The organism is Amphritea sp., from assembly GCF_050300915.1.
In the GTDB taxonomy this organism is placed as follows: Bacteria; Pseudomonadota; Gammaproteobacteria; order Pseudomonadales; family Balneatricaceae; genus Amphritea.
This window is the reverse complement of sequence record NZ_JBNKYN010000034.1, coordinates 1-41,349: the sequence shown is the minus strand read 5'-3', so window position 1 is coordinate 41,349 and position 41,349 is coordinate 1. Positions and strand designations below refer to the sequence as shown.

At 52.1% G+C, this 41,349-nt stretch carries 37 protein-coding genes; 8 read left to right on the top strand and 29 right to left on the bottom strand.

Annotated features, from left to right (window positions below):
• Window positions 1–484 precede the first annotated feature (484 nt).
• From ACQY8X_RS10860 to ACQY8X_RS10830, 7 genes are all read right to left on the bottom strand, one after another.
• Window positions 485–2,056, bottom strand: a complete 1,572-nt coding sequence (locus ACQY8X_RS10860) for a class II fumarate hydratase (RefSeq protein WP_428035161.1) — start codon at window positions 2,054–2,056, stop codon at window positions 485–487.
• 74 nt (window positions 2,057–2,130) lie between these two features.
• On the bottom strand, window positions 2,131–3,270 hold the full coding sequence (locus tag ACQY8X_RS10855; protein ID WP_428035160.1) for a flavohemoglobin expression-modulating QEGLA motif protein: 1,140 nt from the start codon (window positions 3,268–3,270) through the stop codon (window positions 2,131–2,133).
• Window positions 3,267–3,782 (bottom strand): MgtC/SapB family protein, encoded by a 516-nt coding sequence (locus ACQY8X_RS10850; RefSeq protein ID WP_428035159.1) that lies wholly within the window; start codon window positions 3,780–3,782, stop codon window positions 3,267–3,269. Before ACQY8X_RS10850 ends, ACQY8X_RS10855 begins: the two co-directional genes overlap by 4 nt.
• Before the next feature lie 12 nt (window positions 3,783–3,794).
• Entirely contained in the window at window positions 3,795–6,053 is a 2,259-nt protein-coding gene (gene ptsP / locus ACQY8X_RS10845) for a phosphoenolpyruvate--protein phosphotransferase (protein WP_428035158.1), read from the bottom strand.
• Window positions 6,054–6,256: 203 nt separating this feature from the next.
• Window positions 6,257–7,786 (bottom strand): glycosyltransferase family 39 protein, encoded by a 1,530-nt coding sequence (locus tag ACQY8X_RS10840; RefSeq protein WP_428035157.1) that lies wholly within the window; start codon window positions 7,784–7,786, stop codon window positions 6,257–6,259.
• A 147-nt stretch (window positions 7,787–7,933) separates the two neighbouring features.
• On the bottom strand, window positions 7,934–8,581 hold the full coding sequence (locus ACQY8X_RS10835; protein ID WP_428035156.1) for a 2OG-Fe(II) oxygenase: 648 nt from the start codon (window positions 8,579–8,581) through the stop codon (window positions 7,934–7,936).
• A 154-nt stretch (window positions 8,582–8,735) separates the two neighbouring features.
• Entirely contained in the window at window positions 8,736–9,203 is a 468-nt protein-coding gene (locus ACQY8X_RS10830) for a hypothetical protein (protein ID WP_428035155.1), read from the bottom strand.
• 298 nt (window positions 9,204–9,501) lie between these two features.
• On the opposite strand from ACQY8X_RS10830, the gene ACQY8X_RS10825 reads away from it, so the two are divergent.
• Both ACQY8X_RS10825 and ACQY8X_RS10820 read left to right on the top strand, forming a co-directional pair.
• Window positions 9,502–9,705: a hypothetical protein gene (locus ACQY8X_RS10825; RefSeq protein WP_428035154.1), complete on the top strand. Its 204-nt coding sequence runs from the start codon at window positions 9,502–9,504 to the stop codon at window positions 9,703–9,705.
• 158 nt (window positions 9,706–9,863) lie between these two features.
• The gene (locus ACQY8X_RS10820) at window positions 9,864–10,169 is read left to right on the top strand and encodes a c-type cytochrome (protein ID WP_428035153.1); all 306 of its coding nucleotides are present in this window, start codon (window positions 9,864–9,866) and stop codon (window positions 10,167–10,169) included.
• 80 nt (window positions 10,170–10,249) lie between these two features.
• Here ACQY8X_RS10820 and ACQY8X_RS10815 read toward each other — a convergent pair whose 3' ends face one another.
• Window positions 10,250–11,203 carry a flagellar motor protein MotB gene (locus ACQY8X_RS10815; RefSeq protein ID WP_428035152.1) on the bottom strand — a complete coding sequence of 318 codons (954 nt, stop codon included), beginning with the start codon at window positions 11,201–11,203 and terminating at the stop codon, window positions 10,250–10,252.
• Between the two features lie 11 nt (window positions 11,204–11,214).
• Window positions 11,215–11,973 carry a flagellar motor protein PomA gene (gene pomA / locus ACQY8X_RS10810; RefSeq protein ID WP_428035151.1) on the bottom strand — a complete coding sequence of 253 codons (759 nt, stop codon included), beginning with the start codon at window positions 11,971–11,973 and terminating at the stop codon, window positions 11,215–11,217.
• Between the two features lie 234 nt (window positions 11,974–12,207).
• Here pomA and ACQY8X_RS10805 point away from each other — a divergent pair, with 234 nt between their 5' ends.
• The 3 genes from ACQY8X_RS10805 to dxs are packed head-to-tail and all read left to right on the top strand — an operon-like array spanning window position 12,208 to window position 15,114.
• On the top strand, window positions 12,208–12,447 hold the full coding sequence (locus ACQY8X_RS10805; RefSeq protein ID WP_428035150.1) for an exodeoxyribonuclease VII small subunit: 240 nt from the start codon (window positions 12,208–12,210) through the stop codon (window positions 12,445–12,447).
• 4 nt (window positions 12,448–12,451) lie between these two features.
• Window positions 12,452–13,333 (top strand): polyprenyl synthetase family protein, encoded by an 882-nt coding sequence (locus tag ACQY8X_RS10800; RefSeq protein ID WP_428035149.1) that lies wholly within the window; start codon window positions 12,452–12,454, stop codon window positions 13,331–13,333.
• A 5-nt stretch (window positions 13,334–13,338) separates the two neighbouring features.
• Window positions 13,339–15,114: a 1-deoxy-D-xylulose-5-phosphate synthase gene (gene dxs / locus ACQY8X_RS10795; RefSeq protein WP_428035148.1), complete on the top strand. Its 1,776-nt coding sequence runs from the start codon at window positions 13,339–13,341 to the stop codon at window positions 15,112–15,114.
• A 58-nt stretch (window positions 15,115–15,172) separates the two neighbouring features.
• Here dxs and ribA read toward each other — a convergent pair whose 3' ends face one another.
• The 14 genes from ribA to ACQY8X_RS10725 form a co-directional block, all read right to left on the bottom strand.
• Complete coding sequence (ribA, locus tag ACQY8X_RS10790) at window positions 15,173–15,805, bottom strand: GTP cyclohydrolase II (RefSeq protein ID WP_428035147.1); 633 nt, start codon at window positions 15,803–15,805, stop codon at window positions 15,173–15,175.
• Window positions 15,806–15,915: 110 nt separating this feature from the next.
• A complete protein-coding gene (locus tag ACQY8X_RS10785) occupies window positions 15,916–17,262 on the bottom strand; it encodes a sensor histidine kinase (RefSeq protein WP_428035146.1) in 1,347 nt (448 codons plus the stop codon).
• Window positions 17,259–17,921, bottom strand: coding sequence for a response regulator transcription factor (locus ACQY8X_RS10780; protein ID WP_428035145.1), 663 nt, complete (start codon window positions 17,919–17,921; stop codon window positions 17,259–17,261). The genes ACQY8X_RS10785 and ACQY8X_RS10780 overlap by 4 nt, the downstream gene beginning before the upstream one ends.
• Before the next feature lie 14 nt (window positions 17,922–17,935).
• The gene (locus ACQY8X_RS10775) at window positions 17,936–18,184 is read right to left on the bottom strand and encodes a PepSY domain-containing protein (RefSeq protein WP_428035144.1); all 249 of its coding nucleotides are present in this window, start codon (window positions 18,182–18,184) and stop codon (window positions 17,936–17,938) included.
• A gap of 332 nt (window positions 18,185–18,516) precedes the next feature.
• Window positions 18,517–18,990: a phosphatidylglycerophosphatase A family protein gene (locus ACQY8X_RS10770; RefSeq protein WP_428035143.1), complete on the bottom strand. Its 474-nt coding sequence runs from the start codon at window positions 18,988–18,990 to the stop codon at window positions 18,517–18,519.
• Window positions 18,987–19,967, bottom strand: a complete 981-nt coding sequence (gene thiL / locus ACQY8X_RS10765; protein ID WP_428035142.1) for a thiamine-phosphate kinase — start codon at window positions 19,965–19,967, stop codon at window positions 18,987–18,989. Before thiL ends, ACQY8X_RS10770 begins: the two co-directional genes overlap by 4 nt.
• 6 nt (window positions 19,968–19,973) lie before the next feature.
• Complete coding sequence (gene nusB, locus ACQY8X_RS10760) at window positions 19,974–20,450, bottom strand: transcription antitermination factor NusB (RefSeq protein WP_428035141.1); 477 nt, start codon at window positions 20,448–20,450, stop codon at window positions 19,974–19,976.
• Window position 20,451: 1 nt separating this feature from the next.
• Entirely contained in the window at window positions 20,452–20,925 is a 474-nt protein-coding gene (gene ribH / locus ACQY8X_RS10755; protein ID WP_299202187.1) for a 6,7-dimethyl-8-ribityllumazine synthase, read from the bottom strand.
• Between the two features lie 5 nt (window positions 20,926–20,930).
• A complete protein-coding gene (ribBA, locus tag ACQY8X_RS10750) occupies window positions 20,931–22,049 on the bottom strand; it encodes a bifunctional 3,4-dihydroxy-2-butanone-4-phosphate synthase/GTP cyclohydrolase II (protein ID WP_428035140.1) in 1,119 nt (372 codons plus the stop codon).
• 24 nt (window positions 22,050–22,073) lie between these two features.
• A complete protein-coding gene (locus tag ACQY8X_RS10745; protein WP_428035139.1) occupies window positions 22,074–22,751 on the bottom strand; it encodes a riboflavin synthase in 678 nt (225 codons plus the stop codon).
• Window positions 22,752–22,753: 2 nt separating this feature from the next.
• Window positions 22,754–23,875 (bottom strand): bifunctional diaminohydroxyphosphoribosylaminopyrimidine deaminase/5-amino-6-(5-phosphoribosylamino)uracil reductase RibD, encoded by a 1,122-nt coding sequence (gene ribD, locus ACQY8X_RS10740; RefSeq protein ID WP_428035138.1) that lies wholly within the window; start codon window positions 23,873–23,875, stop codon window positions 22,754–22,756.
• Between the two features lie 5 nt (window positions 23,876–23,880).
• Window positions 23,881–24,357 (bottom strand): transcriptional regulator NrdR, encoded by a 477-nt coding sequence (nrdR, locus tag ACQY8X_RS10735; RefSeq protein ID WP_428035137.1) that lies wholly within the window; start codon window positions 24,355–24,357, stop codon window positions 23,881–23,883.
• A 168-nt stretch (window positions 24,358–24,525) separates the two neighbouring features.
• On the bottom strand, window positions 24,526–25,782 hold the full coding sequence (gene glyA, locus ACQY8X_RS10730; protein WP_428035136.1) for a serine hydroxymethyltransferase: 1,257 nt from the start codon (window positions 25,780–25,782) through the stop codon (window positions 24,526–24,528).
• Between the two features lie 209 nt (window positions 25,783–25,991).
• Complete coding sequence (locus ACQY8X_RS10725; RefSeq protein WP_428035135.1) at window positions 25,992–26,411, bottom strand: Hsp20/alpha crystallin family protein; 420 nt, start codon at window positions 26,409–26,411, stop codon at window positions 25,992–25,994.
• A gap of 218 nt (window positions 26,412–26,629) precedes the next feature.
• Between ACQY8X_RS10725 and ettA the strand changes: the two genes are divergently transcribed.
• The gene (ettA, locus tag ACQY8X_RS10720) at window positions 26,630–28,291 is read left to right on the top strand and encodes an energy-dependent translational throttle protein EttA (RefSeq protein ID WP_428035134.1); all 1,662 of its coding nucleotides are present in this window, start codon (window positions 26,630–26,632) and stop codon (window positions 28,289–28,291) included.
• A gap of 149 nt (window positions 28,292–28,440) precedes the next feature.
• Entirely contained in the window at window positions 28,441–28,800 is a 360-nt protein-coding gene (locus ACQY8X_RS10715; RefSeq protein ID WP_428035133.1) for a PilZ domain-containing protein, read from the top strand.
• A gap of 48 nt (window positions 28,801–28,848) precedes the next feature.
• On the opposite strand, the gene radA is transcribed toward ACQY8X_RS10715, so the two are convergent.
• A complete protein-coding gene (gene radA, locus ACQY8X_RS10710) occupies window positions 28,849–30,222 on the bottom strand; it encodes a DNA repair protein RadA (RefSeq protein ID WP_428035132.1) in 1,374 nt (457 codons plus the stop codon).
• Between the two features lie 160 nt (window positions 30,223–30,382).
• Between radA and ACQY8X_RS10705 the strand changes: the two genes are divergently transcribed.
• Window positions 30,383–31,657: an O-acetylhomoserine aminocarboxypropyltransferase/cysteine synthase family protein gene (locus ACQY8X_RS10705; RefSeq protein WP_428035131.1), complete on the top strand. Its 1,275-nt coding sequence runs from the start codon at window positions 30,383–30,385 to the stop codon at window positions 31,655–31,657.
• 81 nt (window positions 31,658–31,738) lie between these two features.
• On the opposite strand, the gene can is transcribed toward ACQY8X_RS10705, so the two are convergent.
• From can to ACQY8X_RS10680, 5 genes are all read right to left on the bottom strand, one after another.
• Window positions 31,739–32,464, bottom strand: a complete 726-nt coding sequence (can, locus tag ACQY8X_RS10700) for a carbonate dehydratase (protein WP_428035130.1) — start codon at window positions 32,462–32,464, stop codon at window positions 31,739–31,741.
• Window positions 32,465–32,521: 57 nt separating this feature from the next.
• A complete protein-coding gene (hemE, locus tag ACQY8X_RS10695) occupies window positions 32,522–33,586 on the bottom strand; it encodes a uroporphyrinogen decarboxylase (RefSeq protein WP_428035129.1) in 1,065 nt (354 codons plus the stop codon).
• Window positions 33,587–33,731: 145 nt separating this feature from the next.
• A complete protein-coding gene (locus ACQY8X_RS10690; protein ID WP_428035128.1) occupies window positions 33,732–35,153 on the bottom strand; it encodes an FAD-dependent oxidoreductase in 1,422 nt (473 codons plus the stop codon).
• A gap of 72 nt (window positions 35,154–35,225) precedes the next feature.
• Window positions 35,226–39,680 carry a glutamate synthase large subunit gene (gene gltB / locus ACQY8X_RS10685; RefSeq protein ID WP_428035127.1) on the bottom strand — a complete coding sequence of 1,485 codons (4,455 nt, stop codon included), beginning with the start codon at window positions 39,678–39,680 and terminating at the stop codon, window positions 35,226–35,228.
• A gap of 174 nt (window positions 39,681–39,854) precedes the next feature.
• Window positions 39,855–41,349: AAA family ATPase (locus ACQY8X_RS10680; protein ID WP_428035126.1), on the bottom strand; the 1,495-nt coding region annotated here is incomplete at its 5' end.

The following is a 41,349-nucleotide window of genomic DNA, read 5'->3' as shown; positions in this document are numbered from 1 at the left end:
AGGCCCGAAATATTGCAAACCTCCTTGAACATCAAACGCCACGCGGCCTCCGGGCAATGTCTCCCACCTCATAATCCGTCCAATAATTAACATCCCCCTACACTTATTCCTTAAAATCTTCTGGTTCAGGTATGCCGCTCTTACTGCCGGCGGCATAGGTAAATTCTGTGCAAAAAAAAAGCCGCAGGGGGTACCTGCGGCTCTTTGAGTATTTTCTTAGCTCTGACGATTATCGTCGTCGGCCCACCACACCCAAACAGACACAGGCATACGATACATGGCGTCGCAATGTATTCAGGTATTCAGTCACTGATATTGGTGTGTTTTGAGCTGGTTTCATAATGGCGCGAGTATCAGGCTAATTGGGGTAGCGGTCAATAGTTCATAATATTTTTTTTCGATATTTATCATACTGGATAAAAAGCTGATTTATGCTCGATTTAACAACCTAGCTATCCAGCTTTCACTATCAAATTCAAGGTTCTCAGGATCTACTTGCATGCTGCTTATCCAGTACATCACTCAGCAGGGTTTCAAACTCTGCCTGAGTGAAATAACCCAACGCTTCGGCAGCACCCGCCAGGGAAGATTTACGCTGATAGGCCTGATGGACAATCGCCGAAGCGACATCATAGCCAATCTGCGGGGCCAGCAGGGTGATGATTGATAGGTTTTGCGCCATATTCGACGTGATCTGCTGTTGATTCAGCGCCAGTCCCGCGACACAGTGAGTCGCGAAAGAATTCATCGCGTCGGCTAACAATCCGCTACTTTCCATCAGATTATGGATAATCACCGGGCGATAGGTATTCAGTTGCAGCTGGCCCTGCGAGGACGCCAGCGACACCGTCAGATCGTTACCAAACACCTGCAGGCACACCATGCTGAGGGCTTCGCACTGGGTTGGATTCACTTTACCCGGCATGATCGAGCTGCCAGGCTCATTGGCGGGCAGTTGCCACTCATTCAGGCCGCAGCGGGGGCCACTGCCCAGCAGACGAAAATCATTGGCCAGTTTCAGCAGCACCGCGGCCAGCTGCTTCAGGGCAGCACTGAAACGCAGTGAGGCATCCTCACCGGAGACCGCCGCATAAAGATTTTCATGGCGGCTGAAGGGCTGGTTGTATCGTTGCGCCAGCCCCGCCGCAACCTCATCGCCAAAGCCCTCCGGGGCATTACTGCCCGACCCTACTGCCGTGCCGCCTATTGCCAGTTTACAGACCGCCTTCAGACTTTCCTGTATCGCCTCTGCGGCCTCCTTTAGCTGTGTGATGTGTGCCGACAACGCTGCACCCACTGTCACCGGCAGCGCGTCCATCAGATGGGTACGGCCCACGGTATAGACAGTGGCAAACTCTGTCTGCTTATCATTCAGAGCGATCATCAGCTGATCAAGGGCAGGCAGCAGTGTATCACTGCTTTGCTGCGCCACGGCCAGACGCATCGCCGTTGGAAATACATCATTGGAGGACTGGGACATATTGACATGATCGTTGGGGTGAACCTTCGCACCGTCCCCAGATGGGTCTCCGCCAGATTTCAGTAGCCGGTTAGCCAGAGTGGTGATCACCTCATTGACGTTCATGTTGGTCTGGGTACCCGAACCAGTTTGCCACACCCGCAGGGGAAACTGGTCCCGGTGATTACCGCCCAGCAGATCGTCGCAGGCCTGTGTTATGGCTCCATACAGATCGTCGGGGAGTCGTCCCTGACGATGATTGACCTCAGCGCACACCCGTTTTATATGCACCAGGGCATCGATAAAACCCGCTTCAAAGCGTTGTTGACCGATATTGAAGTTGATCAGTGACCGCTGTGTTTGCTCGCCCCAAAGTGCCCCTTCATCAATTGATATTGGGGCAAAATATTCCTGAGCCGGTGAGGCTTCATTATGCTGGATTGAGGCTTTGTCGACAGGCTCGCTGGCAGAATCGCTGTTGCATCTTACAGTGTCGCTTTTTTTCATATCCGCTGTGCCTCCGTTTGACGGCAGAGGCGGAGTCACAACCCATGCCAGGGCTGCCATCATTGCAGCCGGATCTGACAAGATACCCATGAAAAAGGTTTAACTCCGGGGGCTGAAACAGCCGTCTCCACTGGTTAAACCATAGACTAAACCCGGTCAGTTCTCTATTTAATCGCATGCGTGATAAATTGCTGAATCGCATCATTATCGTGTGGATGGGCGATAGCAGGGCTGATCAGCTCAGGTTTGAGCAGATAGCCTTTATCGATCAGCCCGGTAATGACTGACAGATGTTCAATTGAAACCTTACCCGACAAAAGATTGTTAAAATCAGGGCGGGTTTCGTAAGCATTCAGCATCTGGTGCAAGCCCTGCAGATAGAGATAGTCCTTGGTAAAGCCGCCTCCCCGATAAACCCGGGCAGTAATGGTGAACGCCTGTTCATCGGCAACGTTATGTTGCTCTTTAAGCAGTAAAAAGGTCTTTTTAAAATCGTTTTCTTCAATCATCGACTCCACGGCCAGCACCCGCAACGCGAGCACCTTCAAGCGAGGCAGAGTCATACAGCCGGCCAGATATTCACTGAGTATTGCCAGCCCTTCCTGAGTCATAGTATTAACCGGGCAACCCATTGTCAGAATTTTGAGTGGCTGGCTGCGAGCATTCAGCGTCGTCACCAGATGCACGCCCAGTTCATGATGTGCCAGCGCGTTGACTTCCGTCTCTGACGCATGAGCCGCGCTATTCACCTTTACCGTGAGACCGGACACCAGCGCATTCGCAATCATGCTGTCATCCAGTTTAATCTGATACTGATAGCCCTCAGTCTGAGCAAATGCCTCCAGCCGGGTAACGATCTCGTCTGATGTGAGGATCGCATCATTGCTGGGATCAAGATCTGGCAGGTGCAGTATAAAGTTGGCGTTGCGAATGTCTTTTTCGCTGGGTTCACCGTAATAGCGGAGCGACTCATAGAGGAAATCTGGCGTGCCGATCGACTTATACTGATCGATCTTGTCCGCATAGGACTCAATCACCTCACTGTATAACTGCATCAACTGATCATCAGCTAACTCATCAACCGGCAAATTATACAGACTGCGCTTCAGACAAAAGGAATCCACCTTTTGCGTAGAGTAGAGAAATTCAGGACTCTTGGAAAAATTGGATTCAAAAAATGCAATTTTCTCCGGCCGGTAATTCACCGGACTGACGCTATCAAGAATGTTGATGCCCTTAATCAGCTCATACAGTTCATTATCCAACCTTCGCAGAGGCGCTGTGATCAATGCTTCTGAACTCATAACTTAGTCCTTTCAGAACGACCGAACGTCCGATCTATTTTTTGATGTACACCGCGGGTGAGCACTCTCAGGCGGTTTTCAAGAAACTCCACACCGCACAATATTAGTACCACCAAGAGTGACAGTTTGATCGCGGGCATCAAGTGATCCATGCTGATAAGCACTCCCAGAGCGGCCAGTATCCAGATGGCGGCGGCAGAGGTCACACCAATCACCGCGCCATTTTTTGACAGCATAACGCCCGCGCCGAGAAAACCGATACCGGTAACGACCTGCCCCAAAACGCGCGTCGGATCAGAGGTTTCCCCCTGCAGTAACAGGGCACAGGCAAGAAACAGATAGGTGCCCACGGTGATCAGCGCCGAAGTACGAATGCCCACGGGTTTACCCCGGACCTGGCGTTCACAGCCAATAACAGCGCCACAAAAGAGTGCCGTTCCGATAGCCCGCCAGCTGAAGGGGGTAATATCAAGCAGTGCGAAAATATCCGCTTCAAAACCGATCCAGCTCAAGCTTATTTGCCCCTATTTTTGCAGACTGTCGATGAACAACAGTTTTTTTGACCCCAGAAACTGCTGACCTAATTTGCGAATAGCGGTGGCATTATCCTGATCCAGCGCCTGTTCCAGCAACAGCTCGGTTTCCCCTCGGGAGATTTCACGCAGAATCCATTTGATCAGGGGAATCTTCGCCGCACTCATGCTCAGTTGCTGAATGCCCATACCCAGCAAGAGCGTCACAGCCACCGGGTCTGACGCCATCTCCCCACAGACACTAACAGGCAAATTTATCTGCTTCGCCATACGGGTAATGCGCACTAACTCATGCAGCACCGCGGGATGCAGAGAGTCGTACCATTTACCCACCAGTGGGCTGTTGCGATCCAGTGCCAGCAGATACTGACTCAGATCGTTAGTACCGATAGAGATAAAATCGAGCTTATCGCGCCAGAACGGCAACAAAGCGATACAGCTGGGCACCTCCACCATGATGCCAACCTTTGGCCGACAGACAGAGAAACCTTCATCCAGCAACTGCTGATGCACCTCCTGGAGTATCGCCAGACACTGATCCAGTTGCTCGGTTGAAGCGATCATCGGCAGCAGCAGGTGTACATGTTCACTGCCTGCTGCAGCGCGCATCACCGCCCGCAACTGCGTTATTAACAATGGCTGATTATCAAGGATATAGCGAATACCACGCCACCCCAGCGCCGGATTATCCTCTTTCACCACCGGCAGGTATGACAGGGGTTTATCGGCACCAATATCCAGGGTACGTAAATAGACTGGTTTATCCTTATAGTGGCTGATCAGGCTGGCGTATATTTTCTCCTGATCATCTTCTGAAGGCAGGCTGGACCGGACCATGAAGGGCACTTCGGTACGGAATAAGCCGATCCCTTCTGCGCCAAATTTCAACCCTGGTAAGACATCCGCCTGTAAGCCGGAGTTAGCCAGCAAGGTCACTCTGACATTATCTTTAGTCACCGCCGGTAGCTGACTATCAGCCTGTAAGCGGTTCGCCATTAACAATCGCTCAGAGATAATCCGTTTGTACTCTCTGAGAGCTGACCGCCCTGGAGAACAGATCACCTGACCGGTATCACCATCAACGACCATCTGCTCACCACTCTGAACAGAGACATCACCTAAACCCATTACGGCAGGAATACCCAGCGCGTTGGCAAACACCGCTATATGGGAGAGTGAGCCACCGGCAAAACAGACAATACCCGCCAACCGCTCGGTCGTCAGGTGAACGATATCAGACACACTGATGTGGTCGCCTACCAGTATTAACGGATCATTACCGGATGGAGCCTCTGGCTCAGCGTTACGTTGCCAGATGTGGTACAGTTTTGCCCCCAGCTGCTCAATATCCTCATGACGGGCTCGCAGGTAGGGGTCATCCATCGCTTTAAATTTATCGGAAAAGAAACTGACCGACTGTTTTAACGCCCAGGGCAGCTGAAACCCGGCGACGATCTCATCGAGAATTCGCTGTTCAAAGGTGACATCCTTCAAGAACATCTGATACGCATCCAGAACTGACGCCAGGCCTTCGCCAAGGGTGTCCTTAACCGTATCGCGTTCCTCCCGAAGCTCATTTAGCGCTTCAACTTTCAGGTTGGCCCAGCGAATCTGCTCAGCTTCAACATCGTCGGTTTTCAGCTTCTGAATCTCTGTCAGCTTTGACTGCTTGCGAATGAAAGCTTTACCCAGAGCAACACCCTGCGCACCACTAATACCCTGATATGACTTAACCTGCGAGTGGCTGAACAGCACATCCTTTGAATAGGTGGCCAATAACATGGCCAGGTGGGTTGCCAGAGTTGAAAGTAACGCCACATAGTCGGATTGTAAGACTTCAGAACGACGGCTCTGAACCACCAGAACACCATTCACCTGAGCCCGGTAAACTAACGGAACACCACAGAAACTATGAAACCGTTCCTCTTTCGAGGAGGCAACATAGTAATACCCGGGGCGCTGGTCCGGCTCTTTAATATTAATGGTGTTCTGCAGCTGTAATACCTGGCCCACCAGCCCCTGTTTAGGCGGAATAATAACCGGGTGTTTGCGAATCAGACCATGGCTGGCCACCAGCCGCAGGCTATCATCCAGCTGTCGCAGGTAAAGACTACATACATCGACAAACAGCGTCTCACTGATCGCATCAACAATATGCTGAACCTGTGCTTCAATGGTATTCGCTTTAGCAGCTGACTGGATGATCTGTGTGAGTTTTGCGAACGCACTCTCACTGGAATTCTGATTCATAACACACGCCTTGTCTCGACAATCCTGACCAACTTAAACCTCAGGCTTAATTACCAGCCTGCACATCCGCAGAGTGACTGCGGCGGAAACAATTTACACCCCGTAAATTAAACTTATATCGCTCCCGCGGCCTTGTGACAATCAATTACTATGGCCCCGGCCAACTAAACGCTTAAAACACCGGATGCACCACTGCAGCGAGCTCAGTCTGCCCTCGTAGTATGGCAACGTGCTTCTGGGCTAAGCAGCACAAAACCGATGCGATAGTTTCCGCTATTTGTATACTGATAGGGAGCCGAGACATACCCCGGCACCGCCCCGGTTACAACAATCCCATGGGCACGCAGGTAGCGGTCGAGCCCTGCCGGCATGGTATCGGTATCCTCCCGGGTTGCCTTCCACGCAATAAGACACTGCCCTTCAGTCCCGTTATTGCGGTTATCCGCGAGAAATAACTCAGTTTTCGGACTCAGGAGTCGCGCATTATCGAAGTAGAGACCGATATTGGCAGCAGTCAGATTACTATCACCAATCACCGTTCCTCCGGTAAATCCCTGTTGCTTAAGCTGTTCGGCCAGATCGGCCGATGGAAACTGCATCCGACTGGGATTTTTCTGCACATAGGGCGCCAGCCAGAACTGACTGAAACGCAATACCATCACCGTGACCGCAAAAAAGATAATCACGGAACGCAACAGAGCCTCACGACGAAGAGAGATTCCGTTAGTCTCAGCCCGGCTGAGAAGGTACAACGGAAAAATAATCAGCAATGGCTGAAACCAGCGACTCTGAAACTGGGTGGTACCAAAGATGACGATCAACAGCACACAGACCAACACCGCAGCGATCAGAAAACGCGCTGCTAACAGCCGGTGAGGGTTGACACTCCCGGCTACCAGGGGTCGGTACGCTGATGGCACAAGCAGCGTTAACACCAGCCAGACCAGAATCAGAAACTCCGCTGAATTTTTCACCAGACTGGAAAAACCGCTGATCACGCCAGCCAGATAGCCTGGCTGTGAACCTTCGCCCACCTGATCACTAATAAACGCCCTGATCTCATCCAGATGACCGATAGACCAGAGCATATGCGGCAAGAACAGCAGTAACGCGATGACAGCTGAAACAACAATACGCCGATCAAGAACCAGACTGCGGTATTCACGTATTGAAAGCGCGGCCAGTAACAGGCTGAGCGCGAACAGAGCAAAGCTGTACTTTGCCAGCATACCGCAGGCCAACAGTCCCCCCAGTACCGCATAGGCGGCCAACGAGCGCTTATGACAGATGCGGATTGCCATATAGAAAGTTGCAGAGGCAATCGCCGTGGCCAGTACGGTGTGGGTCAGATCTCTGACTGACTCCCAGGCGATACTGGGAATCAGCAACAGTGAAAATGCCGCCAGCAGGGCGATCCGCTGATTCTGAATCAGCTGACCAGCTATCAGCCAGGTAAACAGATAGATCGTGAACAGTAACAGTGACTTTAACACTGCAAGGGCCAGCACCCCCTCCCCCAACAGCTGGAAAAAAAACCATTGCAGCCAGCTATACAGTGGAGGCTGGGTGTTGTAACCCAGTGCCAGCTGCTGTCCAAAAATCAGCTGTTCCGCTTCATCCAACTCCAGCGTTCCCCCCATCGCCAGACGGATAAACAGGTGAACCAGCACATACCCAGCCAGCAAGCAGATGAACAGGCGGGTTGATGAGGCTGTTTTAGCAGAGAGAGGCACCGGCAGTCCTTAGTCCGAGGAAGTCGAGTGCATTATGTTATCACTGAGGCAGGGGAAACCGGAAGTTGTTCCCCCTGAGGTTTAGCAGATAACTGGCTGCAAAACCGGCCCCGGAGCAGCATACGTTGACTGCGGCGGAACTCTTAATCAGGACTCAGGGTCAACCCGGTTGCTGTCAGAGCTGTTGATACGATACCAGCCAGCGATGCTATAGCGGTCAGTCATCGTTGGCAGCACCTCATGAGGAAACTCTTCACTCAGAAAGATCACCACGGTGCCGAACTCAGGTTGCACTTTAAGTAACGGCTTACTGCCCTTTTCCGGGTAGATAAGTAACTCTCCGCCATCTTTATCATTCCAGTCAGGATTAAGGTAGGTAACCACCGTCAGCACCCGATTCTGCTGTCCTCTGAAAGCATCAAGATGCACTTTATAATAATCTCCGGCACGATAGTGCGCGTAGTGACTTTCAAATGAGAACAGTCCCAGAAACAGCCTTCTGTTGAGTGCCTGCTTCAGACCATCGGCCCACTCCAGCCAGGAGTGACCTGCAGCGGTGCTTTTATCTATCCAACAAATCTCATCGCGGCGAATGGCTTCAACTGTCTGATGATCAGCCTGACGGCCGATACCGGCTCGACTGAAGCGCTCTTCCGGCAAACTGCGCACCTCTGCCGCCAGTGCAGTACCCAGTGCTTCAGGCAACCCGTGACGGAGAAGGCAAACCCCCTTTTGATAGACCTCTTCGGCTATCTGATCGAACAACTCGGTCGCTGAAATCCCGCTGTTTTCCATTTGCCATGCTACTCTGATTTTAAAAAGCGCATTTGATAGAAAAACAGCTTTCACAGCAATCTATTTCTGCAAACCAGATGACCCAACTTAAAAAAACAACCAACAACAAAAAGGGCCGCAATTGCGACCCTGTGCAGATGAAACACAATCTGACTTAGCTGCGACGGTCTGCTGGAGTACCCCGGCGCTCACTGCGGCCAAAGGTCGGCGCCACATCGGTGCTGCGAACATAACCGACAACACAACGTTCGGGATCAATAACCTCACTCAGGACTTCCCGCCATTTAACAGAGTTTAGTACCACATGAGAAGAGTCGCTGAACTCTAGCCAGCCATTCTCAACCATCGATTTCACTTTACGACGTACCGTTTCGTAAGGGATTCCGGTGGCGATGCTGATCGAATGATTGTTACAGGAAAAACCAGCCACTTCCTGACGATCTTCGGCGGCTTCGCGCTGACGCAGCGCCCACAGAGAGATGACATTGAAAATAATGGCCGATTTGATATCACCATCAAATACGCGGTAACAACGAATCAGAAAGTCGGTTGAAAATGAAACAAAGCCCAGCTTCTGAGCCAGCTCATCGGCATCATAACTGGCACGCAGACTCGTTGGCATACCCCCTCCAAAAATAGATGTTTTTACGTCTTCTGAACCAACTCTGTGAGTAGTATTCTTTTCCATTTGATCCCCCTTATTCTAATTCTGTGTGAAAGTCCGTTTACTCTTACATCTCACTCATACAGAGGCTAAATCAAACAGATCTGTCATTTTGAGTATTAAACAGAACATATACTATTCGCCCCCTGTCCGACAACAAAAACCCTGTAATAAATAGGAATTTATGCCTGCGAAACATTTTTGTCACAATTTTCTAAGAGAATATGTCGGCAGAATAGAAGAAAGGTTTAAAACAATGAAGACGAATTCAATTGAACATCAAATCGCGCAACTTCTGCGCGACGGCCATAGCGCCGAACAGGTTATCAGCATCATTGACCTGCCAACTGATCAGGCTATGTCACTTTATAGAGACTATATAGAACAACGCAAACTGCAGCAGCTAAGAGCATCAAACCAGCACAGCCAGGCAGCGTATGCCATGAGTCTGGGCGTTTGAGAGCATATTTGACCTGCATTAGTTTTTTCTGATTCAGCTTCGATTAAGACCTTTTGAGGTATTTACAGTAAGTAGCCATATGCATACACTGCGATGACTAAAAATTCCGGGGCCGGTTAACGGCAGCGATACACGGATACTAAAAAAGGTGAGATGAGATGAAAAAAACGATGATTCTGGCAGTCACTGCCATGCTGATGACCCCTGTTGCTGCGATGGCTGAACGCGATGGCGCTACACTGTACAACACTAAGTGCATGGCCTGTCACATGACTGGTGCAGCTGGTGCACCTCTGTTTGGCAATGCAGAACAGTGGGGCCCTCGCGCGGCCAAAGGTATTGATGCGTTGCTGGTAAGCGCAACTAATGGCCTGAATGCGATGCCACCAAAAGGCACCTGCATGGACTGTACTGAAAGCGAACTGAAAGGCGCTATTCAATACATGCTGGATAACTCCAAGTAATATTATCTGGACTAATCAGTGTAAAAAACCCGGCACTCTGGCCGGGTTTTTATTGTCTGTAGATTATCAGCCTGGACTAATCAGAACACATCCTGCGGCTCTAACGGTGCAAACTCTTTATCTCCTTCCGCCTGTGCTTTGAGTTTTTCCAACGCTTCCGGATCACTGCCTTTCTGGATAACAATCTCCACCCGACGGTTCATACTGCGATTTTCTGAGGTATTGTTTGGAGCCAGAGGTTTGGTATCCGCATAACCGATGATGGTAAAGCGCGACTGATCAATACGTGGATCGGCAAACAACTCATGCCCTACGGCCAGCGCCCGCGCCGTAGATAATCCCCAGTTGGACTCATACTGACCGCCAGACACGGGAATATTATCGGTATGCCCCTCAATGGCAACCTTGCCCCCAACATTTAACAGCACATCACGGATCTTCGCGATCACAGGAATATAGGCATACTTCAACTCAGCCGAACCCGAATCAAATGAGCCTTTCTCCTTTACCCGGATAACAATCTTACGGCCATCCGTATCAATCTCGACGCTTCCCTGACCTATCTCCTGACGCAGTGCCGCAGCAAACTCAACAGCTTCTTTTTTCGCCTCAGCTTCAGCCTGAGCTTCCATCTTCTGCAACATCTGTTGCAGTTGTTGCGCGGTTTCGCCCTCCAGCTTATCACTGATCTCAGATTCCCCCTCTTTGGTTCTGACATCCAGTGTTTGCAGGTCATTACTGAGGGTCATCTGCCTGACTTCATTCAGCGGTGTCGGCTCCGGACGCCCAGGACTAAACTCCTGCGCGATGATACTGGTCCCTTTTGGTATATCCTCAACCTTAACCTGAGTCTGCACCCCAAACGCTTCACGCATGGAACCGGCCAGCTGCTTAAACTTCAGTACATCCATCTCCGAAAATGAAAGCAACAGCACGAAAAAGCACATCAGCAACGACATCAGATCGCCAAAGGTCGCCAGCCAGCCTGGCAAACCTGCAGGACAGGGGGGACACTTATGTTCTTCTTCAGTCATCCCACTATCCCTTATTCTTCTGCGACGGCACGTTTATTCTCAGGAAGATAGTTGCGCAACATCTGCTCAATAACACGGGGGTTCTGACCGGCCTGAATTGCCAGTAAGCCGTCAATAATCAATGACTGATTCAGTTCCTCTTCCGCTTTACGTGCATCCAGTTTATCGGATACCGGCAGGGCGAACATGGTCGCCATCATCGCGCCATACAGTGTGGTCAACAGTGCCACCGCCATTGCCGGACCAATCGACTTTGGGTCAGACATATTGGAAAGCATCTGCACCAGACCGATCAGCGTACCGATCATGCCCATACCCGGACCTACATCACCGATCGCTTTAAAAATATCTGAGCCGTATTCATGCCGTTCTGAGGTCAGGGTTTTCTCTTTGTTCAGCAAGGTTCTGACAATATCCGGATCATGTCCGTCTACCAGCAGCTGAATACCTCTCTGCATAAAGTCGCTGCTAACCTCTTTATCCTCCAGGGATAACAGCCCCCCTTTACGGGCAGCATCAGCAAGTTCAACGGTTTCCGCAATAATATCTTCCGGCTTTACCGATTTGAACTTGAAAGCTTTTCCAGCAACTTTGGCCAGCCCGAGAAAGTGCGTCAATGGGAACTTCATCAACACAACAAACAGGCTCCCCCCCACCACGATCAACAGTGACGGTACGTTGACAAACACACCGACATCGCCACCGGTTACCATGGCGGCGATAACGATACCAAAACCACCTAAAATACCTATGAGCGTGGCTATATCCACTCTTTAATTCCCCAGTTGAACAATTTTTTTGGATAATCAAACGACCCATGTCGCCAATAATAGTCTGTTATCGCCTGATACCCTTTTTGCTGTAGCTAGATAGTATCAAAAAAATACCCGGCTTCCCCTATATCCCTCTGTTTAGAGTACAATTTATTGGTCTGATTGACCCGGACGCCACTGTCCGGTAATTTGTTGCCTTTTAAACGCTTTCCACCCCCGACGGTATGGTCTATGTGCGCAAAGAAAAAAACACCTGATTTTGAAACATCTCTGGCTCAGCTGGAGTCGATGGTAACTCAACTGGAGCAAGGGGAGTTATCACTGGAACAATCTTTGCAAACTTTTGAACAAGGCGTCCGTCTTACCCGTGATTGTCAGACCATTCTCGCCGATGCTGAACAAAAAGTGCAGATGCTGATTCAGCAGAATGGGGAGTTAAAAGAGGTCCCCTTTGACCTTCCTGAGGAGTGATCTGATGGATGCCAAGCCGTTGTTGCAACAATACCAGCAAAGAGTCGAGCAGCAGCTGAAAACGGTCCTGTGCCTGTCTGGCGACGCCGAAAAAGTACGTCAGGCGATGCAGTACTCGCTGTTTAATGGCGGAAAAAGAGTACGGCCGGTACTGGTGTATATGGCAAATCAGTTACTTGGCGGCCGCTTGGAACAAGCTGATGCCGCCGCCTGTGCGATCGAATGTATCCACAGCTATTCGCTGGTACATGATGACCTTCCGGCAATGGATGATGATGAGCTGCGCCGGGGGAAACCCACCTGCCATATTGCGTTCGATGAGGCCACTGCAATTCTTGCCGGTGACGGACTCCAGGCACTGGCCTTTGAACTACTGGCGGCAGATACAACGCTGCCCGCTGAGATCTGTCTGCAGATGGTCAGAATACTGGCTCGCAACAGCGGTTATCTCGGTATGGTGGGAGGCCAGTCTATCGACCTCTGCAATGAGGGACAGCAGATCAGCAGTGAGCAACTGGAACTGATGCACCGGCACAAGACCGGTGCCCTGATCAGCGCCAGTATTGAGATGGGCGCACTATCCAGCAACCATGCGACCGAGGCCGACCTGCAAGCACTGAATGCCTATGCCAGCGCTATCGGGCTCGCGTTTCAGGTGAAAGACGATATCCTGGATATTGAAAGCAACACCGAAACCCTCGGCAAACCGCAGGGTTCTGATCTGTTGCTGGAGAAATCCACCTACCCGGCACTATTAGGCATGGCCGGTGCAAAACAGAAGCTGGCACTGCTAAATCAACAGGCCCATGCCAGTATCGAGTATTTTAATGACGCAGCTGCGCCGCTTCACTGGCTGGCTGACTATATTGTTGAGCGCCAGTATTGATCCCCATGTTCTATGCTATTCCCGAGTCTCGTCCGGCAACCCCGCTGCTGGACAGCATTGCGGACCCCGCAGACCTGAGACAACTTACGGTTAAGCAACTGCCTCTGCTGGCCGAACAGCTACGGGCATTTTTACTCTACTCCGTTGGTCAGACCGGCGGGCACTTTGGCGCCGGACTGGGAGTGATCGAACTGACCATCGCCCTGCACTATCTGCTAAAAACACCTGAAGATCACCTGATCTGGGATGTGGGCCACCAGAGTTACCCCCATAAAATTCTGACCGGACGAAGGGAGTCGATGCTGAGCATCCGTCAGAAAGGCGGACTGGCGCCGTTTCCCCGCATCAGTGAAAGCCCATATGATGATTTCGGTACTGGTCACTCCAGCACCTCCATCAGCGCAGCACTGGGTATGGCACTGGCAGACCGGCTTCAGGGACTGAAACATAAAACGGTAGCGGTGATCGGTGATGGTGCCATGACCGCAGGGATGGCATTTGAAGCGCTTAATCATGCCGCCCATACCAATGCCAACCTGCTGGTCATTCTCAATGATAACGATATGTCGATCTCCCGCAATGAGGGTGGACTGGCGACCTATCTGGCAAAAAATCTTAAAGATAAAATGGGAGCCACCACGGCTGCCCTGTTTGAGGCACTGGATTTTCACTATAACGGCCCGGTAGATGGCCACGACTTCAAGCAACTGTTGCCCGCCCTGCAGCGATCACTCAACAGCCCTGGCCCACAGTTTCTCCATATCACCACCCTGAAAGGCAAAGGCTTCGCCCCGGCAGAAAAAGACCCGGTGGGCTATCACGCCATCACCAAGATTGAGCCGATCATCCAACCGCCAGCCGCACCAAAATCGAAGCAACCCAATTTCGCTAATATTTTTGGCCGCTGGATCTGCGATCTTGCCGAACAGGATACCCGCACCGTTGCGATCACCCCGGCCATGAGTGAAGGCTCTGATCTGATTGAGTTTTCCCGCCGCTTCGGTGAGCGTTTCTTTGATGTTGCCATCGCCGAACAACATGCCGTGACACTGGCGGCAGGCATGGCCTACCGGAAGATGAAACCGGTGGTCGCAATTTACTCCACCTTTTTGCAACGCGGTTATGACCAGTTGATCCACGATGTCGCTATTCAGAATCTCGACATTCTGTTTGCCCTCGACAGAGCCGGATTAGTGGGGGAAGACGGCGCAACCCACTCAGGCTGTTTTGATATCAGCTTTCTGCGTTGTCTGCCCGGCATGATGATCATGACCCCGTCCGATGAGCAGGAGCTGTGTAACCTGTTACAGACCGGTTATGAATATTCTGGCCCCGCCGCCGTTCGCTACCCCAGAGGCAAAGGCCCGGGCGCTGAGCTTAATAAACCGATAACCATTCAACCGGGGACAGCCCGGCCGATACGGGAGGGGGAAAACGCAGCGCTGCTTAACTTTGGCCCACTTCTGAATGAGGCCAGAGTGGCTGCTGAAAAGCTCGACCTGACACTGATCGATATGCGTTTTGTTAAGCCGCTGGATGCTCAGCTGATCGATCAGTTGGTGAAATCTCATCCGTTGCTGGTAACACTTGAAGACCATGCCGTTAAAGGTGGTGCAGGTGCAGAGGTAAGTGAGTACCTGCATGCTAAAGGATATACCAATCAGTTACTGACGCTGGGTATCCCCGATCGCTGGATAGAACATGCAACACGGGCAGAGCAATTGTCGGCGTGCGGGCTGGATAGTCAGGGAATAATTGCGACGATCAGTGCGCGTTTATAAAAAACGTCCATAGGGCAGGATCAGAGCTAAAAAAACCGGCGCTTGCCGGTTTTTTTAATTACTCTTCTTCATCATCCTGAAAATGATGTTCGCTCATCAGGTGACCCAGCTTACCCATTTTGGTCGCCAGATACTGTTCGTTATGATGATTTTTACCCACCTGCAAAGGTACACGGGCAGCAACGTTGAGACCATATTCCTTCAACGCCTTCACCTTGCGCGGATTATTAGTCATCAGGTTAACGCTGGTAACACCCAGGTGTTCAAGCATCACCTGACACATGCTGTAATCACGCATATCGGCAGCAAAGCCGAGTTTTTCATTCGCTTCAACCGTATCAGCACCACCATCCTGCAGATGATAGGCTCTGATCTTATTCAGCAGGCCGATACCACGTCCTTCCTGACGCAGATAAAGCAGCACCCCACGGCCCTCTTCACTGATCCGTTTCAGCGCTTCCTGCAGTTGAAAACCACAGTCACAGCGCAGTGAAAACAAAGCATCGCCGGTCAGGCATTCAGAGTGGATTCGCGCCAGTACAGGCTTAGGGGAACCCGAATCTGCAGAACTCAGATCACCAAAAGTCAGCGCCACATGCTCTTTCCCGGATGCCAGGTCTTCAAACCCAACCATTGTAAAGACCCCCCAGGGGGTCGGCAGCTTGGATGATGCGACGTACTTTACAGACACTAAGGGAATTCCTTCGAAAAATGAGGCGATTATTCTAGCAGCGATAACGCCTTTCACATACCCTGAAATGGGGGCATTATCAGAATATTAAAGGTGTCCGTGAATTAATTTCACTCGGGAAGCTCAAGATCGGCCCGCCTTGGCAGCATCACCTGAACTTCAAGCCCGCCCAATCTGGCTGATGAGCCGAGCATAAAACGCCCCTGGTACTGGCGGACAATCTCAACAATGATACTCATACCCAGCCCATGTCCACTGGTTGACTCATCCAATCGCTCACCCCGGCTCATCAGCCGTTCACGGGCCTCAGGCACAATTCCCGGGCCATCATCCTCAACCACCAACTCAAGACAGTGGTCATCCATATGCGCCTTGATACGGATCTGACTCTGCGCCCACTTGCTGGCGTTATCCAGCAGATTTCCCATCAGTTCAACCAGGTCATCGCGCTCGCCGGGGAAATAGCTTGTTGCACTGATATCCAGATCAAACACAAGCGCTTTCTCACGATAGATCGCCTTCAGGGTGCGTATCAGTTTTTCCAGCTCCTCGCCCACATAGATACGCTGACCGGGCAAGGCTGCGCCGGCGATCCGCGCCCTTGTCAGTTCCCGCTCAATCATCTCCCGCAGCCGGGATGACTGCTCCCTGATCGACTGCCCCTGAGGAATCTCCTGTTCCAGCAAAGTATCGATATGCCGATCGATGACTGTCAGTGGAGTTTTTGCCGCATGGGCCAGGTTGCCAACGGCATTTCGTGAACGCTGCAAACGCAGCTCCATATTCTGTACCAGATAGTTAATCTCGGTTACCAACGGCTCTATCTCAGCGGTATTAGTCGGTGAGAGCTGACGGATATCACCGGCTTTCAACCGCGAGATATCCTGTCTTACCTCGGTCAGAGAACTCAGACCACGGCGAATAATAAAGATCTGCAATGCCAGCAGGATGATCAGACCGATAATGCCCAACCCCACCATCAGCCAGCCCAGCTGACTCAGAGACTCCTCTATACGGCTGATATCTTCAGCCAGAACAACCTGAATCTCACGTCCCTGTTTCATAAACGTTTTGGAATATACCAGGGTTGGCTTATGGTCCTGCTGAATCAGGCGGATATTCTCCTGGCCAATATCCTGCCCCTGCTCCACGGGGATCTGTCCATCCCAGAGCGAGCGGGAGTAAAACCATTTACCATCCACAGAGACCTGATAATAGTGCCCGGACATCGGCTGCTGATACACCGAAGAGGTGTTATCCACATTAATACGCCAACCGGCTCCGATATCCATCTCCACCGCCCGCAGTACGGTGTAGGCGTCACTGGTGAGGCGGGCCGCAACAAAATCATAGGCCATCTGCCGCAGAAACCAACTCTGTCCCACCCAGAAAAGCGTAAAGAGAAGCAGCGTAACCGCAATAAAATTGACATTAAGCCGTGACTGTATCGACCTCAACGACTGGCTCCGAATACATACCCCTGACCCCGCTTAGTCAAAATCATCTCGTGACCGATTTTTTTACGCAGCATCTTAATATAAGCCTCAACCACATTACTGTCGTTCTCAGCACAATCATCATACATATGTTCAACCAACTGAAGCTTTGACAATACTCTGCCCGGATTATGCATCATATAACGCAGCAAGCGGTATTCCGTTCCGGTTAACGCTATCTCCATTCCCTCCCGGATAACAGACTGAGTATTCTCATCCAGTGTCAGACCGGAGGCTTCCAACTGAGAGGAGATCTGTTGATTCGCCCGGCGTAACAGCGCTGTCATCCTCGCCAGCAGCTCTTCAGTATGAAAGGGCTTGGGAAGATAATCATCAGCCCCCGCATCAAAGCCATCAACCCGTTCCTGCCAGGCACTGCGAGCCGTCAGCACCAACACTGGAATATTGTTTTTCCCTGCCCGCCAGTTACGCAGTACTTCCAGACCGGAGCGGTCAGGCAGTCCCAGATCCAGCACCACCAGATCATAGATATCCTCTTTACCCATGATCTCACCATCGATGCCATTGACGGCCAGATCAACCGCGTAACCATGTTTCGCCAGCGAGCTCTTCAGTTCCGGCCCCAGCGCCGCATCATCTTCCACTAAAAGAATACGCATCTATCCGTACTTCCTTATTCAATAGCCCGGACAACCGGATCAACGACATTACCGTTACGGGCATCAACATAGAGCATCGACACCATGCCATCAACACCCGCTATCTCCATCTCATAGATATAGGACTGCCCTTTTTGCAGCAGGTGGGTATCAATAATTTTGCCTTCTGACAGGGTACTCACCAGCTGCATCAGCTCGGTCATTGAAAGAATCTCACCAGCCTGCACCAGCATCCGGCACTCCTCAGCATCGAGTGTTTTCATCCCGATCCCTTCACTGTGCAAAGCAGGAGATGCCAAAAGGCATAAAAATACAATTTTAATCATCAATGCTTTCATAGTTACTCCTCTGCTATTCGCGACAGCCACAGGGGTTTCGATATTAGTATACTGCGATTCTGTCTCAGGATTTTCAGACCGGATCACGAATGAACCGATCTCCTAGGGTTTATCAACAACTGTAATGTTACAAATATAGCGATATCAGTCACGAATAGTTATCAGACTACCCGGAAAGATTAGCAGCGATGTCTGAATTCAAACTGAAAACGGAGGGGGTAAAGCCACTGGAAGTCAAACTGCCAGCAGCCTGAAACCTAAAAGAACAGCGTCAATAACTGTAGACACGCCAGAGCCATCAGGCCCGCCAGCACATCATCAAGCATAATACCCAGGCCACCGGCCACTTGCTTGTCCGCCCAACTGATGGGCCAGGGTTTGATAATATCGAACAGGCGAAACAGCACAAAGCCGATCACAATCCAGAGCCATCCAGGCGGTGCGGCAAACATGGTTATCCAGTAACCGACAAACTCATCCCAGACGATGCCACCATGATCATGCACCCCCATATCTTCAGAGGTTTTACCGCACAGATAGATACCGACAACAAAGGTAATCACTAATACTGCGGCATACCAGGCAAGTGAGAGCGGCTGAAGCAGCAGAAACAGTGGGATTGCTGCCACAGTGCCCGCGGTACCAGGCGCCCAGGGAGAGGCCCCACTGCCAAGACCAAAAGCGAGAAAATGGACTGGGTTTCGCCATACCGACGCAGGCGCCTGATTCATTCGTCTATCCCTTTAGCTGGAAAATGATTATAGCCCTGCGGCATCACCGGCCAGACCTGACCGTCTTCTGCCAAGAGGATACCCGGAGCCGCAGAGATCTGTCCAATACAGGTGACCGCAACGCTGTGGTCACGCAGCGCCCAGGCTAGTTTAGGTTCAAGCAGTGCTGGTACGGTAAAACAGAGTTCGAAATCTTCCCCCCCGCTCAATGCCCATTGCCGCGCTTGTTGCTCACCAACCCAGTGGTGTAACTCATGGGAGATCGGCAGTTCCGCCGGATTGAGCATCACGCCGACCCGACTGGCGACGAGGATATGGTTAAGATCCGCCAGCAAACCATCAGAAATATCGATCGCAGCTGTGGCAAACTCAGCGATCAGCAATGCAGTGCTAATACGCGGCTCAGGGCAGTAAAAGCGATGCTGCAGATAGGGCACCTGCTCGCCGTGAATATTCTGCAGCAGGGTTTCAAGCCCCCCTTTTGAATCCCCCAGCGTGCCGGTAACAAACACCCGGTCGCCCGGGCGGGCACCACTGCGCAGCAGAGCCTTATTCGCAGGGGTCCAGCCATGCACCTGAATGCTCAGGGTTAGCGGGCCTCGGGTGGTATCTCCCCCCACCAGCTGAACACCATAAAGACGGGCCAGTTCCCCCAGCCGGGTACTGAAGGCCCGCAACCAGACCGGATCGGTATCCGGCAGGGTCAGAGCCAGGGTAAAGAAAGCGGGTGTTGCCGCCATCGCGGCAAGATCGCTGAGTGCCGCGCCTAATAAGCGGCTGGCGACTTTATCTCCGGAGGTTCCTGGCAGAAAGTGAACCCCCTCAACCATGGTATCAATCGAAACCACCAGATCCCGCTTAGCAGGTGGAGCGATCACTGCACAGTCATCCCCCACCGCGAGACGAACCGACCCCGTGCGGTCACTTCCCAGATCAGAGAAGTAACTTCGGATCAGTTCAAACTCGTCTGTCGCCACTGTCGGTTATTTACCGCGTTTCGCATTGATCTCGGTCATACGCACCCGGGCAGCCAGCTTGTCCAGAATACCGTTGACATACTTATGGCTCTCGGTCGCACCGAAGATTTTTGCCAGATCAACGCTTTCATTAATCACGACTTTATAGGGTACGACAATACGATAGATCAGCTCAAAACTGCCGATCCGCAATACCGCACGCTCAATCGGGTCGAGGTCGGCCAAAGCGCGATCCAGAAACGGCTCATAGGCTCTGTCGAGCTCAGCCACGTTGGCCGGTACACCATGCAACAGCTCATTGAACAGGCTCAGATCGGTGCCGGACATATCGTTATCCATGCGGAACTGCAACTCGATATCCGCAACAGCATTACCGGACATCTCCCACTGATACAACGCCTGCAGGGCGAAGCTTCGGGCGGCCCGGCGCATCTCGGTATGTGACGGTTTTTTCGTTTTTTTAGGCGCAGGAGTGTCGCTCATCTTAAACCTCAAGCTGACGCAGCAGACTGACCATTTCCAGTGCAGACAGCGCAGCTTCTGCACCTTTATTACCTGCTTTAGTGCCGGAACGTTCAATCGCCTGCTCAATAGAGTTAACTGTCAGGATACCGTTAGCCACCGGAATACCATATTCCAGAGATACCTGAGCCACACCTTTGGAGCTCTCTCCGGAAACGTATTCAAAATGGGGTGTGCCGCCACGGATAACCGCACCCAGCGCGATGATGGCATCATCTTTTTTCTGCGCAGCAATCTTCTGTACCGCTAATGGAATTTCAAATGCACCGGGCACCCGTACCACACGGATCTTTTCTTCAGCGATACCATGACGTTTTAGGGTATCAATTGCCCCGTCCAGCAGACTCTCAACCACAAAGCTGTTAAAACGGCCCACAACAATCGCGTACTGACCATTACCGGTCAGGAAATCACCTTCAATATACTGTACTGACATATTCTTTACTCTTCGCATGCAATGTAATCAACAATCTCAAGATCGAAACCGGAGATTGCATTAAATTTCATAGGTGAACTCAGCACCCGCATCTTTCCTACCCCCAGATCCCGCAGGATCTGGGAACCGGTACCTACCGTCAGATAGGAACCTGAAGCACTGATATTATGCTGACGGATCTTTTTCTCAGTGTTGAGCATCTGATTCAAGGCATCGCCCAGATCAACACGCACACCGGTATCCAGCAGCAACACCACGCCCTTACCTTCATCCGCCACTTTTTGCAGAGCACGACGCATCGTCCACTTCAGCTCTTCGCCCTGCGCCGCACCCACCACGTCACGCAGCACCTCAGTACGCAGGTGAACCCGCACCGCGGTTGGCTCTTCCGGAGTGATCTCACCCAGCGTCAGCGCCATATGGGTACAACCCTGAATCTCATCCAGATAGGTGACAAAATTAAAATCACCAAACTCGGTCGGCAACACCCCTTCACTCTCGCGCATCACCGTATGTTCATTGGTGGTGCGGTAATGGATCAGATCAGCAATCGTTCCGATCTTGAGGTTGTGCTTCTGGGCAAACTCTTCCAGATCAGGACGGCGCGCCATGGTGCCATCATCATTCATAATTTCGACAATCGCCGCTGCCGGCGTCATCCCCGCCAGGCGGGCCAGATCACAACCCGCTTCCGTATGACCAGCCCGACTCAGCACGCCACCCGGCTGCGCCATCAGCGGGAAGATATGGCCCGGCTGGACAATATCCTCGGGCTTGGCGTCTGCGCGGACTGCCGTACGTACGGTATGGGCACGGTCCGCTGCAGAGATCCCGGTGGTCACACCCTGAGCCGCTTCGATTGACATGGTGAAGTTGGTGGAAAACTGTGCGCCATTACTCTGCACCATCAATGGCAATTTCAGCTGCTGACAACGTTCACGGGTGAGCGTCAGGCAGATCAGTCCGCGAGCATGCTTCGCCATAAAGTTGATATCATCGGCACGCACCATCTCCGCAGCGATTACCAGGTCACCTTCATTTTCCCGGTCTTCGTCATCCATCAGGATAACCATTTTGCCCTGACGGATATCTTCTATCAGTTCCTGTGGGGTATTCAGTTCCATTAACCTAAAGCCTCTGTGGCCGCACTAGCGGCGGTTCAGGAAACCCGCTTGAGCGAGGGTAGCCATACTCACCCCGCCAGCCGTTTCCGTTAAATTAGTATCGCTATCATCTGTGTAGTTGATCAGCCGTTCCATATAACGGGCAATAATATCAACTTCCAGATGCACCTTCCGACCAGACTGATAGCTGGCTATTATAGTTTCCTGCGCCGTATGCGGCACAATATTCAGATCAAAAACATGGCCGTCGACCGCATTCGCCGTCAGACTGACGCCATCCACCGTGATGGAGCCTTTCGCAGCGATATAACGGGCAATCGCCTTCGGCGCACTAATCTTATAGCGGATGGAACGGGCGTCCGCTTCAATTGATACTACTTCCCCCAGCCCATCCACATGACCGGTGACAATATGGCCACCAAAGCGGGTGGTCGGCTGCATCGCTTTTTCCAGGTTCACCCGCTCCCCCGGAGCAAGATCCGGAAACCGGGTATGCACCAGGGTCTCCCGCGATACGTCGGCCCAGAAACCATCACCAGGTAGCGCCACCGCAGTCAGGCAGACTCCGTTCACCGCAATACTGTCACCCAGCTTAACATCGGTAAGGTCCAGATCTCCGGTGCGGATATACAGACGCAGATCGCCCTGCACCTCTTCGGCCGCGGCAATCACGCCCACTGCTTCAATTATTCCGGTAAACATCTTTATTTCTCCAGCTCAGGTTTCAGCGTCAGACGCAGATCATCCCCAAGCATCCGGCTGTCGATGAGAGTGAGTTTTTTCTGTTCACTCATTTTATCCAGCGGCAGCTGAAACATCGGCCGGGCACTGCTGCCGAGCAGTTTCATCGCCTGATAGAGTACCAGTTCATCCACCAGCCCCGCCTCAATAAAGGCCCCTGCCAGAGTAGCACCGGTCTCCACCAGCACCTCATTACACTCTCTGCGCGCCAGCTCCTGCAGCAACTGATGCAGATCGATACGGCCTTGTTCTCCTGACAGTTTGAGCCACTCTGCCGACTCAATATCAGCCATAAAAGCAGGCGCATCAACACAGCTGACAATCAGCGTGTGACCCGGCAGACCTAACATCTTAGCCTGTTCAGGCATCCGCCCGGAGCTGTCCAGCACCACCCGTAGCGGTTGGCGGGCAGCGATTGCCGCAGCATTTTCCAGCCCCAGCTCGGTCTGCCGAACATTCAGCGACGCATCATCACTGATAATTGAGCCGACACCGCTGATCACCGCGGAACTGCGCGCCCGCAACCGCTGTACATCCTGACGGGCCAGTGGCCCGGTAATCCATTGGCTCTCACCGGATGCCATCGCCGTACGCCCATCCAGACTGGCAGCCATTTTAAGCCGGACAAATGGCATTTTCGTTGCCATCCGTTTAATAAATCCCGGATTCAGCGCCCGGCACTGACTCTCCATCAAGCCAACACGAACGTTTATTCCAGCCTGTTGCAGTTTACCGATACCATTACCGGAAACCTGTGGATTGGGATCAACCATACCCACAACAACGTCCGTTACACCCGCCGCGATTAACGCGTCAGCACAGGGCGGGGTCTTACCAAAATGACTGCAGGGCTCCAGAGTGACATAAGCAGTACACCCCTTCGCCTGTTCAGCTGCACTGCGCAGGGCATTAACCTCGGCATGGCCCTCACCCGCTTTACGATGATAACCTTCAGCGATCAGCTGGCCATCTTTGACCAGCACACAGCCTACCCGTGGATTAGGCTCCGTAGTGTAGAGTCCCTGCCAGGCGATCTGCACCGCACGGGACATAAAGGTATGATCTGCAACGCTCCACTTTGCCATGCCGCTTACTCTGCCTGAACGGCATCCTCTTTCTGTTCTGACAGCCGGTCGATCTCTTCTTTGAACTCGTTGATATCCTGGAAGCTACGATACACCGATGCAAACCGCACATAGGCGACCTGATCCAGCTTGCGCAGCTGACTCATCACCGCTTCGCCCACCGTACGGGAGGGCAGCTCACGCTCACCGGTGGCCCGCAGATGTTGTTTGATCCGGCTGATACAGGCTTCGATATCTTCAACGCTGACGGGACGTTTTTCCACCGCACGCTGAATACCGGCACGCAGTTTATCTTCATCGAAGGGCTGGCGGGTGCCATCGGCTTTAATCAAACGAGGCATCAGAAGCTCTGCGGCTTCGTAAGTGGTAAACCGCTCATGGCAGGTGATACATTCACGCCGACGACGAATCTGCTGGCCTTCTGCCACCAGGCGTGAATCGACCACCTTGGTTTCATGGGCATTACAGAACGGACAGTACATATATCATCCTCAAAGAGCGTGGCTGCAGCTGCAGCCTGAAAAGAGCATTCAAACGTTTATAAAAGCACACTGATAACTACCGATTTCAAAGTGCTTATATAAACAACCGGGGCGCACAAGGCGCCCCGATAGGGAAACTGAGATTAAAACAGTTTCTATTGTAACGGTTTACTTATAAACCGGGAAGCGTGCACAGATATCCAGAACCTTCTGTTTAACGCTGTTGATAACATCTTCATTATCGATGTTATCCAGTACGTCGCAGATCCAGTTGGTCAGTTGTTCCGCTTCGGCTTCCGCAAAACCACGACGGGTAATCGCCGGAGTACCGATACGCAGACCCGAGGTGACGAACGGAGAGCGCGGATCGTTAGGCACAGAGTTTTTGTTAACGGTGATGTTTGCACGACCCAGCGCCGCATCCGCATCCTTACCGGTATACTCTTTACCAATCAGATCAACCAGGAACAGGTGGTCATCAGTCCCATCAGAAACGATCTTGATGCCGCGTTCCTTGAAGGTTTTTGCCATCGCCTGAGCGTTTTTAACAACCTGAGCCTGATAAGCTTTCCAGTCATCCTGCATCGCCTCTTTGAAGCAGACCGCTTTCGCAGCGATCACATGCATCAGCGGGCCACCCTGAGACTCTGGGAATACAGCGAAGTTCAGTTTCTTCTGCAGCTCTTCATCAGCATTAGCCGATAGAATCAGACCACCACGTGGACCACCCAGCGTCTTGTGTGTCGTAGTCGTTACCACATCAGCGACCGACAACGGGCTAGGATAAACGCCGGCAGCAACCAGACCCGCAACGTGTGCCATATCAACAAACAGGAAGGCACCCACTTTATCAGCGATATCACGGAAACGCTGCCAGTCAACAATACGGGAGTAGGCAGAGAAGCCCGCAACGATCATTTTTGGCTTATGCTCAAGCGCCAGACGTTCAACTTCGTCATAGTCGATCTCGCCGGTTTCAGCATTCAGACCATACTGAACCGCGTTGTAGATACGGCCGGAGAAGCTGACCGCAGAACCGTGAGTCAGGTGGCCACCGTGAGCCAGACTCATCCCCAGAACAGTATCACCTGGCTGACACAGGGCCATATAAACCGCTGCGTTTGCCTGAGAACCGGAGTGCGGCTGAACGTTCGCATAAGTCGCGCCAAACAGCTCTTTCGCACGATCTATCGCCAGCTGTTCAACCACGTCAACATGTTCACAGCCGCCGTAGTAACGCTTGCCAGGGTAACCTTCCGCGTACTTATTGGTCAGCTCAGACCCCTGAGCCTCCATTACCCGTGGGCTGGTATAGTTTTCAGAAGCGATCAGTTCGATATGCTCTTCCTGACGTTTGGCCTCAGCCTGCATCGCAGCATACAGATCAGGATCAAAACCAGCGATAGTCATCTCTTTGCTAAACATTAGCGGTCCCCAAGGTTGAGATTTACTCCGGCCCGGTCAACCCGCCATTACAGCAGCGATATTCCGGGCCTTGGAAAAGCCGCACATTATAGTCGAATTTATATACAAAGCGCACTTGAAAGTAAGTCAGTTAACAGAGAATTTTGTTCATGAAGAAAATAATCCCGGCAGCACTTTGCTGCCGGGAACCGAGGCGCATCAGATCCAGCCTATTCGATAGCGATAGAGACACTGGAAGGTTGCTGCTCCTGAACCTTAGGCAGCGTCAGATTCAATACGCCATTGTCAAAACTGGCTTTGACCCCTGCCGGATCGACATCAGAACCCACGCTGAGGGAGCGGACAAACTTACCATAGTGACGCTCCTGGCGGATCAGTTTGCCATCTTTTTCCTCTTTATCCTCTTTCGTGGTTTCAGCGCTGACCGACAGCACCCCGTTTTCCAGACTGACCTTAATGTCCTCTTTATTGATGCCCGGCAGATCCACCCTGACCAGATACTGACCTTCGCCATCATGGACATCAATCGCCGGCACCTTGTCACCACTATCCTCACGCCGAACCGGGCGAAAGAAATCATTAAAGAATGTATCGTCAAACAGACTATTAAAACGTGTCAGATTACTCATTGCTCTCACCTCCCAGGTTGTTGTTTTCAGTGATCGCACGCTCTTGCCTTGCAGCCAGCCGCATATATATCCGTTCTGCTACCACCTGCATTCTGAGTTTAGAAAGACAATGCAGCATTCTCCAGTGGCTCTTTTGACGTATATCAAATGGCAATAAACTCCCGGGGCGGCTAATATATGCGCAGTTTTGAGATAACAGTTAACAAACAGGTTGTGTAATGGCTCAGTACGTTTACAGCATGAATCGGGTCGGCAAAGTTGTGCCTCCCAAACGCGAAATACTAAAAGATATCTCCCTCTCGTTCTTCCCTGGCGCCAAGATCGGTGTGCTGGGACTGAACGGCTCGGGTAAATCATCCCTGCTGCGCATCATGGCAGGGGTGGACCAGGAGTATATCGGTGAAGCCCGGCCAATGCCCGGCATCAATGTCGGCTATCTGCCTCAGGAGCCGCAACTGGATGACAGCAAAACCGTTCGTGAAGTGGTAGAAGAGGCAGTTGCCGATGTCAAAGAAGCGCTGGATGGACTGGAAGGGGTTTACGCCGCTTACGCCGAACCGGATGCCGATTTTGACGAATTAGCTAAACAGCAGGCGCGTTATGAAGACCTGATCGCCGCCAAAGATGGCCACAACCTGGACATCATGCTGGAGCGCGCCGCTGATGCGATGCGTTTGCCCCCCTGGGATGCCGAGGTTAAGAACCTCTCCGGTGGTGAACGCCGCCGGGTTGCCCTCTGCCGCCTGTTGCTGGACAAGCCGGACATGCTGCTGCTGGACGAACCCACCAACCATCTGGATGCTGAATCGATCGCCTGGATCGAGCGTTTTCTCCAGGAATATCCAGGAACAGTAGTGGCAATCACTCACGACCGCTATTTCCTCGATAATGCCGCCGGCTGGATTCTGGAACTGGACCGGGGCCGGGGTATTCCGTATGAAGGCAACTACTCCAGCTGGCTGGAACAGAAAGATAAGCGCCTGGAGATGGAGTCCAAGCAGGAAGCCGCTCACCATAAAGCGGTGAATGCCGAGCTGGAGTGGGTCCGCCAGGGCCAGAAAGGCCGACAGGCCAAGTCAAAAGCCCGTCTGCGCCAGTTCGAGGAGATGAACTCCCGCGAATTCCAGACCCGCAACGAAACCTCTGAGATCTACATTCCACCGGGGCCTCGTCTGGGCGAAAAAGTGATCGTACTGAACAACGTGACGAAGTCGTTTGGCGACAAGATGCTGTTTGAAGATCTGTCGCTGACTATTCCTCAGGGCGCCATTGTCGGTATCATCGGTGGTAACGGTGCCGGTAAATCGACCCTATTCAAAATGATCACCGGCACAGAACAGCCTGATTCGGGTACGATTGAGATCGGCGAAACCGTCAAGCTGGCGTATGTTGATCAGAGCCGCGATCTGGCAGGCGAAAAAACCGTCTGGGAAGAGATCTCCGACGGCCAGGACAACATCGTGGTTGGTAACTATACCACGTCATCCCGGGCCTATTGTGGTCGTTTCAACTTCAAAGGCGCGGACCAGCAGAAGTTTGTTAAAGACCTCTCCGGCGGTGAACGCAACCGGCTGCACATGGCCAAGCTGCTGAAAGAGGGCGGCAACGTGCTGCTACTCGATGAGCCAACCAACGACCTTGACGTAGAAACCCTGCGGGCTCTGGAAGAAGCGCTGCTGGCCTTCCCGGGCTGCGCTGTGGTGATCTCCCACGACCGCTGGTTCCTTGATCGGGTCTGTACCCATATGCTGGCCTACGAAGGTGATTCAAAAGTTGAGTTCTTTGAAGGCAATTACACCGAATACGCCGAAGACTACAAACGCCGCTATGGCAAAGACCATCAGCCAGAGCGGATCAAGTACAAGCGGATTGCCAAATAACTAAGTCTGACTGCATTCCAGATGTATACCAAACCGGCCTGGCGCCGGTTTTTTTTTAATATTCTCACTCTGAGTATCGGTAAAAGATACTCCTGAGATAATATGCTCTAAAATGATGATGAATAAGACAGATAAAATGGAGCACAGGTATGACTGAAGAGCGGCGCCGCTTCCAACGGATCACTTTTGATGCAGATTGTGAGATCCGTACCGATGATTGCAGCTGGCCGGTGCAGCTGATCGACATCTCCTTTCAAGGGGCTCTCACTTCAGTGATTCTGACACCGCTACTGCATACCGGTGATGCCGCTGAACTGGTTATCCGGCTGTCGAATGACACCGTTATCCGGATGCCGGTGATTCTGCGCCATCAACTCGGCGAATATCTGGGTTTTGAAGCGCAGACAATGGATATCGACAGTATCACCCACCTGCGTCGTCTGGTTGAACTCAACCTGGGCAGTGAGGAGCTCCTCGAACGAGAGCTGGTGCACCTCAGCGCGAACTAAACAGTACGCTGAGAGCACTCTCAGCGTAAAGCCCTCAGCGCGAAAAGATCAGAGCGCATCCAGCGCCTCAGATAGCTGACTCACACCGATAACGGTCATCCCTTCGGGTGATTGTTTTGGCACATTGGCCTTAGGCACAATCGCCCGCCGGAAGCCATGTTTAGCCGCTTCTCTGATCCGTTCCTGGCCATTCGGTACCGGGCGAATCTCGCCGGAGAGACCCACCTCGCCAAAGACAATCAGATCCTGCGGCAATGCGCGGTCACGAAAGCTGGACACGACCGACAGCAGCAACGCCAGGTCGGCACTGGTTTCCAATACCTTTACCCCGCCCACCACGTTAACGAAGACATCCTGATCCCCGGTCTGCAGTCCACCATGACGGTGCAGTACCGCCAGCAACATCGCCAGTCGATTATGATCCAGCCCCACCGCCACCCGCCGAGGATTGTTCATATGGCTCTGGTCCACCAGTGCCTGCACCTCCACCAGCAACGGCCGGGTGCCCTCCCAGATCACCATCACCAGACTGCCGGGGCTGGCTTTCTCTCCACGATTAAGAAAGATGGAGCTGGGATTCTTCACCTCTTTCAATCCCTGCTCCAGCATCGCAAACACCCCCAGCTCATTCACCGCACCAAAGCGATTTTTATGGCTGCGCAGGGTGCGGAAACGGCCATCACTGTCACCCTCCAGCTGCAGTGAACAGTCGATCATATGCTCCAGCACTTTAGGGCCCGCCAGAGAGCCATCTTTGGTCACATGGCCCACCAGAAACAGAACCGTACCGGTCTGCTTGGCAAAGCGGGTGAGATAGGCTGCCGCTTCACGCACCTGGGATATACTGCCGGGTGCCGACTGCACATCGTCAACATGCATCACCTGAATCGAATCCACCACCAGCACTTTTGGCTTCAGTTGTTCCGCAATCGCACAGATCTGTTCCACACTGGTTTCGGATAGCATCTTCAGATTGTTGGTCGTCAGCCCCAACCGCTGAGCCCGCAACGCAACCTGTTGCAGTGATTCCTCACCGGTCACATAGAGCGCTGGCATCTGCTGCGCCAGATGGCACATGGTCTGCAACAGCAGGGTACTTTTACCCGCCCCCGGATGCCCACCGATCAGAATCGCCGACCCGGGCACCAGCCCGCCCCCCAGCACCCGGTCCATCTCTCCTGACCCGGACGCAAAACGGGGCATATCAGCCAGATTAACCTCTGACAGATCCTGCACCTTAGCCATCCCGCCGGCACCAGCATAGCCTTCAAAGCGGGCGCCGCGGCTACTGCTGGGTTTAGCACTGCTGAGTCGCACCTCGGTGAGTGTGTTCCAGGCATGACAAGCACTACACTGGCCCTGCCATTTAGTATAATCTGCACCGCAATCATTACAGACGTACGCACTCTTTGCCTTGGCCATCAGACACTCCTTGGGATCAATCAGAGCATTCTAACGGAAGCCTCGGTTCGCTTGAACCAAAGAGAACTTTATTTATTCCGCTGAAGGGCTACAATCATGCGCTACCTAATCTATAAAAAAATCAAATCAGACGTATCACATTGCCCATGAGGAGCTTCAGATGAAATTGGAAACGATTGCCATACACGGTGGTTACAGCCCGGAAGAGACGACTAAAGCGGTCGCGGTGCCTATCTATCAAACCACCTCTTACGCGTTTGATAACGCCCAACACGGCGCTGACCTGTTTGATCTGAAAGTCGCGGGAAATATCTATACCCGTATTATGAACCCTACCACCGACGTACTGGAGCAGCGCGTAGCCGCTATGGAGGGCGGAGTAGCTGCACTGGCTGTCGCTTCCGGCATGGCGGCGATCACCTATGCGATTCAGACCATCGCTGAAGTGGGTGACAATATCATCGCTACCAGCGAGCTGTATGGCGGCACCTACAACCTGTTTGCCCACACCTTCCCGCGTCAGGGCATTGAGGTACGTTTTGCCAACAAAGATGATTTTGCGGCGATGGAAGCGCAAATTGATGACCGCACCCGCGCTATCTACTGTGAATCAATCGGCAACCCTTCCGGCGGTATCGCTGATATTGAAACGATGGCTGAGCTGGCTCATAAACACGGCCTGCCGCTGATCGTTGACAGCACGGTTGCCAGCCCTGCCCTGTGGCGCCCGATTGAGCACGGTGCCGACATCGTGGTACAGGCAGCGACCAAGTATATTGGTGGTCATGGCAATTCTATCGGCGGCGTTATTATCGATTCAGGTAAGTTCCCGTGGGCTGATCATGCCGACCGTTTCCCGTTGCTGAACACACCTGATATCTCTTATCACGGTGTGGTGTACACCGAAGCCTTCGGGCCGGCAGCCTTTATCGGCCGCTGTCGGGTTGTACCACTGAGAAACACCGGTGCAGCACTGTCTCCAATGAATGCCTTCCTCTTGCTCCAGGGTATCGAAACCCTCTCCCTGCGTATGGAACGGGTTTGCGAAAACACTCTGAAAGTCGCTAAATATCTGGAAAACCATGATCAGGTTAGCTGGGTTAACTATGCGGGCCTGGAAAGTCATAAAGATTATCCCCTGGCACAGAAATATATGGATGGTCAGGCATCCGGCATCCTCAGTTTCGGTATCAAAGGTGGACGTGAAGGCACCCGCCAGTTCTATGACGCACTGAATATCTTTACCCGTCTGGTGAACATCGGTGACTGCAAGTCTCTGGCGTCGATCCCGGCGGAAACCACTCACCGCCAGCTCAACGATGAAGAGCTGAAATCAGCCGGTGTTTCAGCAGACATGGTGCGCCTGTCGGTCGGCATTGAGCATATCGACGATCTGCTGGCAGATCTGGAGCAGGCATTGCAAGCGGCCAAATAAGCACAACCCGATCCAAACAAAAAAGCCTCGCAATCGCGAGGCTTTTTACTATCGGCTGATACGCAACTGAGTAGCTCAGCCTTATTTAAACACTTTCCGCACCCGTTCCCACAACGTCCGGGCGTTATGTCCCCTTTCTGAGGCTTTTGCCAGCTGGCGCAAAGTTTCGATCTTACTGATCGCCAGCGCATACTGCCCTTCTACTTCATCATCGGCAGAGGCATTAAACTCAAGATCGTTTACCAGACCATCATTCAGGCCATAGATCCAGCCATGCACGGTCAGATCCTGTCCACGGGCCCAGGCATCCTGAACAATCGTGGTTTCACAGACATTGAAAGCCTGCTCAATGACATTCAGTTCACACAGCCGGTCGAGTTGCTGATGGGAGTGATCCCAGGCAGACAGCAGCTCACGATGCTTCTGATTCACCTTCCGAATCTGTCTCAGCCAGTTATCGATCAAACCATGCGGGGTGCTCTCCAGCGCCGCCTTAACACCGCCACAACCGTAGTGCCCCACCACCATAATATGTTTAACTTCCAGCACCTGCACCGCATACTGAATCACCGAAAGGCAGTTCATATCGGTATGAATCACCAGATTCGATACATTGCGGTGCACAAACAACTCGCCCGGCAGCATGCCGACAATCTCATTGGCAGGAACACGACTATCGGAACAGCCAATCCAAAGATATTCCGGCGCCTGTTGATGCGCCAATGTTTCAAAAAAATGCGGATCGTCCTGGCTGATCTGCTCGGCCCACTTGCGATTGCTTTCTAAAAGTTGTGTCAGTCGTTTCATGGTTATCTGTTACATAGCAAAAGAGGGCTTCATAAAGCCCTCTTTTTAACGGTAGGATTAAACGTGATACTGAGCGCTGAGCTCATGCACCGCATCAACGAAGATCTTCGGCTGTGCCGGATCAACAAACTGATGGATACCGTGCCCCAGATTAAACACATGCCCCGGACCGTTGCCATAGCGGGCCAGAATATCAGCCACTTCTGCACGGATACGCTCCGGTGTACCGTATAACACAGACGGGTCCATATTACCCTGCAGCGCCACTTTGTCGCCAACACGGGCGCGGGCATCATCAATATTGGTGGTCCAGTCCAGCCCCAGGGCATCGGCACCGGATTCCGCCATCGCTTCCAGCCACTGACCACCGTTTTTAGTAAACATAATCAGAGGCACTTTACGCCCCTCATGTTCGCGGATCAGACCGTTGGCGATCTGCTGCATATATTTCAGCGAGAACTCCTGATACATCGGGCCACTCAGTGCGCCACCCCAGGTATCGAAGATCTGTACCGCCTGTGCACCACTAAGAATCTGTTGATTCAGATAATCAGTAACGGACTGCGCCAGCTTATCCAGCAACTGATGCAACACTTCAGGCGTGGCATACAGCATCTCTTTAATATGACGAAAATCTTTACTCGAACCACCTTCGACCATATAGGTTGCCAGTGTCCAGGGACTGCCGGAGAAACCGATCAGTGGCACCCGGCCATTCAACTCAGACCGGATGGTTTTAACGGCATCCATCACGTAATCAAGATCTTTGGCTGAGTCAGGCACCGGCAGCGCATCAACATCCGCTTCGGTACGAATAATTTTCTTAAACTTAGGGCCCTCTCCCACCTCGAAGTACAGTCCCAGTCCCATCGCATCCGGAATCGTCAGAATATCGGAAAACAGAATGGCTGCATCCAGATCGTAGCGTTCCAATGGCTGAATGGTCACTTCACAAGCCAGCTCTTTATTTTTACACAGGCTCATGAAATCGCCAGCCTGGGCGCGGGTGGCGCGATATTCAGGCAGATAGCGGCCAGCCTGACGCATCATCCATACCGGTGTCACATCAACAGGCTCGCGCATCAGCGCGCGCAGAAAACGATCATTCTTCAGTTCAGCCATTGCTTCTTCTCGATTCAGATTTAAAACTGCGGGCATTTTACAGGTTTTTGCAGGCGGGAGCGAACAACTGGGTCATGTTATCTGCCAGAAATCCCACCGATAAAAAAGGCCGCCCACGGCGACCTTTTTCCTGACAGGCTAAGGTTTACACTTTAAGGTAATCCAGAATGCCTTCAGCAGCCTTACGGCCCTCATCAATAGCCGTCACCACCAGATCAGATCCGCGCACCATGTCACCACCGGCAAAGATTTTCTCATTGCTGGTCTGGAAGGCAAACGCGGCTTCTGCTGAGGTTTTGATGCGGCCATCCTGTTCCAGGTCGATACCGAAATCGGCAAACCACGGAGACGGGCTTGGACGGAAACCAAACGCCACCAGCACCGCATCAGCAGGCAATACCTCTTCACTGCCAGCAACGACTTCCGGACGACGGCGACCATTCTCATCGGGCTCACCCATCTGTGTGGTCACCACTTTAACGCCAGTAACCCTGCCAGCATCACCAACAACCTCAACAGGCTGACGGTTAAACATGAACTGCACACCCTCTTCACGGGCGTTTTCAACTTCACGCTTAGAGCCGGGCATATTCGCTTCATCACGACGATAGGCGCAGGTTACGCTGTTAGCGCCCTGACGGATAGAGGTGCGGTTGCAATCCATCGCGGTATCACCACCGCCCAGAACAACAACATTTTTACCCTCTACGCCGATATAGTCGGCGATATCTTTTTCATAGCCGAGGCAGCGGTTAACGTTAGAGATCAGGAACGGCAATGCATCATGCACCCCCTGAAGCTCTTCGCCCGGGAAGCCGCCCTTCATATAGGTGTAAGTGCCCATACCCAGGAAAACCGCATCGAAGCCATCAATCAGCTCCTGCATCTGAATGTCCTTACCGACTTCGGTATTCAGACGAAACTCAACACCCATATCGGTAAAGATTTCGCGGCGACGCACCATCACGTCTTTATCCAGCTTGAACTCAGGAATACCGAAGGTCAGCAATCCACCGATTTCCGGATGACGATCAAATACCACCGGTTTAACCCCGTTGCGCACCAGAATATCTGCGGCCGCAAGACCCGCAGGGCCAGCACCAATCACGGCCACTTTTTTATCAGTTACCGGCACCTTGGTCATATCCGGGCGCCAGCCCATCGCAAAGGCGGTATCGGTAATATATTTTTCCACTGAACCGATGGTTACAGCACCAAACTCATCGTTCAGCGTACAGGCACCCTCACACAGACGATCCTGAGGGCAGACACGACCACACACTTCAGGCAATGAGTTGGTCTGATGGCTCAACTCAGCGGCCTGTATAATATTGCCTTCAGATACCAGCTTGAGCCAGTTCGGAATATAGTTGTGTACCGGACACTTCCATTCACAATATGGATTACCGCACTCAAGACAGCGGTGTGCCTGCTCAGATGCATCCTCAGGCTTAAATGGCTCATAGATCTCGGCAAACTCCTTTTTACGGATATCCGCTTCAATCTTACCTGGTCCCTGACGCTCTACTTCCAGAAACTGAAAATCATTCTTCAGACGTTCAGACATTCTCCACCCCGCCTAATAGTGTCTGCCTGCAGACAGACACAGCTTTTACTAAACACCTGTTCGATGAACCCATTACTCCGGACGCGAGCGCATATCAGTCAGCAGCGCCCCCAGACTTGCGGCTTTTGGCTTAACCAGCCAGAAGCGACCAATATAGTCATCGAAGTTTTCAACAATTTCCCGACCCCATGCACTACCGGTCTCTTTAACAAAGCCGATAATCACAGAGCGCAGGTGGTTTTTGTACTCTTCCATATGCTGAGGAGCGACCCGATGGATATCCACCAGCTCATGGTTGTACTTATCAACAAAGGTGTTTTCCATATCCAGTACGTAAGCGAAGCCGCCCGTCATACCTGCACCGAAGTTGTAGCCAGTCTGGCCCAACACGGTAATCAATCCACCGGTCATATATTCACAGCAGTGATCGCCTGCGCCTTCGATGACCGCATGACAGCCGGAGTTACGCACAGCAAAACGCTCGCCTGCACAACCCGCTGCATACAACGTGCCGCCGGTTGCACCATAAAGACAGGTGTTACCGATAATCGCAGTATCATTGCTGGCGTAGGTCACCACATCCGGCTGATTAATAACGATCTTGCCGCCGGCCATCCCCTTACCAACATAATCGTTCGCATCACCTTCCAGGTAAAGTTCCTGACCACCGGCGTTCCAGACACCAAAACTCTGACCGGCATGACCGGTAAAGTTAAAACGAATCGGGGCATCAGACATCCCCAGATTACCATGAGTCTTCGCAATAGCACCGGAGGTCCGGGCACCAACTGAGCGATCACAGTTAGTGATAGGCAGGTCGAATACACCCCCTGATTTATCACTGATCGCCTGCTTAGCCAGCTCCAGCATCCGGGTATTAAGTTTACCGGTATCGTAAGGGTCGTTGTGCTCAACCTGACAGGTCTGAGGATATTCCGCCGGAATACCGGCATCAGATATCAGCGGTGCAAGATTCAGCTTGGCGTGCTTCGCCGTTGTCCCTTCCAGAAGTTCCAGCAGATCAACCCGGCCCACCAGTTCTTCCATCGTCCGTACGCCCACCGTTGCCATCCACTGACGGGTCTCTTCAGCAACAAAGCGGAAGTAGTTCTTAACCATCTCCACCGTACCGCGGTAATAGTTATCACGCAGCTCATCGTTCTGCGTGGCAACACCGGTTGCGCAGTTATTCAGGTGGCAGATGCGCAGATACTTACAGCCTACCGCTACCATCGGCATAGTTCCAAAACCAAAGCTTTCGGCACCCAGAATGGCCGCTTTAACCACATCAAGACCGGTTTTCAGACCACCATCGGTCTGCAAGCGGATCTTGCCACGCAGATGGTTACCGCGTAAGGACTGATGCGCATCAGCCAGACCCAGCTCCCATGGAGAACCAGCATAGTGCACTGAAGTCAGCGGACTTGCCGCCGTACCACCATCATAACCTGAGATAGTAATCAGGTCAGCATAAGCCTTGGCAACACCACAGGCGATCGTACCCACACCCGGGCGGGACACCAGCTTCACCGATACCAGACCTTCTGGATTAACCTGTTTCAGGTCGAAAATCAGCTGTGCCAGATCCTCAATCGAATAGATATCATGGTGCGGCGGCGGCGAAATCAGGGTAACACCCGGCACCGAGTAACGCAGCCGTGCGATCAGGCTGTTGACCTTACCGCCCGGCAACTGACCACCCTCACCGGGTTTCGCACCCTGAGCCACCTTGATCTGCATGACATCCGCATTGATCAGATACTCAGGCGTTACACCGAAGCGACCGGAAGCCACCTGCTTAATCTTTGAACGCTTATTGGTACCGTGACGGGCAGGGTCTTCACCACCCTCACCGGAGTTCGAACGGCCACCCAGTTCATTCATCGCCATCGCCAGACATTCATGCGCCTCAGGCGACAGAGCACCCAGCGACATCGCGGCAGAATCAAAGCGTGGAAACAGGTTTCCAACCGGTTCAACTTCACTCAGCGGAATCGGTTTAACATCTTTTCTCAACCCCATCAGATCGCGAATAGTCGCGACACCCCGCTTATTTACCAGGTCTGCATAGGCCTGATAATCGGCGGGATCACCACTGCGAACAGCGGTATGAATGGTGCGGATAACATCCGGATTGTAGGCGTGGTATTCACCACCATGGACATACTTTAATAACCCGCCCTGCTGGATTTTCTTGCGTGCAACCCAGGCTTCCGCAGCCAGAGTCTGCTGGTCCTTCTGGAAATCGCTAAAGTCAGCTCCCTGAATACGGCTGGCAACACCCGGGAAGCACAGATCAACCACTTCAGAGTTGATACCCACCGCTTCAAACAGCTGCGCTCCACGGTAAGAGGCAATCGTAGAGATACCCATCTTCGACAGGATCTTCATCAGGCCCTTCTTAATGCCCTTACGATAGTTCTCGTGACTGTCGAGCCAGTTCATCTGCATCTCGCCAGTAGCACACAGGTCAGTCAACACCCGATACGCCAGGTATGGATAGACGGCTGTAGCACCAAAACCAAACAGTACAGCAAACTGATGCGGATCACGTACCGTACCTGACTCGACCACAATGTTGGCATCAGCACGCAGTCGGGTATTGATCAGACGGTGATGCACCGCACCGGTCGCCATCGCCGCATGAATAGGCAGTCGTCCCGGTGCAATCGCGAAATCAGACAGGATAATGAGAACCTTGCCGGAGCGAACCAGTTGTTCAGCCTGATCAGCAACCGACTCAATCGCCGCTTTCAGATCCATAACCGCAGGATCATAATTCAGATCGATCTGAGCAACACCAAAACCTTCAACGGTATTGTTTTTCAACCGCAGAAACTTACTGGCTGACAGTACTGGCGAAGTCAGAATAACCCGGCGAGCATGCTCAGGAGTCTCTTCAAATACGTTACGCTCGGCACCAATACAGGTTTCCAGCGACATAACAATCGCTTCACGTAGCGGGTCGATCGGTGGATTGGTCACCTGGGCGAACTGCTGACGGAAATAGTCAAAGACTGAACGGACTTTTGATGACAACACTGCCATCGGCTTATCATCACCCATTGAGCCCACCGCTTCCATCGCGGTCTCACCCAGCGGACGCAATACCTGATCACGCTCCTCATAGGTGACCTGGAACATCTTCATGTGAGTTTTAACCTCTTCCGGGGTCATCTCACAGAAAGACTGGGACTCTTCAGTCAGGTTCATGGTCTGCTCTAATGGCAGGGCATTTTCACGCATCCACTTTTTATAGGGTTGCGCTTTCTTCAGCCGGTCGTCCACATCAGCGGTATGCAGCACTTCACCGGTCTGGGTATCGATAGAGAGAATCTGCCCCGGCCCAACACGCCCCTGAGAGACAACATCTTCAGGCTTGTAATCAAATACCCCGATCTCTGATGCGGTACAGATCAGACCATCTTTGGTCATTACCCAGCGGGACGGACGCAGACCATTCCGGTCAAGCATACAGACAGCAAAACGGCCATCGGTCATCACCATACCGGCAGGGCCATCCCAGGGCTCCATGTGCATGGAGTTGTAATCATAGAATGCACGCAAGTCGGCATCCATCGTGTCAACATTCTGCCAGGCTGGTGGCACAATCATGCGCGCCGCACGATACAGATTCATGCCGCCGACCAGAAGAAACTCCAGCATGTTATCCATACTGGAAGAGTCCGAACCGGTAGTATTTACAATCGGCAAAAGCTCGTCAACGTTTGGCAACATCTCCGTAGCAAACTTACTGGAGCGTGCCCGTGACCAGTTGCGGTTGCCCTCGATGGTGTTGATCTCACCATTGTGCGCCAGTAAGCGAAATGGTTGAGCCAGCGGCCAGCGTGGCGCGGTATTGGTTGAAAACCGCTGATGATAGGTACAGATCGCGGTTTCCAGACGCTCGTCACTGAGATCCTGATAAAACACCGGCAGATCCACCGGCATTGTCAGACCCTTATAAGAGATAACTTTGTCAGACAGACTACAGATATAGAAATCACTATCGGCGCTCAGTGCAATTTCAGCCTTACGGCGTGCCGTGTACAGACTGACTGCAAACTCACGCTCCGCTTTATCTGTGGTGACAAAAACCTGCTCAATCTGCGGCAGAGTGTCTTTGGCAATCGGGCCAAGGCAGCTTGGATCAGTCGGCACAACCCGCCAACCGGCGATATTCAGCCCCTGCGCCAGCAGTTCATTATTCAATGTTTCACGTGCAGCAGCCGCCAGGGCAGGCTCTTTTGACAGGAAGACCATGCCAACAGCATAGTTATCGCCCAGCTCAACCCCAAGGTCACTTTGTGCCGCAGCTCGCAGAAATGCATCCGGCTTCTGCATCAGCAATCCACAGCCATCCCCGGTTTTGCCGTCAGCTGCGATCCCACCACGGTGGGTCATACATGCAAGTGCTTCAATCGCCTTCAACAATACATTGTGGCTTGGTTCACCTTGCATATGGGCCATCAGGCCAAAACCACAGTTGTCTTTGAACTCACCAGGGCGATACAGACCTTTGCTCATAAACGAATCCCACCAAAAAGTTCTTAATTATCAATATATTACCGCCGCAAATTTCCAGCCACAGTTGTTCATGTAGGGAAAATGGGACAGGTATTTTACACAGCGAGGGTAGGAAGGACAAATTATAAGCAAAACAGAAGATATTTTTGTTTGCGTAAGCAATAAAAAAAAATACTACTTTCTGGTTGCGATATCTGCCTGAATCCCCTGAATAGTCCTCGCCCAGGGCTTCAGCTTAGCAAGCGCTGAAGGAAGAGCCGCAGCTGCTGCATGAGCCGTATTACGATCCTTATACTGACCATAGACTACCACAAACCAGGGCTTATTTTTGTAACGAGTCTGAAACATATAAAATTTTTGTGGTTCAGCCTGATCCTGGATGAACTGCTCTGCACTACTTTGCTTACCAGCACCCAGCATTTGTAAGGTATAGCCTGTTGAGGGCCACCCCATCAGCGCCTGCTCCGCTTCACTCAACTGACTACCCGATGAGACAGATTTACTTGCTACAACAGGCTTGGGAATATCAGCCGCTTTATCTGTTGCCACCTTAGATACTTTCGCTGGCGCTAGCGCTTCAACCGGGGCCGTTTGTACAACTTCATTAACCACGGGCTTAGTTATTGTTTCAGCAGGAGAGGCCGGCGTCTCAGATGAAGATTTAGCCATACCCTGGTTAGTTTTGACGGCAGCCGTATCTGATTTTTCGGGCTCAGCGTCAGGTGAAACCACGACAACCGACGACGGTACCTCCGAAGATCCTTTAATCTCAGCAGTTGCTATCGGCAAATCATCACTCTGTACTGGTTTTTCTTCTATCTCATTATCATTGCTGGGGACAAGTCTTTCGACTTCAAGCGTTGCCACTACTGGAGGTGAATCTGATGAGGCAATTACCGGTTCCGCTTCAACAGGCACCTGAATTTGCACCTGAGTTCGGGTAGTACCGACATCACTCTCAGGCCAGTACTGCCATAACCCTGCAACCAGGATAACGAGAAGAACAGCGGCGATACTGACAAGATGAAGACGGGAAACTCCTGTAGCCTCATTCGTTTTATTGACAGTACCGGACCGGAACAACTGTTCAGCCTGCTGATTAAGAGCCCCAGGATAGCCTTTTGAAACATCAAAAACCGCTTGCAACTGTTTCTCTGATAAAGAGGCAGCGGCACTGTAGCGCTGATACAGGTAACTTTTAGCTTCTTTAAAGGTAAACGGCTCTAATACCAGCTGATGAACCTGAGATTCCAGCAAGGTGTACTCATCAAACGCCTGCAATCGGGCTTCAAAACCCTCACGGGCAGTCATCAGCAGATGAGGCTTGACTGGTAACCCCTGTGCTTCACTTAGCATCTGCAGCAGTAACTGGATGGCCGGCTGTTCCAGCTGATCGGCATTATCGATGATAATAACCCATTGAATATGCTCAACCGCCATCACCTGAGCAAAACTGTAGATAGCATTCAGCATCTGCTGATTATCAGCCTGAATATCAAGCTCAGGACTTAGCTGCTTACTTAAAGCAACCAGCAGCCCGTTAAGCGAACTGGTTTTACTACCATCTACGGAACAGAGCCGCAGAGTTCGATCACTTTCAGCGTTCTGGAGCTGATGAATGAGCATCGTTTTACCTGATCCGGCAGGACCTGTAACTAACAACAGAAAA

What these genes read in the sequence shown, in the direction of transcription:
- ACQY8X_RS10860 (WP_428035161.1), bottom strand. Translation starts at nt 2,056, where the DNA reads ATGGGTATCTTGTCAGATCCGGCTGCAATGATGGCAGCCCTGGCATGG.
- ACQY8X_RS10855 (WP_428035160.1), bottom strand. Translation starts at nt 3,270, where the DNA reads ATGAGTTCAGAAGCATTGATCACAGCGCCTCTGCGAAGGTTGGATAAT.
- ptsP (WP_428035158.1), bottom strand. Translation starts at nt 6,053, where the DNA reads ATGAATCAGAATTCCAGTGAGAGTGCGTTCGCAAAACTCACACAGATC.
- ACQY8X_RS10835 (WP_428035156.1), bottom strand. Translation starts at nt 8,581, where the DNA reads ATGGAAAACAGCGGGATTTCAGCGACCGAGTTGTTCGATCAGATAGCC.
- ACQY8X_RS10830 (WP_428035155.1), bottom strand. Translation starts at nt 9,203, where the DNA reads ATGCCAACGAGTCTGCGTGCCAGTTATGATGCCGATGAGCTGGCTCAG.
- ACQY8X_RS10825 (WP_428035154.1), top strand. Translation starts at nt 9,502, where the DNA reads ATGAAGACGAATTCAATTGAACATCAAATCGCGCAACTTCTGCGCGAC.
- ACQY8X_RS10820 (WP_428035153.1), top strand. Translation starts at nt 9,864, where the DNA reads ATGAAAAAAACGATGATTCTGGCAGTCACTGCCATGCTGATGACCCCT.
- ACQY8X_RS10815 (WP_428035152.1), bottom strand. Translation starts at nt 11,203, where the DNA reads ATGACTGAAGAAGAACATAAGTGTCCCCCCTGTCCTGCAGGTTTGCCA.
- ACQY8X_RS10805 (WP_428035150.1), top strand. Translation starts at nt 12,208, where the DNA reads ATGTGCGCAAAGAAAAAAACACCTGATTTTGAAACATCTCTGGCTCAG.
- ACQY8X_RS10800 (WP_428035149.1), top strand. Translation starts at nt 12,452, where the DNA reads ATGGATGCCAAGCCGTTGTTGCAACAATACCAGCAAAGAGTCGAGCAG.
- dxs (WP_428035148.1), top strand. Translation starts at nt 13,339, where the DNA reads ATGTTCTATGCTATTCCCGAGTCTCGTCCGGCAACCCCGCTGCTGGAC.
- ACQY8X_RS10780 (WP_428035145.1), bottom strand. Translation starts at nt 17,921, where the DNA reads ATGCGTATTCTTTTAGTGGAAGATGATGCGGCGCTGGGGCCGGAACTG.
- ACQY8X_RS10775 (WP_428035144.1), bottom strand. Translation starts at nt 18,184, where the DNA reads ATGAAAACACTCGATGCTGAGGAGTGCCGGATGCTGGTGCAGGCTGGT.
- ACQY8X_RS10770 (WP_428035143.1), bottom strand. Translation starts at nt 18,990, where the DNA reads ATGAATCAGGCGCCTGCGTCGGTATGGCGAAACCCAGTCCATTTTCTC.
- nusB (WP_428035141.1), bottom strand. Translation starts at nt 20,450, where the DNA reads ATGAGCGACACTCCTGCGCCTAAAAAAACGAAAAAACCGTCACATACC.
- ribH (WP_299202187.1), bottom strand. Translation starts at nt 20,925, where the DNA reads ATGTCAGTACAGTATATTGAAGGTGATTTCCTGACCGGTAATGGTCAG.
- ribBA (WP_428035140.1), bottom strand. Translation starts at nt 22,049, where the DNA reads ATGGAACTGAATACCCCACAGGAACTGATAGAAGATATCCGTCAGGGC.
- ACQY8X_RS10745 (WP_428035139.1), bottom strand. Translation starts at nt 22,751, where the DNA reads ATGTTTACCGGAATAATTGAAGCAGTGGGCGTGATTGCCGCGGCCGAA.
- ribD (WP_428035138.1), bottom strand. Translation starts at nt 23,875, where the DNA reads ATGGCAAAGTGGAGCGTTGCAGATCATACCTTTATGTCCCGTGCGGTG.
- nrdR (WP_428035137.1), bottom strand. Translation starts at nt 24,357, where the DNA reads ATGTACTGTCCGTTCTGTAATGCCCATGAAACCAAGGTGGTCGATTCA.
- glyA (WP_428035136.1), bottom strand. Translation starts at nt 25,782, where the DNA reads ATGTTTAGCAAAGAGATGACTATCGCTGGTTTTGATCCTGATCTGTAT.
- ACQY8X_RS10725 (WP_428035135.1), bottom strand. Translation starts at nt 26,411, where the DNA reads ATGAGTAATCTGACACGTTTTAATAGTCTGTTTGACGATACATTCTTT.
- ettA (WP_428035134.1), top strand. Translation starts at nt 26,630, where the DNA reads ATGGCTCAGTACGTTTACAGCATGAATCGGGTCGGCAAAGTTGTGCCT.
- ACQY8X_RS10715 (WP_428035133.1), top strand. Translation starts at nt 28,441, where the DNA reads ATGACTGAAGAGCGGCGCCGCTTCCAACGGATCACTTTTGATGCAGAT.
- radA (WP_428035132.1), bottom strand. Translation starts at nt 30,222, where the DNA reads ATGGCCAAGGCAAAGAGTGCGTACGTCTGTAATGATTGCGGTGCAGAT.
- ACQY8X_RS10705 (WP_428035131.1), top strand. Translation starts at nt 30,383, where the DNA reads ATGAAATTGGAAACGATTGCCATACACGGTGGTTACAGCCCGGAAGAG.
- can (WP_428035130.1), bottom strand. Translation starts at nt 32,464, where the DNA reads ATGAAACGACTGACACAACTTTTAGAAAGCAATCGCAAGTGGGCCGAG.
- hemE (WP_428035129.1), bottom strand. Translation starts at nt 33,586, where the DNA reads ATGGCTGAACTGAAGAATGATCGTTTTCTGCGCGCGCTGATGCGCGAG.
- ACQY8X_RS10690 (WP_428035128.1), bottom strand. Translation starts at nt 35,153, where the DNA reads ATGTCTGAACGTCTGAAGAATGATTTTCAGTTTCTGGAAGTAGAGCGT.
- gltB (WP_428035127.1), bottom strand. Translation starts at nt 39,680, where the DNA reads ATGAGCAAAGGTCTGTATCGCCCTGGTGAGTTCAAAGACAACTGTGGT.